This window comes from Bradyrhizobium sp. 76, from assembly GCF_023073025.1.
Classification (GTDB): domain Bacteria; phylum Pseudomonadota; class Alphaproteobacteria; order Rhizobiales; family Xanthobacteraceae; genus Bradyrhizobium.
On sequence record NZ_JADPIS010000035.1, the window covers coordinates 682,333 to 738,095 of the forward strand.

Annotated in this window: 54 protein-coding genes and 1 pseudogene (2 of these 55 only partly in view); 17 read left to right on the plus strand and 38 right to left on the minus strand. The window is 64.1% G+C overall.

Annotated elements, in window-relative coordinates:
* The 3 genes from IVB48_RS10990 to IVB48_RS11000 all read right to left on the minus strand — a co-directional run.
* A protein-coding gene (locus tag IVB48_RS10990; RefSeq protein ID WP_247399925.1) for a hypothetical protein crosses the window boundary here: on the minus strand, positions 1–140 show its 5' end (the start). Its footprint begins 415 nt before the window's first position; only the first 140 of its 555 coding nucleotides appear in the window; its start codon is at positions 138–140; its stop codon lies beyond the left edge, outside the window.
* A 199-nt stretch (positions 141–339) separates the two neighbouring features.
* Complete coding sequence (locus IVB48_RS10995) at positions 340–546, minus strand: hypothetical protein (RefSeq protein WP_007595122.1); 207 nt, start codon at positions 544–546, stop codon at positions 340–342.
* A 30-nt stretch (positions 547–576) separates the two neighbouring features.
* Entirely contained in the window at positions 577–2,208 is a 1,632-nt protein-coding gene (locus IVB48_RS11000) for an isocitrate lyase (RefSeq protein WP_247291313.1), read from the minus strand.
* Positions 2,209–2,438: 230 nt separating this feature from the next.
* Between IVB48_RS11000 and IVB48_RS11005 the strand changes: the two genes are divergently transcribed.
* Positions 2,439–3,884, plus strand: a complete 1,446-nt coding sequence (locus IVB48_RS11005; protein WP_247357049.1) for a short-chain fatty acyl-CoA regulator family protein — start codon at positions 2,439–2,441, stop codon at positions 3,882–3,884.
* 110 nt (positions 3,885–3,994) lie between these two features.
* Here IVB48_RS11005 and IVB48_RS11010 read toward each other — a convergent pair whose 3' ends face one another.
* Positions 3,995–4,288, minus strand: a complete 294-nt coding sequence (locus IVB48_RS11010; RefSeq protein WP_007607017.1) for an antibiotic biosynthesis monooxygenase — start codon at positions 4,286–4,288, stop codon at positions 3,995–3,997.
* Between the two features lie 229 nt (positions 4,289–4,517).
* Between IVB48_RS11010 and IVB48_RS11015 the strand changes: the two genes are divergently transcribed.
* Positions 4,518–5,324 carry a hypothetical protein gene (locus IVB48_RS11015; RefSeq protein WP_247291315.1) on the plus strand — a complete coding sequence of 269 codons (807 nt, stop codon included), beginning with the start codon at positions 4,518–4,520 and terminating at the stop codon, positions 5,322–5,324.
* A 163-nt stretch (positions 5,325–5,487) separates the two neighbouring features.
* Positions 5,488–5,829 (plus strand): hypothetical protein, encoded by a 342-nt coding sequence (locus IVB48_RS11020; RefSeq protein WP_027568547.1) that lies wholly within the window; start codon positions 5,488–5,490, stop codon positions 5,827–5,829.
* A 194-nt stretch (positions 5,830–6,023) separates the two neighbouring features.
* Here IVB48_RS11020 and IVB48_RS11025 read toward each other — a convergent pair whose 3' ends face one another.
* Together IVB48_RS11025 and htpX are read right to left on the minus strand one after the other, a co-directional pair.
* A complete protein-coding gene (locus IVB48_RS11025) occupies positions 6,024–6,665 on the minus strand; it encodes a tetratricopeptide repeat protein (RefSeq protein WP_026232851.1) in 642 nt (213 codons plus the stop codon).
* Positions 6,666–6,799: 134 nt separating this feature from the next.
* The gene (gene htpX, locus IVB48_RS11030) at positions 6,800–7,732 is read right to left on the minus strand and encodes a zinc metalloprotease HtpX (protein ID WP_247399928.1); all 933 of its coding nucleotides are present in this window, start codon (positions 7,730–7,732) and stop codon (positions 6,800–6,802) included.
* A gap of 186 nt (positions 7,733–7,918) precedes the next feature.
* On the opposite strand from htpX, the gene IVB48_RS11035 reads away from it, so the two are divergent.
* The 3 genes from IVB48_RS11035 (at position 7,919) to IVB48_RS11045 (ending at position 11,273) form a co-directional block, all read left to right on the plus strand.
* Positions 7,919–9,220 (plus strand): lytic murein transglycosylase, encoded by a 1,302-nt coding sequence (locus tag IVB48_RS11035; RefSeq protein WP_247399930.1) that lies wholly within the window; start codon positions 7,919–7,921, stop codon positions 9,218–9,220.
* Positions 9,221–9,485: 265 nt separating this feature from the next.
* Positions 9,486–9,989: a DUF1993 domain-containing protein gene (locus IVB48_RS11040; RefSeq protein WP_247291322.1), complete on the plus strand. Its 504-nt coding sequence runs from the start codon at positions 9,486–9,488 to the stop codon at positions 9,987–9,989.
* A 183-nt stretch (positions 9,990–10,172) separates the two neighbouring features.
* Positions 10,173–11,273, plus strand: a complete 1,101-nt coding sequence (locus IVB48_RS11045) for an alkene reductase (RefSeq protein WP_247399931.1) — start codon at positions 10,173–10,175, stop codon at positions 11,271–11,273.
* A 187-nt stretch (positions 11,274–11,460) separates the two neighbouring features.
* On the opposite strand, the gene IVB48_RS11050 is transcribed toward IVB48_RS11045, so the two are convergent.
* The 7 genes from IVB48_RS11050 to glpD all read right to left on the minus strand — a co-directional run bounded on the left by IVB48_RS11050 (position 11,461) and on the right by glpD (position 19,220).
* A complete protein-coding gene (locus tag IVB48_RS11050; RefSeq protein ID WP_035962951.1) occupies positions 11,461–13,203 on the minus strand; it encodes an ABC transporter substrate-binding protein in 1,743 nt (580 codons plus the stop codon).
* Between the two features lie 127 nt (positions 13,204–13,330).
* Positions 13,331–13,660 carry a DUF2160 domain-containing protein gene (locus tag IVB48_RS11055; protein WP_027568539.1) on the minus strand — a complete coding sequence of 110 codons (330 nt, stop codon included), beginning with the start codon at positions 13,658–13,660 and terminating at the stop codon, positions 13,331–13,333.
* Between the two features lie 67 nt (positions 13,661–13,727).
* The gene (locus tag IVB48_RS11060) at positions 13,728–14,534 is read right to left on the minus strand and encodes a carbohydrate ABC transporter permease (RefSeq protein WP_247399932.1); all 807 of its coding nucleotides are present in this window, start codon (positions 14,532–14,534) and stop codon (positions 13,728–13,730) included.
* Entirely contained in the window at positions 14,534–15,436 is a 903-nt protein-coding gene (locus IVB48_RS11065; protein WP_007595151.1) for a sugar ABC transporter permease, read from the minus strand. The genes IVB48_RS11060 and IVB48_RS11065 overlap by 1 nt, the downstream gene beginning before the upstream one ends.
* Positions 15,436–16,521, minus strand: a complete 1,086-nt coding sequence (locus IVB48_RS11070) for an ABC transporter ATP-binding protein (RefSeq protein WP_247399933.1) — start codon at positions 16,519–16,521, stop codon at positions 15,436–15,438. The genes IVB48_RS11065 and IVB48_RS11070 overlap by 1 nt, the downstream gene beginning before the upstream one ends.
* Positions 16,522–16,533: 12 nt before the next feature.
* A complete protein-coding gene (locus IVB48_RS11075) occupies positions 16,534–17,673 on the minus strand; it encodes an ABC transporter ATP-binding protein (RefSeq protein WP_247357056.1) in 1,140 nt (379 codons plus the stop codon).
* Entirely contained in the window at positions 17,670–19,220 is a 1,551-nt protein-coding gene (glpD, locus tag IVB48_RS11080) for a glycerol-3-phosphate dehydrogenase (protein ID WP_247399934.1), read from the minus strand. Before glpD ends, IVB48_RS11075 begins: the two co-directional genes overlap by 4 nt.
* Positions 19,221–19,451: 231 nt before the next feature.
* Here glpD and IVB48_RS11085 point away from each other — a divergent pair, with 231 nt between their 5' ends.
* Together IVB48_RS11085 and IVB48_RS11090 are read left to right on the plus strand one after the other, a co-directional pair.
* Positions 19,452–19,733, plus strand: coding sequence for a type II toxin-antitoxin system Phd/YefM family antitoxin (locus tag IVB48_RS11085; protein WP_247399935.1), 282 nt, complete (start codon positions 19,452–19,454; stop codon positions 19,731–19,733).
* Positions 19,730–20,155 carry a type II toxin-antitoxin system VapC family toxin gene (locus IVB48_RS11090; RefSeq protein WP_247357058.1) on the plus strand — a complete coding sequence of 142 codons (426 nt, stop codon included), beginning with the start codon at positions 19,730–19,732 and terminating at the stop codon, positions 20,153–20,155. Before IVB48_RS11085 ends, IVB48_RS11090 begins: the two co-directional genes overlap by 4 nt.
* A gap of 2 nt (positions 20,156–20,157) precedes the next feature.
* Here IVB48_RS11090 and IVB48_RS11095 read toward each other — a convergent pair whose 3' ends face one another.
* Both IVB48_RS11095 and IVB48_RS11100 read right to left on the minus strand, forming a co-directional pair.
* On the minus strand, positions 20,158–21,000 hold the full coding sequence (locus IVB48_RS11095) for a DeoR/GlpR family DNA-binding transcription regulator (protein WP_247357059.1): 843 nt from the start codon (positions 20,998–21,000) through the stop codon (positions 20,158–20,160).
* A 90-nt stretch (positions 21,001–21,090) separates the two neighbouring features.
* Positions 21,091–21,765 carry an HAD-IA family hydrolase gene (locus IVB48_RS11100; protein ID WP_247399936.1) on the minus strand — a complete coding sequence of 225 codons (675 nt, stop codon included), beginning with the start codon at positions 21,763–21,765 and terminating at the stop codon, positions 21,091–21,093.
* 154 nt (positions 21,766–21,919) lie between these two features.
* On the opposite strand from IVB48_RS11100, the gene IVB48_RS11105 reads away from it, so the two are divergent.
* Both IVB48_RS11105 and IVB48_RS11110 read left to right on the plus strand, forming a co-directional pair.
* Entirely contained in the window at positions 21,920–22,396 is a 477-nt protein-coding gene (locus tag IVB48_RS11105) for a nuclear transport factor 2 family protein (RefSeq protein WP_247357061.1), read from the plus strand.
* Between the two features lie 363 nt (positions 22,397–22,759).
* Positions 22,760–23,155, plus strand: a complete 396-nt coding sequence (locus IVB48_RS11110; protein WP_027568530.1) for a nuclear transport factor 2 family protein — start codon at positions 22,760–22,762, stop codon at positions 23,153–23,155.
* 225 nt (positions 23,156–23,380) lie between these two features.
* Here the strand turns inward: IVB48_RS11110 and IVB48_RS11115 are convergent, their stop codons facing one another.
* From IVB48_RS11115 to IVB48_RS11160, 10 genes are all read right to left on the minus strand, one after another.
* Complete coding sequence (locus tag IVB48_RS11115) at positions 23,381–23,572, minus strand: hypothetical protein (RefSeq protein ID WP_247399937.1); 192 nt, start codon at positions 23,570–23,572, stop codon at positions 23,381–23,383.
* Between the two features lie 215 nt (positions 23,573–23,787).
* On the minus strand, positions 23,788–24,198 hold the full coding sequence (locus tag IVB48_RS11120) for an acyl-CoA thioesterase (protein ID WP_027568529.1): 411 nt from the start codon (positions 24,196–24,198) through the stop codon (positions 23,788–23,790).
* Between the two features lie 51 nt (positions 24,199–24,249).
* A complete protein-coding gene (locus tag IVB48_RS11125) occupies positions 24,250–26,346 on the minus strand; it encodes a 3-hydroxyacyl-CoA dehydrogenase NAD-binding domain-containing protein (protein WP_247399938.1) in 2,097 nt (698 codons plus the stop codon).
* Position 26,347: 1 nt separating this feature from the next.
* Positions 26,348–27,631 carry an acetyl-CoA C-acetyltransferase gene (locus IVB48_RS11130; protein WP_247399940.1) on the minus strand — a complete coding sequence of 428 codons (1,284 nt, stop codon included), beginning with the start codon at positions 27,629–27,631 and terminating at the stop codon, positions 26,348–26,350.
* Positions 27,631–29,898: an acyl-CoA dehydrogenase gene (locus tag IVB48_RS11135; RefSeq protein WP_247399942.1), complete on the minus strand. Its 2,268-nt coding sequence runs from the start codon at positions 29,896–29,898 to the stop codon at positions 27,631–27,633. The genes IVB48_RS11130 and IVB48_RS11135 overlap by 1 nt, the downstream gene beginning before the upstream one ends.
* A gap of 218 nt (positions 29,899–30,116) precedes the next feature.
* The gene (locus IVB48_RS11140; protein ID WP_247357065.1) at positions 30,117–30,740 is read right to left on the minus strand and encodes a flavin reductase family protein; all 624 of its coding nucleotides are present in this window, start codon (positions 30,738–30,740) and stop codon (positions 30,117–30,119) included.
* Positions 30,741–30,918: 178 nt separating this feature from the next.
* Positions 30,919–31,518 (minus strand): TetR family transcriptional regulator, encoded by a 600-nt coding sequence (locus IVB48_RS11145; protein ID WP_247291342.1) that lies wholly within the window; start codon positions 31,516–31,518, stop codon positions 30,919–30,921.
* 35 nt (positions 31,519–31,553) lie between these two features.
* Positions 31,554–34,691, minus strand: a complete 3,138-nt coding sequence (locus IVB48_RS11150) for an efflux RND transporter permease subunit (protein WP_247399944.1) — start codon at positions 34,689–34,691, stop codon at positions 31,554–31,556.
* Between the two features lie 180 nt (positions 34,692–34,871).
* On the minus strand, positions 34,872–35,978 hold the full coding sequence (locus tag IVB48_RS11155) for an efflux RND transporter periplasmic adaptor subunit (protein ID WP_247399946.1): 1,107 nt from the start codon (positions 35,976–35,978) through the stop codon (positions 34,872–34,874).
* 216 nt (positions 35,979–36,194) lie between these two features.
* Positions 36,195–37,526 carry an MFS transporter gene (locus tag IVB48_RS11160; protein WP_247399948.1) on the minus strand — a complete coding sequence of 444 codons (1,332 nt, stop codon included), beginning with the start codon at positions 37,524–37,526 and terminating at the stop codon, positions 36,195–36,197.
* 79 nt (positions 37,527–37,605) lie between these two features.
* On the opposite strand from IVB48_RS11160, the gene IVB48_RS11165 reads away from it, so the two are divergent.
* On the plus strand, positions 37,606–38,034 hold the full coding sequence (locus tag IVB48_RS11165) for a DUF2809 domain-containing protein (protein WP_247400007.1): 429 nt from the start codon (positions 37,606–37,608) through the stop codon (positions 38,032–38,034).
* 22 nt (positions 38,035–38,056) lie between these two features.
* Here IVB48_RS11165 and IVB48_RS11170 read toward each other — a convergent pair whose 3' ends face one another.
* From IVB48_RS11170 to IVB48_RS11180, 3 genes and pseudogenes are all read right to left on the minus strand, one after another.
* On the minus strand, positions 38,057–39,220 hold the full coding sequence (locus IVB48_RS11170) for a crosslink repair DNA glycosylase YcaQ family protein (RefSeq protein WP_247399950.1): 1,164 nt from the start codon (positions 39,218–39,220) through the stop codon (positions 38,057–38,059).
* Between the two features lie 115 nt (positions 39,221–39,335).
* Positions 39,336–39,590, minus strand: a complete 255-nt coding sequence (locus tag IVB48_RS11175; protein ID WP_027568519.1) for a hypothetical protein — start codon at positions 39,588–39,590, stop codon at positions 39,336–39,338.
* Between the two features lie 136 nt (positions 39,591–39,726).
* Positions 39,727–39,954 (minus strand): annotated as a pseudogene (locus IVB48_RS11180) (hypothetical protein); the annotation flags it as partial.
* Between the two features lie 507 nt (positions 39,955–40,461).
* Between IVB48_RS11180 and IVB48_RS11185 the strand changes: the two are divergent.
* The gene (locus tag IVB48_RS11185) at positions 40,462–41,103 is read left to right on the plus strand and encodes an OmpA family protein (RefSeq protein WP_247291360.1); all 642 of its coding nucleotides are present in this window, start codon (positions 40,462–40,464) and stop codon (positions 41,101–41,103) included.
* A 58-nt stretch (positions 41,104–41,161) separates the two neighbouring features.
* Here IVB48_RS11185 and IVB48_RS11190 read toward each other — a convergent pair whose 3' ends face one another.
* Positions 41,162–42,592: a phospholipid carrier-dependent glycosyltransferase gene (locus tag IVB48_RS11190; RefSeq protein ID WP_247399952.1), complete on the minus strand. Its 1,431-nt coding sequence runs from the start codon at positions 42,590–42,592 to the stop codon at positions 41,162–41,164.
* A 51-nt stretch (positions 42,593–42,643) separates the two neighbouring features.
* On the opposite strand from IVB48_RS11190, the gene IVB48_RS11195 reads away from it, so the two are divergent.
* Both IVB48_RS11195 and IVB48_RS11200 read left to right on the plus strand, forming a co-directional pair.
* Positions 42,644–43,345, plus strand: a complete 702-nt coding sequence (locus tag IVB48_RS11195; protein ID WP_027568515.1) for a FecR family protein — start codon at positions 42,644–42,646, stop codon at positions 43,343–43,345.
* Between the two features lie 2 nt (positions 43,346–43,347).
* Entirely contained in the window at positions 43,348–44,511 is a 1,164-nt protein-coding gene (locus tag IVB48_RS11200) for a hypothetical protein (protein ID WP_247399954.1), read from the plus strand.
* A 156-nt stretch (positions 44,512–44,667) separates the two neighbouring features.
* Here the strand turns inward: IVB48_RS11200 and IVB48_RS11205 are convergent, their stop codons facing one another.
* From IVB48_RS11205 to IVB48_RS11215, 3 genes are all read right to left on the minus strand, one after another.
* On the minus strand, positions 44,668–45,156 hold the full coding sequence (locus IVB48_RS11205) for a VOC family protein (RefSeq protein WP_247399956.1): 489 nt from the start codon (positions 45,154–45,156) through the stop codon (positions 44,668–44,670).
* Positions 45,157–45,197: 41 nt separating this feature from the next.
* Positions 45,198–45,626: a VOC family protein gene (locus IVB48_RS11210; protein WP_247399958.1), complete on the minus strand. Its 429-nt coding sequence runs from the start codon at positions 45,624–45,626 to the stop codon at positions 45,198–45,200.
* 130 nt (positions 45,627–45,756) lie between these two features.
* Positions 45,757–46,269 (minus strand): cupin domain-containing protein, encoded by a 513-nt coding sequence (locus IVB48_RS11215; protein ID WP_247399960.1) that lies wholly within the window; start codon positions 46,267–46,269, stop codon positions 45,757–45,759.
* 128 nt (positions 46,270–46,397) lie between these two features.
* Here IVB48_RS11215 and IVB48_RS11220 point away from each other — a divergent pair, with 128 nt between their 5' ends.
* Positions 46,398–46,616 carry a CsbD family protein gene (locus tag IVB48_RS11220; protein ID WP_007606928.1) on the plus strand — a complete coding sequence of 73 codons (219 nt, stop codon included), beginning with the start codon at positions 46,398–46,400 and terminating at the stop codon, positions 46,614–46,616.
* A gap of 69 nt (positions 46,617–46,685) precedes the next feature.
* Here IVB48_RS11220 and IVB48_RS11225 read toward each other — a convergent pair whose 3' ends face one another.
* The 5 genes from IVB48_RS11225 to ggt form a co-directional block, all read right to left on the minus strand.
* Positions 46,686–47,150, minus strand: coding sequence for an FKBP-type peptidyl-prolyl cis-trans isomerase (locus tag IVB48_RS11225; RefSeq protein ID WP_007606926.1), 465 nt, complete (start codon positions 47,148–47,150; stop codon positions 46,686–46,688).
* A gap of 60 nt (positions 47,151–47,210) precedes the next feature.
* Positions 47,211–49,502 (minus strand): xanthine dehydrogenase family protein molybdopterin-binding subunit, encoded by a 2,292-nt coding sequence (locus tag IVB48_RS11230; RefSeq protein ID WP_247399962.1) that lies wholly within the window; start codon positions 49,500–49,502, stop codon positions 47,211–47,213.
* Positions 49,503–49,504: 2 nt separating this feature from the next.
* Complete coding sequence (locus IVB48_RS11235) at positions 49,505–50,521, minus strand: xanthine dehydrogenase family protein subunit M (protein WP_247291377.1); 1,017 nt, start codon at positions 50,519–50,521, stop codon at positions 49,505–49,507.
* Positions 50,522–50,525: 4 nt separating this feature from the next.
* Positions 50,526–51,089 (minus strand): (2Fe-2S)-binding protein, encoded by a 564-nt coding sequence (locus IVB48_RS11240; RefSeq protein ID WP_247291379.1) that lies wholly within the window; start codon positions 51,087–51,089, stop codon positions 50,526–50,528.
* Positions 51,090–51,312: 223 nt separating this feature from the next.
* A complete protein-coding gene (gene ggt, locus IVB48_RS11245) occupies positions 51,313–52,899 on the minus strand; it encodes a gamma-glutamyltransferase (protein WP_247399965.1) in 1,587 nt (528 codons plus the stop codon).
* A 185-nt stretch (positions 52,900–53,084) separates the two neighbouring features.
* Between ggt and IVB48_RS11250 the strand changes: the two genes are divergently transcribed.
* Positions 53,085–53,882 (plus strand): rhodanese-related sulfurtransferase, encoded by a 798-nt coding sequence (locus IVB48_RS11250; RefSeq protein WP_247399967.1) that lies wholly within the window; start codon positions 53,085–53,087, stop codon positions 53,880–53,882.
* A complete protein-coding gene (locus IVB48_RS11255) occupies positions 53,872–54,090 on the plus strand; it encodes a SlyX family protein (RefSeq protein ID WP_007606917.1) in 219 nt (72 codons plus the stop codon). Before IVB48_RS11250 ends, IVB48_RS11255 begins: the two co-directional genes overlap by 11 nt.
* A 6-nt stretch (positions 54,091–54,096) precedes the next feature.
* On the opposite strand, the gene IVB48_RS11260 is transcribed toward IVB48_RS11255, so the two are convergent.
* A protein-coding gene (locus IVB48_RS11260; RefSeq protein WP_247399969.1) for a diguanylate cyclase crosses the window boundary here: on the minus strand, positions 54,097–55,763 show its 3' portion. The gene runs 238 nt beyond the window's last position; only the last 1,667 of its 1,905 coding nucleotides appear in the window; its start codon lies beyond the right edge, outside the window; its stop codon occupies positions 54,097–54,099.

Below are 55,763 nucleotides of genomic sequence, written 5' to 3' on the forward strand. Positions count from 1 at the left end.
CGCGCCACCTCGGCATCGCGCAAATCGACGACGACGCCGGTCCGGTCGGCGGCCTCGATCCGCGCGCGCAACAGCGCATCGCGCAGCCGCACCGGGCGCGGCTGGCTGGGATGGATCCCGCTGGTCTCGGGCTCTGACATTGGCGGCCTCGTCCTCACTTGGCCGGATTAACCTATCAGCAACCAAAGTATCCGCAAAGGCCCTACAATTCCAGTTACTTACGGTGCCCACAGGTCGTTCACCTGTGCGAAAAACAGACGATCCCACCCGGCTTGCGCCGGATGGGACCCTCCGTCCTTGGACGTCTTCTTATTCAGATTGTCATGTTAGTCCACATTGTCAGGCCGAGACCCGCGACGGCTCTTCCACGATCGAGAAGCGGACGCCGGCCTTGTGGCGGTTCTCTTCCGAGACCGAGCGCCAGGCGTCCTCGGCCTCCTTGCGGGTCTTGAACGGACCCTGCACCTGGGCCGAGCCTTCCACGAGCTTGTGGAAGTTCATCGAACCGAACTCGCCGCCGATCACCCAGAAATTGCTGTTGGTCATTGTCAGTCTCCTGTCGATTAGCGTGATGCGTTAGCCGAACTGGTTCATCGTGTTGTGGGCGCCGCCCGCCTTCAGGGCAGCCTCGCCGGCGAAGTATTCCTTGTGGTCGTCGCCGATGTCGGAGCCGGCCATGTTCTGGTGCTTGGCGCAGGCGATACCCTGACGGATCTCGGCGCGCTGGACGTTCTTGACATAGCCGAGCATGCCCTGGTCGCCGAAATATTCCTTCGCCAGATTGTCGGTCGAGAGCGCCGCCGTGTGATAGGTCGGCAACGTGATCAGGTGGTGGAAGATGCCGGCACGCTTGGCCGAATCCGCCTGGAAGGTACGGATGCGCTCGTCGGCTTCCTTCGCCAGCGGCGTATCGTCGTATTCCACCTTCATCAGCTCGGCGCGATTGTACTTGCTGACGTCCTGGCCCGCTTCCTTCATCGCGTCGTAGACCTGCCAACGGAAGTTGAGGGTCCAATTGAACGAGGGCGAGTTGTTATAGGCCAGCTTCGCGTTCGGAACCACCTTGCGGATCCGGTCGACCATCTTGGCGATCTGCTCGATATGCGGCTTCTCGGTTTCGATCCAGAGCAGGTCGGCGCCGTTCTGCAGCGAGGTGATGCTGTCGAGGACGCAGCGGTCTTCGCCGGTGCCCGGGCGGAACTGATAGAGATTGGAGGGCAGCCGCTTCGGACGCATCATCTTGCCGTTGCGGTTGATGATGACGTCGCCGTTGCGGGCGTTCTCCGCCGTCACTTCCTCGCAATCCAGGAAGCTGTTGTACTGGTCGCCGAGGTCGCCGGGCTTGTGGCTGACCGCGATCTGCTGGGTCAGGCCGGCACCGAGCGAGTCGGTGCGGGTCACGACGACGCCGTCTTCGACGCCGAGTTCGAGGAAGGCGTGGCGGCAGGCCCGGATCTTGGCCAGGAACACCTCGTGCGGCACGGTGACCTTGCCGTCCTGGTGGCCGCACTGCTTCTCGTCCGAAACCTGGTTCTCGATCTGGAGCGCGCAGGCACCCGCCTCGATCATCTTCTTGGCGAGTAGATAGGTCGCCTCCGCATTGCCGAAACCGGCGTCGATGTCGGCGATGACAGGCACGACATGGGTCTGGAAGTTGTCGATCTTCTCGATCAACTCCTTCTCTCGGGTCTTGTCGCCTTCCTTGCGGGCCTTATCGAGGTTGCGGAAGATATCGTTCAGCTCGCGCGAGTCGGCTTGACGCAGGAAGGTGTAGAGCTCTTCGATCAGCGCCGGCACCGAGGTCTTCTCGTGCATCGACTGGTCCGGCAGCGGGCCGAACTCGGAGCGCAGCGCCGCGATCATCCAGCCGGACAGGTACAAATAGGTGCGATCGGTCTTGCCAAAGTGCTTCTTGACCGAGATCAGCTTCTGCTGGGCGATGAAGCCGTGCCAGCAGCCCAGCGACTGCGTGTACTTGGTGGGATCGCCGTCATAGGCGGCCATGTCGGCTCGCATCAGCGCCGCGGTGTAGCGGGCAATATCCAAGCCGGTCTTGAAGCGATTCTGCAGGCGCATGCGGGCGACGGCCTCGGCCGACACCCCGTTCCAGGTCGGCTGGGTCTCCAGGAGCGACCGGGCCGCCTCGACCTCACTCTGGTACGAGGCGGGGGCCTGGAGGGTGCTGATGCCACGGGGCTGGTAATTCATGTGCCTGATCCTTTCGCTGACGATGGCCACCAGCCATCGACATTCTTGACAATGCATTGCGAGATGCGTGTCAGAAGCTAAACGCGAGAAAGCTCAGCTCGTACAGTAGGCTTGTATTTGAATGGTGATGTCATGTAACATCGGTACCTGCGCTGTATGTAACTTTGTAAATCTTGTAAATTAATTAGGTCAATAAGCCTGCCCTTGATTCTCTCTCCGGAGACCTGAGAATGCCCGCCGGTTCCAGCAAGAAGCTCTTCGTCGGCCCGCGCTTCCGGCGGATCCGGCAGCAACTGGGGCTGTCGCAGACCCAGATCGCCGAGGGGCTCGGGATCTCGCCGAGCTATGTCAATCTGATCGAGCGTAACCAGCGTCCGGTGACCGCCCAGATCCTGCTGCGGCTGGCCGAAACCTACGACCTCGACCTGCGCGACCTCGCGAGCGCCGACGAGGATCGCTTCTTCGCCGAACTCAACGAGATCTTCTCCGACCCGCTGTTCCGCCAGATCGACGTTCCCAAGCAGGAATTGCGCGATCTCGCCGAGCTTTGCCCCGGCGTCACCCATGCGCTGCAACGGCTCTATGCCGCCTATACCGAGGCCCGCCAGGGCGAGACGCTGGCCGCGGCACAAATGGCCGACCGCGACGTCGGCACCCGCTATGAGGCCAATCCGGTCGAGCGCGTCCGCGAGCTGATCGAGGCCAACCGCAACTACTTTCCGGAACTCGAGCAGGCCGCGGAGACTCTGCGCGACGAGCTGAACGTGCCAGCCGAAGAGCTTTATGCGGCGCTGGCGGCGCGGCTGCGCGAAAAGCATTCGATCCAGACCCGCATCATGCCGGTGGACGTGATGCGCGAGACGCTGAGGCGCTTCGACCGTCACCGCCGCCAACTCCTGATCTCCGAACTGGTCGACCCGCCCGGCCGCGCGTTCCAGCTCGCCTTCCAGCTCGGCCTCATTGAATGCGCGCAGCATCTGGAGACCATCATCGGCCGCGCCGGCCCGCTCGACGACACACCGCGCCGCCTGTTCCGCATCACGCTCGGCAACTATTTCGCGGCCGCCGTGATGATGCCCTACCCGGCTTTCCTGGCTGCGGCGGAAGCGTTGAATTACGACATCCATCTGCTGGCGCAGCGCTTCAATTCCGGTTTCGAGCAGGTCTGCCATCGGCTCACCACCCTGCAGCGGCCGAACGCGCGCGGCATCCCGTTCTTCCTGCTTCGTGTCGACAATGCCGGCAACGTCTCGAAGCGATTTTCATCGGGCACGTTCCCGTTCTCGAAATTCGGCGGCACTTGTCCGTTGTGGAACGTGCACTCGACCTTCGACACGCCTGACCGCCTGCTGAAGCAGGTGATCGAGCTCTCCGACGGCACGCGCTATTTCTCGATCGCGCAGATGGTGCGCCGCCCCGTCGCGCCGCACCCGCTGCCGCAGCCGCGCTTCGCCATCGGCCTCGGCTGCGAGATCCGTCACGCCGCGCGCCTCGTCTACGCTGCCGGCATCGATCTGGAGAAAACAGAGGGCACGCCGATCGGCGTCAACTGCCGTCTCTGCGAGCGCGAAAACTGCGCCCAGCGCGCCGAGCCGCCGATCACGCGCACGCTGATCCTGGACGAGACGACGCGGCGGGTGTCGAGCTTTGCGTTCTCGAATGCACGGGAGTTGTGAGGAGCGTATTTACCCCTTCGTCATTGCGAGCGAAGCGAAGCAATCCAGACTGTCTCCGCAGTGACAGCCTGGATTGCTTCGTCGCTTCGCTCCTCGCAATGACGAAGGACTTACGCCAGCGTATGCACGATCACCGGCCCGGCGGCGGCGCGGGCGTCGCCTGCAAGCAACGCGCCGAGATCCTTCTCGATCCAGGCGATCGCACGCCGGTTCGCCTCCTCCGCCTGCTCGAACTTGTCGAAGATCGAAATCGCCGTGACCGTGTCGTCGCCGGCATAGACGACGTAATAGGCGCGGAAGCCGTCGACGTCGCTGATGATCGGAACGGCGCCTTCCTTGATACGGCGCGCCAGCTCTTCGGCGCTCCCGCTTTTTGCCTTGGCCTGACGGATGGCGGCATACATGGCATCCTCCCTTCCGGCTATCTGGTTTGAGGGCTTGGTGCCCGGACCGCATGCTACGCCGAAGCGCGCGGGCAATCCACGCTTGGTTAACCCGGCGCTAATTCAGTTCCGCGATCCGCAACGATCGATTAAGCACACCTCAACATCGCTGCCTTAGTCTCGCCCCACTCACTTTTCGCAAACAACGGCGGCTTATCCTGCCGCGTGAAGTGACATCAGGGGGTTCATCATGCGCATTGCGTTGCTGCTGACCGCGACCATTGTCGGCGCGCTCTTTGCCAATCCGTCCCATGCCGGACCGCTGGATGCGTCCGCCGGCGCAGCGCAGGCGTTACCGCCGGGCTTCCAGAGCTACCGCGGCTACATGTTTGACCTGTCGGAGAATTCCGACCGCAAGGATGTCGACAAGCTCACCGACAATGTGAAGAGCCAGATCGACGTGGTCGAGGCTGCCGGCCTTTCGCCGCGAGTGCTGCGCTTCTTCCGCACCGTCCCGATCATCGCCAGCGAGCTCGCCTGCCTCGACGAGGGCGCCGCGACCGCCTGCTACGGCCGGGTCACGCCCGACATCCAGCGCACCGCTCCCCGCACGCTGACGGTCTGGGACCCCAACAAGCAGCGCTGGAGCAATCCGAACGCCGTCGACCTCGCGGTCGATTCCGGCCTCGGCGTGATCATGCTACGGCCGGACATGATGCGGTACGAAAAGGAAGCCGTGCTGCTGCACGAGCTCCTGCACGCCTACCACGCGCGGCTGTTGCCGGACGGCTACGCCAACAAGGGCGTGATCGGCTATTACGCCTACGCCAAGTCCAAGGATCTCCTGCCCAAGGAATCCTACGCGCTGAAGAATCACATGGAATTCTTTGCCGTGACCGCCAGCATCTTCCTGGCCGGGAAGAGCGAATTCCACGACCCGAAGTCGCGCGAGGCGCTCAAGGAGAAGCTGCCGGACTATTACAAATATCTGGTGGGCGTGTTCGGCTTCGACCCCGATCCGGCAGCGACAAGCGGCCCGGTCGCCTCGCTGAAGTAAGGCAAAAAACGCCAAACCAAGCCAGAGAGCCGCGCGCGTAGCGCGGCTTTTTTGTTTTGGTCACCGGAAGCTGCGGATGACGCGCGGCCGGGAATTGCCAAGGCGGGGCCCGATCTGCATAGTCCGCCCGCATCGATATTGTTTTCGAAGAGGATAGAACAACATGGCGGACGCCGACCTGGATGTCGTGATCCGGCAACTGGCCAGACAGCTGCATACGGGCCTGATGTCCCGCGCCAAGGAGCGGCGGGATCGATTCAACGGCCTTGCGGCCAAGGCCAAGAGCAAGGAGACCGGCGACCGCTTCAAGATGATGGCCAAGGCCACCATGGAGCAGGCCATCGCCGCCGCCAAGCGCCTGCAGATGTCCGCCGACAACGTCGCCGACAGCTACGCGCGGTCGATGCGGATTGCCGCCAGCACACCGGTCGCGGTGAAGGTGGAGAAGAAGCCCGCCAAGGAGAAGCCGGTGAAGAAGGCGAAGAAGGCCAAAGCCAAGAAGTAGGCGCGCACTTTCTTCCTTCTCCCCTTGCGGGAGAGGGTGGCGCGAAGCGCCGGATGAGGGGTTGTTTCCGCGAATTCAACTGCAGCAGGCTCACGCGCGGAGAGATACCCCTCACCCGTCTCGCCGCTTCGCGGCGAGCCACCCTCTCCCACAAGGGGAGAGGGTTGCAGCGGCGCACGCAGCTCTAGATATCTCTACCGCCCTGGCGCGGCGAGCCGGGTCGGCTCGGCGCTCGCCAGTTCGGCGAGTTTTGCGCGCGCTGCATCGCGGGTACGGGCATCCTTGCCGGCCGGCAGCGCCAGCGCGGCCTCGAAATCGGCGCGCGCCTCATTTGCCTGGCCGCGGGCGAGGAAGGCGAGGCCGCGGTCGAGCCGAGGCTGCGCATCCGAGGGGTCGAGGCGGACCGCGGTGTTGTAGCTCAGAATCGCGCGATCGAGATCGCCGGCGGCCGCGAGCGCGAGACCGCGCTGGTGATAGGGCGCGGCGTGCCTGGGATCATGCGCGATCGCCTCGTCGTAATCCTCGATGGCAAGTTCGAGATCGCCATTCTGCCGGCGCGCCAGTGCCCGATCGCGATAGAGCGAGGCGCGGTTGGGATTGAGGTGGATGGCCTCGTCGAAATCCGCGATCGCCCGCCGCCAGTCGCCGTGGCGCAGCGCGATCCGTCCGCGCCCCTCATAGGCGAAAGCGATCAGCGAGCCGCGCAGCGGCGAGAAGCCGATCACCGCCGAACAGATGTCGGGCTCGTCCTCGTCTCCGCAATTGACGACGGTGTGCGTGGAGAGGCCAATCAGCACGCCCACGACGATCAATAATGGTACTGCAGCTTTGGTCATCTTCGACGGTGGCAGGCGGAGAGCCGGCCACGCATCCCCTTTCGCAGGAACTGTCACGGCAGGGTGTTAACACCGGCCGGGACCGTCCTGTGTGCGACAGGTCACAAAGCGCGCAAATTAGAGCCGCTGCTGCGTCAGCCCCAAGGCCCGCGCGAGGACGAGCGACCCCACGGGCTCCGCGGCGGATAGTTCTCATTGGCGCCGACCGACGGCGACGCCTGCGCGCCAAGCTCGGCTGCGAGCTGCTGAAGCGCCGCGATGCGATTCTGCGTCGAGGGATGGGTGGCGAACAAATTGTCGACGCCGTGGCCCGACAGCGGGTTGATGATGAACATGTGCGCGGTGGCGGGATTTCGCTCCGCCTCGACATTCGGGACCTGATGCGCAGCGCCTTCGATCTTCACCAGCGCCGATGCCAGCCACATCGGCTGACCGGCGATGCGTGCGCCGAGATTGTCCGCGGCGTATTCGCGCGTGCGACTGATCGCCATCTGCACCAGCATGGCGCCGATCGGGGCGAGGATCATCATCAGGATCGAACCGACGATGCCCGGACCATTGTTGTCGCGGTTGCCTCCGAAGAACATGCCGAACTGCGCCAGCATCGAGATCGCACCCGCAATGGTCGCGGTCACGGTCATCAGCAGCGTGTCGTGGTGCTTGATATGGGCAAGCTCGTGCGCGATCACGCCGGCGAGCTCCTCGCGGCTGAGCTGGCGCATCAACCCGGTGGTGACCGCGACCGCGGCATTCTCCGGATTGCGCCCGGTGGCAAAGGCGTTGGGCTGCGGCTCGTCCATCAGGAACACGCGCGGCATCGGCAAGTGGGCGCGGCCCGCAAGCTCGGCCACGAGCCCGACCAGCTCCGGCGCGCTGCCGCGGTCGACCTCATGGGCGCCATACATGGACAGCACCATCCGGTCGGAGTTCCAGTAGGTGAAGAGATTGGTCGCCGCGGCAATGACGAGCGCAATCATGGCGCCGCCGGCACCGCCGATCAGATAGCCAACGCCCATGAACAGAGCGGTGAGGCCTGCGAGCAGCATTGCGGTACGAAAATAGTTCATGGCCGTCTCCCGGGGCCGGCCGTGGCCGCTGGAGGGATTGCGGGCCGGCAAGCATGAGGTAGGGATGACCCCGGCCCGCCCGCAAGGTTTCCGGGTGCGTCGCGGAGCCGCGGCACTGGTTTGAAGTCAATCGTTCCATTAAGCTTGGCCAAGAATCCAAGCGTCTCCTCCCCTTGCGGAAACCTCATGCTCCAGACCCGATTTGCGATCGCGGCCGCCGCCCTGCTCACGCTCGCCCTTCCCGCCTCTGCCCAGTTCGCTCCGCCACCCGCAAAGCCGGCGGCCGCCAGAGCCACCGCGCCGTCGCCGCGCGCGGCGTCGTGCCACAACGGGGCGAACTTCGATCGCTTCCTGGCCGACGTGAAACAGCAGGCCGTTGTCGCCGGCGTGTCGCAGCGGACGATCGCGGCGGCCTCGCCTTACCTCGTCTACGACCAGGGCATCGTCAATCGCGACCGCGGCCAGCGCGTGTTCGGCCAGCTCTTCACCGAATTTGCCGGCCGCATGGCCGCGCCCTATCGCATGCAGAACGGCCAGCAGCACATCAAGCAACATGCGGCCGCGTTCGCGCGCGCGGAGAAAGAATACGGCGTGCCGCCGGCGGTGATCGCCGCGTTCTGGGGACTGGAGAGCGACTTCGGCGTCAACATGGGCAATTTGCCGACGCTGAAGTCGCTGGTGTCGCTGGCCTATGATTGCCGCCGCTCGGAGATGTTCGTGAACGAGGCCATCGCCGCGCTGAAGATCATCGACCGCGGTGATTTGCATCCCGACGAGATGGTCGGCTCCTGGGCCGGCGAGCTCGGACAGACCCAGTTCCTGCCCGTGCATTACGTCAACTATGCCGTCGACTACGACGGCGACGGACGTCGCGATCTCCTCCGCAGCGAGGACGACGTGATCGGCTCGACCGCGAACTACATCGCCAACGGATTGAAGTGGCGGCGCGGTGAGCCGTGGCTGGAAGAGATCAAGGTGCCGCAAAACCTGCCCTGGGATCAGACCGACCTCACGGTGCAGCTGCCGCGCTCGAAATGGGCGCAGCTCGGGGTGACCTATCCCGACGGGAGGCCGCTGCCGACCGACAATCTTGCCGCGTCGGTGCTGCTGCCGATGGGTCGGAACGGGCCGGCCTTCATGGCGTACCCGAATTTCGCGGCATACACCGAGTGGAATAACTCGCTGATCTATTCGACCACCGCAGGTTATCTCGCCACCCGCATCGCGGGCGCGGCTCCGATGCGAAAGCCGTCCACACCGGTCGCGCAGCTGCCGTTCAACGAGCTCAAGCAATTGCAGCAGCTTCTGGTCCAGGCCGGCTTCAATGTCGGTAAGGTCGACGGCGTGCTGGGCCAGCAGAGCCGCGCCGCAGTGAAGGCGATGCAGATCAAATACGGTCTGCCGGCCGATTCCTGGCCGACCGCGGAGCTTTTGGCCCGGATGCGCGGTGGCACGGCGCAGGCGCAGCCTGCGGCGACGATCCGCTAAGCACTAGAATCGCAGTCATGCCCCGCGAAAGCGGGGCATCCAGTACGCCGCGGCCTCTCCATTCAATCACAGCTGCCCCGGAGTACTGGATCGTCCGGTCAAGCCGGACGATGACAGCGAGGTATGGCGCTGACAGCACCACAAGCCCGCTCGGTAGAATTTTCGCACTGCACAAGCCCCTTTTGCAATTGTATTTTTCCATGAGGTTCCCATGTGAGTGGCTCAGGTTTCTCCTGAGATTTCCCACCACAAGAGCGAGCATCACATGTCCTTCCACGACGCCGTCGTTCCCGCCTATTTGCAAATGCTGAACAGCCTGACCGGCCTGCTCACGAAAGCCGAGGCGCATTGTGCGGCCAAGAAGGTCGATCCCGCCGTCCTGCTCGGCTCCCGCTTGTTTCCGGACATGCTGCCGCTGTCGAAGCAGATCCAGCTGGTCAGCGATTTCGCAGCCAAAGGTTGCGCCCGGCTGACCCATAGCGAAGTGCCCTCCACAGCAGACACCGAGACCAACTTTGCGGAATTGAAGCAGCGGCTCGCCAAGACCATCGACTACGTGAAATCGTTCAAGCCCGAGCAGTTCGAGGGCGCCGACACCAAGGACGTCACCTTCCCGGCCGGCCCCGACAAGTCCATCACCATGAAGGGCCAGCAATTCCTGAGCGCGTTCTCGCTGCCGAACTTCTATTTCCACGCCGCGACCGCCCACGGCCTTCTGCGCCACGCCGGCGTCGAGGTCGGCAAGCGCGATTTCCTCGGCGCGAACTAGTACCCGATTATTCAGGCGGCCGCGGCGGGAGATCGAATCTGCTGCCGCGGCTGAAATTGGACATGCTTTATGCTGCGAGGCTCCGCTGCGCATCTCGCCTGCAGTTTCCGTATGGCTCCTCCCTTGCGCTGATTGCCGCGATGCACAAATGTTCCGGATCTCTCACCGCCTGGAAGCATTCTCATGAGCCGTTCGACCAAATTGTTTGAGACCTACAAGCTCGGCCCGATCACACTGGCCAACCGCTTGGTGATGGCGCCGCTGACGCGCAACCGCGCCGCGCCCGGCACGTTCGTACCGAGCCCGCTTACGGCGGAATATTACGGCCAGCGCGCTTCCGCGGGCCTTCTGATCACCGAAGCGAGCCAGGTCTCGCAGCAGGGCCAGGGCTACCAGGACACGCCCGGCATCTACTCCAAGGAGCAGGTTGCCGGCTGGCGCAAGGTCACCGATCAGGTGCACCAGCGCGGCGGCAAGATCTTCATCCAGCTCTGGCATGTCGGCCGCATCTCGCATGTCGACCTTCAGGCCAATGGCGCAGCCCCGGTGGCGCCGAGCGCAATCCGCGCCAAGGGCAAGACTTTCGTCAACGGCGGCTTCGCCGACGTCTCCGAGCCCCGCGCGCTCGAGCTCTCCGAAATTCCAGGCATCATCGACGATTTCAAGCGCGCCACGAAGAACGCGCTCGAGGCCGGCTTCGACGGCGTCGAGATCCACGGCGCCAACGGCTATCTGCTCGAGCAGTTCGCCAAGGACGGCACCAACAAGCGTACCGACGCCTATGGCGGCTCGATCGAGAACCGCGCGCGGCTGATGCTGGAAGTCTCCAGGGCCGTCGTCGCCGAGGCCGGCGCCGAGCGCACCGGCATCCGCATCTCCCCGGTGACACCGGCCAACGACATCTCGGAATCGAACCCGCAAGCCCTCTACGACCATATCGTCGACGGTCTCGCCGCGCTGAAGCTCGTCTATCTCCACGTCGTCGAAGGCGCCACCGGCGGTCCGCGCGACATCGCGCCATTCGACTATGCGGGCCTGCGCAAGCGCTTCCCCGCGGCCTACATCGCCAACAACGGCTATGATTTCGATCTCGCCAGCAAGGTGCTGGACGCGAACGCGGCCGATCTCATCGCCTTCGGCAAGCCGTTCATCTCCAACCCCGATCTCGTCGAGCGGCTGAAGACGGGCGCGACGCTGAACGATTGGGACAAGAATACCTTCTACGGCGGTGGCGCGGAGGGATACACGGACTACCCCGCGCTGGCGGCCGAACCGGCGGAGTAAGGCGTCGTCGTCGCTCCATCCTCGGTCATTGCGAGGAGCGAAGCGACGAAGCAATCCAGACTACGTCCGTGGAAAGACTCTGGATTGCTTCGCTTCGCTCGCAATGACGGTGGAAGCAAAATCCACGACAATAAAAAGAAAAAAGGCCGGGATTGCTCCCGGCCTTTCGTCGTTATGTTGATGTGCCTTACTGCAGCGAAGCGCGCTTCGGGGGCTGGGCCGGCCACGACTTGATCAGGGTGTCGTAGTCGACCGTCTCGCCCTTCGGCTTCTCGTTGGCGAGCTTGCGCTGGGGAGCAATCGTGCCGTCCTTCTGGGCCTTGGCGAACCAGTACTCGGCCGTCTCCTTCTTGTGCAGCTTCGGACCGCAGGCGCCCTGCACGCCGGACTTCTCCAGACGCTCCATCACGGAGTCCTGAGCAGCGGCGAGCGAGTCCATCGCGGCTTGCGGCGTCTTCGCACCGGACGACGCATCGCCGATGTTCTGCCACCACAGCTGCGCCAGCTTCGGGTAGTCGGGCACGTTGTTGCCGGTCGGGGTCCACTGCACGCGCGCGGGCGAGCGGTAGAACTCGATCAGGCCGCCGAGCTTCGGCGCACGCTCCGTGAACGACTTGTCCCAGATGTCGGATTCACGGATGAACGTGAGACCGACATGGCTCTTCTTCAGCGAAACCGTCTTGGAGACGATGAACTGGAGGTAGAGCCAGGCCGCCTTGCGGCGATCCGCCGGGGTCGACTTCAGCAGCGTCACCGAGCCGGCGTCCTGATAGCCGAGCTTCATGCCTTCCTTCCAGTACGAACCGTGCGGCGAGGGGGCCATACGCCACTTCGGCGTACCGTCCGCGTTCATCACGGCAATGCCCGGCTTCACCATGTCTGCGGTGAAGGCGGTGTACCAGAACATCTGCTGGGCGATGTTGCCCTGCGCCGGCACCGGACCCGACTCGGAGAAGGTCATGCCCTGCGCCTGCGGCGGAGCATACTTCTTCATCCACTCGAGGTACTTGGTGATCGAGTAGACCGCGGCCGGACCGTTGGTGTCGCCGCCACGCTCGACCGATGAGCCGACCGGACGGCAGCCTTCCATGCGGATGCCCCATTCGTCGACCGGCAGACCGTTCGGGATGCCCTTGTCGCCGTTACCGGCCATCGACAGCCAGGCGTCGGTGAAACGCCAGCCGAGCGACGGGTCCTTCTTGCCATAGTCCATGTGGCCGTAGACCTTGACGCCGTTGATCTCCTTGATGTCGTTGGTGAAGAACTCGGCGATGTCTTCATAGGCCGACCAGTTCACGGGCACGCCGAGCTCGTAGCCATACTTGGCCTTGAACTTGGCCTTGTAGTCGGCGTTGGTGAACCAGTCGTAGCGGAACCAGTAGAGGTTCGCGAACTGCTGGTCGGGCAGCTGATAGAGCTTGCCGTCCGGCGCCGTGCCGAATGACTTGCCGATGAAGTCGTTGACGTCGAGCATGGGGTCGGTGACGTCCTTGCCCTCGCCGGTCATGTAGTCCGACAGCGCGATGGTCTGGCCGTAGCGGAAATGCGTGCCGATCAGGTCGGAATCGTTGATCCAGCCGTCGTACACGTTCTTGCCGGACTGCATCTGGGTCTGCAGCTTCTCGACCACGTCACCTTCCTGGATGATGTCGTGCTTGAGCTTGATGCCGGTGAGCTCGGAGAACGCCTTGGCCAGCGTCTGCGACTCGTATTCGTGGGTCGTGATGGTTTCGGAGACCACGTTGATCTCCATGCCCTTGAAGGGCTCGGCGGCCTTGGCGAACCACTCCAGCTCCTTCTTCTGGTCTTCCTTCGACAGCGTCGAGGGTTGGAATTCCGCGATCCACTTCTGGATCGCGGCGTCGTCGGCGGCGCGCACCGGCGCCGAGACGGCCAGCGACACCGCGACGATGGCGGCGACGCTGGACATCGTCAGAAAGCTATTCTTGGTCAATGGACGTTCCCTTCTCCTAAACTGCCGCATGTTATTCCTCCGTTGCAGCGACAAACTTTTTACAGGCCCGGGTTGGTCCCGGATCTGGCCGTTCCTTCGCGGGCTAGACCGTGCGGAAAATGAGTACGGCCGTGGCCAGCGAAATTCCTGATGCGATCCAAAGGCGCGAAATTTCAAGTCCGTCCTCGCCGATCGGCAGCGTGGCGAGGGCGTCGGTGCCGGCGAAGGCGATCCACAGCAAGTGGATGACCGCTGCCGTGATGAGGGAGATGAACAGGCGGTCGCCGCGCGTGGTGGGGATGCGCAGCACGCCGACGCGCTCGGCTTCGGGATAGGCCACCCCAAGCCAAGTCATCACGGCGAGCGTGCAGGCGAGCGCAACAAAGAAGATTGCCGTCGGCGGCGTCCAGGCCATCCATGCAATAGCTTCCATGCTCTTACTCCTTGCGCATGATCTGGTCCGAAAACCGGTTTCCACTTTTCGGGATCATGCGCATCTCCTAGACCCGACCGAGCGCGAAACCGCTCGCGATGTAATTGCGGACGAACCAGATCACGAGTGCGCCCGGGATGATCGTCAGCACGCCGGCCGCAGCCAGCAGGCCCCAGTCCATGCCCGCGGCCGACACCGTGCGCGTCATGATCGCCGCGATCGGCTTGGCCGAGACCGAGGTCAGCGTGCGCGCGAGCAGCAGCTCGACCCAGGAGAACATGAAGCAGAAGAAGGCGGCGACGCCGATGCCGCTCGCAATCAACGGCACCAGGATCCTGATGAAGAAGCGCGGGAAGGAATAGCCGTCGAGGAAAGCGGTCTCGTCGATCTCGCGCGGCACGCCGGAGACGAAGCCTTCCAGGATCCACACCGCCAGCGGGACGTTGAAGATGCAGTGCGCGAGCGCGACCGCCCAGGGCGTATCGAACAGCCCGATCGCCGAATAGAGGTTGAAGAACGGCAGTGCATAAACCGCGGCCGGCGCCATGCGGTTCGACAGCAGCCAGAAGAACAGATGCTTGTCGCCGAGGAAGCGGTAGCGCGAGAACGCGTAGGCCGCCGGCAGCGCCACCGAGATCGAGATGATGGTGTTGAGGACGACATATTCCAGCGAGTTGATATAGCCGGAATACCAGCTCTCGTCGGTGAAGATGCGCTTGTAATGCTGGAGCGTCGGGGCGTGCGGCCACAGCGTCATCGTCGAGACGATCTCGGCGTTGGTCTTGAAGCTCATGTTGACGAGCCAGTAGATCGGCAACAGCAGGAAGATCAAAAACAGCGCCATGATGAGACGACGGCCGGGGATCGAATGCATCACACGGCTCCTTCATGCGATTTCCGGTCGGCGCCGGCATTGGTCATGACGGTGTAGAAGATCCAGCAGACGATCAGGATGATGAGATTGTAGACCAGCGACAGCGCGGCGGCCTTGCCGAGGTCGAACTGGCCGAGCGCGATCTTGACCAGCTCGATCGACACGAAGGTCGTCGAGTTGCCGGGACCGCCGCCCGTCACGACGAACGGCTCGGTGTAGATCATGAAACTGTCCATGAAGCGCAGCAGCACCGCGATCAGCAGCACGCGGTTCATCTTGGGCAGCTGGATCGCCTTGAACACCGCCCAGCGCGAGGCGCCGTCGATCTGCGCCGCCTGGTAATACGCTTCCGGAATCGACTTCAGGCCGGCGTAGCAGAGCAGCGCGACCAGGCTGGTCCAGTGCCAGACGTCCATCACGATGACGGTGACCCAGGCGTCGATGTCGTTGGAGACGTAATTGTAATCGATGCCGATGGCATTGAGGACATAACCGAGCAGGCCGATGTCGGGCCGGCCGAAGATCTGCCAGATCGTGCCGACCACGTTCCACGGGATCAGCAATGGCAGCGCGAGGATGACGAGGCAGGCTGCAACCGTCCAGCCCTGGCGCGGCATCGACAGCGCGACGACGATGCCGAGCGGCACCTCGATCGCGAGGATCACCAGGGAGAAGAACAGATTGCGGCCAAGCGAAGCGAGGAAGCGGCCGCCGAGGTCGGTCGAAGGATCGAGCAACTCCTTGAACCAGCCGACACCGTTCCAGAAGAACTGGTTGTTGCCGAAGGTGTCCTGCATCGAATAGTTCACCACCGTCATCAGCGGCAGCACTGCCGAGAAGGCGACGACCAGGAACACCGGCAGCACCAGGAACCAGGCTTTTTGGTTGACGGTCTTGTCCATCAGGCGGCTCCCTCCACCAGAAGGCTGTCGGCATAGACGTGGACGTGCGACGGATCGAATTTCAGGCCGGCCGTGCCGTCCGGGCTGGTGAAGCCGGCCGGTGCGCGGGCCGCGAGTTTTGCGTCACCGAGCCGCGCACGCGCGAAGCGAATGCGGCCGAGGTCGTCGACGCGTTCGATCTTCGCACTGAGCAGGCCGGGCGCAGGCGCGACGGCCTCAACGAATTCCGGACGGACGCCGATCTCGATCTTCGCGCCATCAGGCAGCTTGTCGTAGCTGCGGTTGAGCGCGATCACATGACCGCCGATCTTGGCCTCACGGCCCCTCACCTCGGCCGGCAGGATGTTCATGCCGGGCGAGCCGATGAAATAGCCGACGAAGGTGTGCGCCGGCTTGTCGAACAGCTCGGCCGGCGTGCCGCTCTGCACCACGCGGCCGTCATGCATGACCACCACGGTGTCGGCAAAGGTCAGCGCCTCGGTCTGGTCGTGGGTGACGTAGATCATCGTCAGGTCGAGCTCGCGATGCAGCGCCTTCAGCTTGGAGCGGAGCTGCCATTTCAGCTCGGGGTCGATCACGGTGAGCGGCTCGTCGAACAGTACGGCGGCGACGTCGGAGCGAACGAGGCCGCGGCCGAGCGAGATCTTCTGCTTGGCATCGGCCGTGAGCCGCGTCGCCTTGCGGTTCAGATAGGGCTCGAGGTCGAGCAGGCGGCCGATCTCGGCGACGCGCTTGTCGATCTCGGCCTTCGGCACGCCGCGGTTCTTCAGAGGGAACGCCAAATTCTGCCCCACCGTCATGGTGTCGTAGATCACCGGAAACTGGAACACCTGGGCGATGTTGCGCTTCTGGGTTGACAGCGGTGTGATGTCCTCGCCGTCGAACAGGATTTTCCCCCGCGACGGCGTGATGATGCCGGAGATGACGTTGAGCAGCGTGGTCTTGCCGCAGCCCGACGGCCCGAGCAGCGCGTAGGCGCCGCCCTGCCGCCAGGTCATGGTGACCGGCTTCAGCGCAAAACTGTCCTGCGGCGCATCATTGCCGCCGTAGGAGTGCGCGAGATCGACGAGGTCAATGCGGGCCATGTCGCATCCCCCTCAAGCTTTTTTCTTAGACGCGTTTTCTTCACGCGAACCGCTCGGCACTTCGCTTGAAAACGCTATGGGACCGGGTGCCGCGACCAGCCGGTCGCCAGCGTCGAACACGAAAACGTCGTTGGGATCGAGCACGGCATCAATGGTCTGGCCGGGCTCGAACTCGTGCACACCGTGCAGCACCGCCACCCAATTCGATCCGTCGCGGGTCAGATGCACGAAACTCTCCGAACCGGTGATCTCTGTCACCGTTACCGTGGCATGGAAGGCGTGGCGGTCAGTCTCGCCATTGGCAAGTGCGAGCTGATGGGCGCGAAATCCGACGCGATAGGCGCCGTCCGCGAGCGAGGCATAGAGACCGGACGCCGGCGCGGCAATGCCGCCCGCATATTGCACGGAACCGTTCTTCTTCTCGATGCCGACGAGGTTGAGCGGCGGATCGGAGAACACCTGAGCGACGCGCAAGGTCTGCGGGCGGCGGTAGACCTTCGGCGTCTCGCCGATCTGGAGCGCCTCTCCCTGCCACATGCACACCGTGTTGCCGCCAAGCAGCAGCGCCTCGGTCGGCTCGGTGGTGGCATAGACGAAGATCGCGCCGGATGCCTCGAAGATGCGCGGCAGCTCGGTGCGCAGCTCCTCGCGCAGCTTGTAGTCGAGATTGGCGAGCGGCTCGTCGAGCAGCACGAGGTCGGCGCCCTTCACCAGCGCGCGCGCCATCGCAGTTCGCTGCTGCTGGCCGCCGGAAAGCTGGAGCGGCGTGCGCTTCAGGAACGGCTCGAGCCTGAGCAGCCGGGCGGCTTCCGCGACGCGCGCCTCGATCTCGGCGCGCGGCTTGCCCTGCACGCGCAAAGGCGAGGCGATGTTCTCATAGACCGTGAGCGAAGGATAATTGATGAACTGCTGATAGACCATCGCGACCGAGCGCTGGCGCACGTCGACACCGGTGACGTCCTTGCCATTGACCAGCAGCTTGCCCGATGTCGGCTTGTCCAGGCCTGCGAGCAGCCGCATGATCGAAGTCTTGCCCGACAGCGTCGGCCCGAGCAGCACGTTGAGCGTGCCGCTCTCGAGCGTCAGCGAGACGTCGCGGATATGTGGGATACCGTCGACAGTCCGGGTCACGTGATCGAGTGTGACGGTCATGAGCGTCCTCCGGCTTCCAGCAGGGGACTTTGCTGTACGGCGTGGGTCCTGATCCAGTCGTCCAGCGCCGCGATCTCGTCGGCACTTAGTCGCAGGCCGAGCTTGGAACGGCGCCAGACGACGTCGTCGGCGGTAACGGCCCATTCGTTGGCCATGAGATAGCGGACTTCGCGCTCGGTCAGCGTCGCGCCGAAGGCCTGGCCGAGATCGGCCGCCGATTTCGCATCCCCAAGCAACTTGATCGCCCTCGTGCCATAGGCGCGCGCAAGGCGCCGCGCGTGCTCGTGGCTGAGGAAAGGATAGCCGCGCTGAAGCTCGGCGATCAGGCCGTCGACATCGGAGACGCCCATGTCGCCGCCGGGCAGCGGCCATTTGCCGGTCCAACCTTCGCGCGCTTTCGCACTGCGAAGATAGGGCGCCAGCCGTTCCAGCGCCTCCTCGGCGAGACGGCGGTAGGTCGTGATCTTGCCGCCATAGATCGACAGCAGCGGCACGCCCCCGGGCGTGTCGAGCTCGAACACATAATCGCGCGTCGCGGCCTTGGCTTCGCTGGCGCCGTCGTCGTAGAGCGGACGCACGCCGGAATAGGTCCAGACCACGTCGTCAGGCGTGACAGGCTTGGCCAGATACTCGCTTGCCGCCGTGCAGAGATACTGGATCTCCTCGGCCGTCGCCTTCACCTTGGCGGGATCGCCGTCATAGTCGCGGTCGGTGGTGCCGATCAGCGTAAAATCGTCCTGATAGGGAATGACGAAGATGATGCGGCCGTCGGCATTCTGGAACATGTAGGCGCGGTCGTGGTCGTAGAGCTTCTTGACCACGATGTGCGAGCCTTGCACCAGGCGCACCTTGGCCTTGGCGTTGACGCCGGCGCCGCGGCCGAGCACATCCTCGACCCAGGGACCGCCGGCATTGACCAGCGCACGGGCCTGGATCGACGAACGCGCACCGGTCAGCGTGTCGATCATGCTGACGGTCCAGATGCCGTCGGACTGTTTGATATCCGTTGCGCGCGCACGGGTGCGGATCTCGGCGCCCTTATCGGCGGCATCGCGCGCGTTGAGCACGACGAGGCGGGCGTCGTCGACGAAGCAGTCGGAATATTCGAACGCGCGACCGTAGCGGTTCGGGATCAGCGGGCGGCCGACCTCGTCACGCCCAAGGTCGACCGAGCGCGTCGCCGGCAACAAATGACGGCCGCCGATGTGGTCATAGAGGAAGAGGCCGAGGCGCAGCAGCCAGGCCGGCCGCAGGCCCGCATGGTGCGGCAAAACGAAACGCAGGGGGCGAATGATATGGGGCGCGATGCCCCAGAGAATCTCGCGCTCGATCAGCGCCTCGCGGACCAGCCGGAACTCGTAATATTCGAGATAGCGCAGGCCGCCATGCACCAGCTTGGTCGACCAGGACGACGTCCCGCTCGCCAGATCGTTCATTTCGCACAGGAAAACCGTGTTGCCACGGCCCACCGCGTCGCGCGCGATGCCGCAGCCGTTAACACCGCCTCCGATAATGGCGAGGTCGAAAATACGCTCCAACAGACGCATCCCCCGGCGACCGCCCGTTCAATCGAGCGGTTACTTTCGCTTTTGATTAGATCACACCGGAAAACGAAAGCAAGATGAAAGAGAGGAGGAAGGAAATGAAAGCGGAACTTCTAAGCGGGCACAGGGGCGTGGAAATGGTCAGTTCAAGAGAGCATTGGAACAGCATTATTGCTCTTGAATAGTCGTCGCCGGCCATTATTAGTTACAATAGTCATATTGGTCATTATCTGCATGACAGGCCACAGCACTGCACCAGACTTACCAGCGACTGACTCGTGGACGCTTGCCAACGCCAAGGCCCGGCTATCCGAGGTGATCGACCGTGCTCAAGCCGGCCCGCAAATCATCACCCGACACGGCAAGCCCAATGCGGTGATCGTTTCCGCCGAGGAATGGGCGCGCAAGACGGCGCGCAAAGGTACCCTAGCCGAATTCCTGCTGGCTTCGCCGCTCCGCAGCGCCGATCTCGAGCTTGAACGCGTGCACGACGCGCCGCACGACGAGCTGCCGTGAATCTGCTGCTCGACACCAACGTGTTGTCGGAGGTCCAGAGGCCGGCCCCTTCGCCGAAAGTCCTGTCATGGCTTGATACGATCGACGAGGATCGTGCGTTCATCAGCGTGGCATCGATCGCCGAGCTTCGCCGCGGCATCGCATTGCTGGAGGACGGCCGTCGGCGCGCAGCACTGGCCGCCTGGCTTGCCCACGATCTGCCGGAGCGTTTTGCCGGGCGTACCCTGTCGATCGACCACGCGGTGGCCGAACGCTGGGGTGACCTGATGGCTCAGAGCCGCAGAAGCGGCGTCGCATTGTCTGTCATGGACGGCTTCTTTGCCGCGACCGCTCTCGCGAACAACCTCATGCTCGTCACGCGCAATGTGACGGATTTCGCGGTGTTCGGCGTCCCGCTGCTGAACCCGTGGGACAACCCATAGTCCTACCTCAGCCGCACCACCGGCCCGGCCTCGGGCGCTTCTTGTATCTCGCCTTGGGCCTCATCGACATCGGCCCCCTTCGGCATCGCCGCCATCACCTCGATGCCCTTGCCGTGGCAGATGGTGGCGAGGCGCTCGGGCAATTCCTGGTCGGTGACGAAGGTCTGGATCTGGCTGATATGTGCGATGCGCACCGGCGCGCTGCGGCGGAGCTTGGTCGAGTCCGCGACCAGCATGACGCTGCGGGCGTTGGCGATGATGGCCTGCGCCACCTGCACCTCGCGATAGTCGAAGTCGAGCAGCGCGCCCTCCTCGTCGATCGCGGACGCCCCGATGATGGCGTAGTCGACCTTGAACTGGCCGATCAGCTGCGTCGCGGTCGAGCCGACCACCGCACCGTCGGCGCGTCGTACCGTGCCGCCGGCGACCACCACCTCGATGCGGGGATGACGATAGAGCAGCATGGCGACATTCAGATTGTTGGTGATGACGAGGAGGTCCTCGTGCGAGGTCAGCGCGCTCGCGACCTCCTCGGTCGTGGTGCCGATGTTGATGAAGAGCGAGCAGCCGTTCGGGATCAGGGAGGCGGCCGCAGCTCCAATCGCCTTCTTCTCGTCCGCGGCGACGAAGCGCCGCGCCTCATAGGCGAGGTTTTCGACGCCGGAGGCGATGATGGCGCCGCCATGGATGCGGGTCAGTGAGCGGCGCTCGCAGAGATCGTTGAGATCCTTGCGGATGGTCTGCGCCGAAACCTCGAACCGGCGCGCCAGCTCATCGACCATGACGCGGCCCGAGGCCCGCGCGATGTTGAGGATTTCGGCTTGGCGATGGGTCAGTCCGGTCACGGCGATGGCCTCAAGTCAGGAAGCTGCATGGTGCGGCGGTTCGCGCGTTCGGTCAATGCGCGCGCCGATCACGGTTAACGGACGAGGTCTTCACCACGCCATCGCAGCGGCGAGACGCGTCAGCAGGTCCGGATCGTCGAAGGCGCTGGCGGAGGCGATAGCCCCGGCGGCGACGAGATCAGCATGGCTGAGGCTGGTCCGGATGCCGATGGTCGGAATGCCGGCCGCCGCAGCCGACTGCACGCCGGTGCGGGAGTCCTCGAACGCGATCGAGGCCATCGCGCTGGCGCCGGTAAAGCGCAACCCTTCCTGATAAGGCAGCGGATGCGGCTTGCCGTGCAACAGCTCGGCGCCGATCACGAGCGCCTTGAAGCGGTCCGTGATGCCGAGGCCGGACAGCAGCAGCTCCGCATTCAGCCGCGGGGCGTTGGTTACCGCAACCATGGGAATACCGGCCGCATCCGCTCTGTCGAGCAGCGCCATCAGGCCCGGCAGCGGCTCGATCTGCCCGGCGACGAGTTCGCGGAAGACTTCCTCCTTCTCATCGAGGATCAAGGCACGCCGTTCCGGCGCCTCGTCGGGCAGAAAGCGCTCGCCGATCGCTATATTCGCAAAGCCTTGCAGCTCCCTCGAGAAGCGGGCGTGATCGAAGACATGGCCGCGAGGGCCGAGCACCTGGTTGAAGGCCTTCAGGTGCAGCGGATCGGTGTTGGCGAGCGTACCGTCGATGTCGAACAGCAACGCCCTGCCGATAGCCTCGATCATGTCCGTACTTTCCCGAATAGATGACGCATCAATACGAAAGCCGTATCAATACAGCGCCAATCGCGCAATGACGCACGTGCATGACCACTACGCGACACTCGACAAAGTCGCGCGCGGCTGCAACACTCCGTGCAAGATCAAAAAGGAGGAAACAATGACGATCAACCGACGCGATCTGGCTCTCTCGACTCTTGCCGTCCCAGCTCTTGCCGTCTCCACGCTTGCAGTTTCAGCGCTCACGACACCGGTGCTGGCGGCCTCGGCGGACGAGGAAGCCGTAGCGAAGAAGGTCGAGGCGTTCCGTCTCGCCCAGATCGCGGCCGATCCCAAGGCGCTCGGCGCACTCTGCGCCGACGAGGTGAGCTACAGCCATTCCAGCGGCAAGGTCGAGGACAAGGCGACCTTCGTCGCCAACGCTACCGACGGCAAATCCAAATTCCTGTCGATCGAATACAAGGAGCCGACCATCAAGGTCGTCGGCCCCGCTGCGATCGTGCGTTTCCACTGGGTGGCGGAACAGGAGATGGCGGCCGATGGGAAAAAAGTGCCGACCAACCTTCACATCCTGATGAACTGGCAGAAGCAGGGCGACGACTGGAAGCTGCTCTCGCGGGCGGCGACGAAGTTGTGATTGCGGCTTATCCCTCTCCCCTTGTGGGAGAGGGTGGCTCGCCGCAGAGCGGCGAGACGGGGGAGGGGTATGCTTCCGCGAGCGCATCTCTCACAATTGAATTCGGCGAAACAACCCCTCATCCGGCGCCAGAGCCGAAGCCTCGCTTCGGCGTCTTCTTAAGAACGACCGCTGGAGGCGGCCTACGCCACCTTCTCCAACAAGGGAAGGAAAGTGCAGGAGCACCAGGGACTGCAAAAAATTCCGACCACGCTTTGCGCGTCAGAAATCGCTCCGCCTGGCGCAATGCAGCGTATTGCGACCTGATGCTCGACAAAATCAAGTGCGGCTGCAACAGTGGACGCAAAATCAAGGACGAAGGATATGACGACATTGAATCGCGATCATGCTGCCACGACAGACCACGAGGCGGTGGCAAAGAACGTCGAGGCATTTCGCCTCGCCCAGATCGCGGCCGATCCGAAGGCGCTCAGCGCGCTGTGCTCGGACGATCTGAGCTACAGCCATTCCAGCGGCTTCCTTGAGGACAAGGCGGCCTTCGTCGCCAACGCCACCGACGGCAAAACGGAATTCCTGTCGATTACGTACAAGGATCCGACCATCAAGATCGTCGGCCCCGCCGCGATCGTTCGCTTCCACTGGCTGGCCGAGATGATGACCGGCGGACAGAAAGTAACAAACAGCCTTTACATCCTGATGAACTGGCAGAAGCAGGGCGACGACTGGAAGCTGTTGTCGCGGGCAGCAACGAAGTTGTGATTGCGGCTTATCCCTCTCCCCTTGTAGGAGAGGGTGGCTCGCCGCAGAGCGGCGAGACGGGTGAGGGGTATGCTTCCGCGAGCGCACCTCTCACAATTGAATGCGGCGAAACAACCCCTCATCCGGCGCTTCGCGCCACCTTCTCCCACAAGGGGAGAAGGAAGGACAGTTGTCGGCAAAAGATTCCGACCACGCTTAGCGCGCCCCGAAATGACAGGCGGAAAATTATGCCGCTTCCTTCACATCACCGATAACCAGCTTGCGCGCGGCGCGCTCGGCTTCGCGGGCGTTGCGGAAGAGCTGGCCTTCGAGACGATTGAAGCGGTTGGATGAGGCGAAAAAGCAGTAACCTCCCTGGGAACGAACGACGATACCTGCGGTCTGCGAATCGACTTCGATGATGTAGCTGTCCGGCATGGTCCGTGGATTCCTCAGTGCGGGCAAATAACGGCAGTTCCGCCCAAAGGTTCCTGGGCATTTTGACGCCGTTTCCGCCCCGGATCGACACGCGATTGAGTAAGCCGGGACCTCATCCGTTTTATGACTGGTTCTTGGCAAAGCCGCGGCGGCGGGACTCAGTCGCGCCGCGTTTGGCGGCGCCGCACTGAGATGAGGCGCAACGCCGCGTGCGATTACGTCGCGATGGTGGTGTCGGCCGGGCGAACCGGCTGCGGGCGGCCGTGCTCGTCGATCGACACGTAGGTGAAGTTGCCGTCGGTGACGAGGAAGGGTTGCTGCTCGCCGCGGCGTAGCGCCCACGCTTCCAGATGCACGGTGATGGACGTGCGCCCGACGCGAACGAGGTGGGCGTGGACCGAAACGAGATCGCCGACATAGACGGCCTTGCGAAAATTCATCGCCTCGATGGCGACGGTTACCGTGCGCGACTTTGCGACCTTTGACGCAAACACGCCGCCGCCGACGTCCATCTGGCTGAGCAGCCAGCCGCCGAAGATGTCGCCGTTTGCGTTGGTGTCGGCAGGCATTGCCAGCGTGCGGATGCAGAGATCGCCGCCCGGCCCGGCATTGGCTTGCTCGTTCATGCGGCTCTCACTTGAAGATTCCTCACTTGAGGATTGCTCACTTGAAACTGCTCACGTGAAATTGTCCCAGCCCGGATCCGGCGCAAAGCGCTCGCCGAATCTCCCGGCCAGTGCGCGCAAGGTGGATACGACATGATCCACGCCACGCGTGCGCGCATAGTTCAACGGACCACCACGGAACGGTGCATAACCGGTGCCGAAGATCATGGCGCCATCCACCATGTCGGCATCATCGACGATCCCCTCGCGAAGCGCCGCAACGCAGACGTTGGACATCGGCAGCACCAGACGGTCGATCATCTGGTCGGTGACGCGCGGACCAGTCTCGGGCAACGGCGCCTTCTCGGCCTTGCCGTCGCGCCAGACGTAAAAGCCCTTGCCGGTCTTGCGGCCGAGCTCGCCCTTGGCGACCTTCTCGCGCAGCCACGCCGGCGTCGGCGGCAGCAGATCGCCGAACTTGCCGCGCAGCATGTCGCCGACGTCGAGACAAATGTCGAGCCCGACCTGGTCTGCCAGTTCGATCGGCCCCATCGGCATGCCGAACTGCTCCGCGGCGGCGTCGATCAGGCGCTGGTCGATCTTCTCGTCCAGCATCACCATCGCTTCCAGCATGTAGGGCGTCAGCGCGCGGTTGACGAGGAAGCCTGGCGAGCTCTTCACCGACAACGGCAGCCGATCGATCACGCCGACGAAAGCAAGTGCCTCCTTCAGCACCTGCGTATCGTTACCGTCATGGCTGACGACTTCCACCAGCTGCAACCGCGACACCGGATTGAAGAAGTGGAGGCCGACCAGCCGCTCCGGCCGCGCCAACGTGGTGCGCAAATCCTGGAGCGGAATGCTCGACGTGTTGGTCGCGAGAATCGCGCTCGGCTTCATCCGCGGCTCGAGCCCGGCATAGACCTTCTGCTTCAGCTCGAGCTTCTCCGGGACCGCCTCGATGATAAGATCCGCGTTGCGGACGCTCTCCCCATCCATGTCGGGGATCAGGCGATCGAGCGCGTCGCGCACCTCGGTCGGCTTGCGAATGATCTTGCCGTAGAGCTCGGCGGCGCGCTTGACCGCGCCCGCAATCGGCTCCGCCTTCATATCGGCGAGCGAGACGCGCAGCCCCTGCCCCGCGCACCAGGCCGCGATGTCGCCACCCATGGCGCCGGCGCCAATGACGTGGACGTGCTTGATCGTGTTGCCGGAGCCTGCCGCCTTCTTCATCTGCTCGCGCAGGAAGAACACGCGGATCAAATTCTGCGCGGTCGGCGTCACCATCAACTTGGCGAACGAGGCCTGCTCTGCCCTGAGCATCGCGGCCTTGCTGCCGCCATGGGTCTCCCAGAGATCGACCAAGGCATAGGGTGCTGGATAATGCTCGCGGGACGCGGCCTTCGCCGCCTCCGATCGCATCCGCCTGGCCAACAGCCCGCGCACCGAGCCGAAATTCGCCGCACGCGTCAGAAAGCCCGGCCGTGCCCGCTTGAGCCGGCCGAACAGTGCGTCCTTCACCGCATTACGAACGTGGCGCTCCTGCGTCACGGTGTCGACGAGGCCGAGCGATTTGGCGCGGCGGGCATCGATGGTGCGGCCGGTCAGCATCAGGGCCATCGACTGGGTCGGATTGACCAGCGCGGTGAAACGCGCGGTGCCGCCGAGCCCGGGATGCAGGCCCAGCATCACCTCCGGGAAGCCGAAGCGCGCGCCGTCGATGGCGATGCGCGATTGGCAGGCGAGCGCGACTTCGAGCCCGCCGCCGAGGCAGAAGCCGTGGATCACCGCGACCGTCGGCAGCTTCAGCGCTTCCAGGTGGTCGACCACCGCGTGGGCGGCGCGGATCCGCGTCTCCACCATCCCGGCATCATCGGCACCGCGAAATTCGTTGACGTCGGCGCCCGCGATGAAGCCGGACGGTTTTGCGGAGCGGATCACGAGGCCGGCCGGACGCTCGGTCTCAATCGCCGCCAACACGGCGTCGAACTCCTCCATCACGTCCGGGGACAGCGTATTGGCGCTGGAGTCAGTGCGATCGAACAGCAGCCAGGCGACGCCGTCGGCGTCGCGCGTCAGCTTGAAGTGCTTGTAGGGACTATCGGCAGCGGGCTTGGGCCCGAGCTCCAGCACGCGGTCGCCGAGCGCGGTCATGATCTTGGAATCCATGTCACACCGCCTCGATCAGCATGGCGCCGCCGAGCCCGCCGCCGATGCATTCGGTGGCAACGCCGCGCCGCGTGCCGAGCCGCTTCATGGTGTTGACGAGATGCAGCACGATGCGGTTTCCGGAGGTGCCGACGGGATGCCCGAGCGAGATAGCGCCGCCATCGACATTGATTTTTTCGCGGTCGATCTCGCCGGCAGCGCCATCGAGTCCCAAAATCTCGCGGCAGAACTTGTCGTCATTCCAGGCGGCGAGGCAGCCGAGCACTTGGGTGGCAAACGCCTCGTTGAGCTCCCAGGTCTGGACGTCCTGGATGGTGAGATCGTTGCGCTTCAGCAGCGGCGTCGCCGACATCACGGGACCGAGACCCATGATGCTTGGATCAAGTGCGGCCCAGTTGCTGTCGACGATGACCGCCTTCGGCGTCAGCCTGTGCTTGGCGACTGCTTCGTCGGACGCCAGGATCACCCAGGACGCGCCGTCGGTGATCTGCGAGGAATTGCCGGCCGTGACCTGGCCCCAGGGACGCTCGAACACCGGCCTCAGCTTGGCAAGCTTCTCGGCCGTCGAGTCCGGACGCACGCCATCATCATGGTCGAAGAATTTTCCGTCGCGGGAGAACGCGGTTTCGACTTCGCCCTTGAGAAAACCTTCCGCCTGCGCATGCGCGAGCCGGCGATGGCTCTCGGCGGCATAGGCATCGGACTGCGCGCGGGTGATGCCGAAGAGATGGCCGACGACTTCGGCCGTCTGGCCCATGTTCAAATCGGTAATGGGATCGGTCAGCCCGCGTTCCAGGCCGATGATCGGCTTGATATAGCGCGGCCGCAGCTTGAAGGCTGCGGCAAGCTTCGCGGCGACGCCCTTGGCGGTGGCGAGGCCGGCAAACCAGCGCACGCCCGAATTGGGCCAGACCAGCGGCGCGTGGCTCAAAGCCTCGGTGCCGCCGGCGAGGATCATGTCGGCATGGCCCTCGCGGATGTAGCGGTAGGCGGTGTCGATCGACTGCATGCCGGATCCGCAATTGATCTGCACGGTGAACGCGACCATGTCCTCACCCATGCCGAGTCGGAGCGCGGCGACGCGGGCCGGGTTCATTTCGTCCGCGATCACGTTGACGCAGCCGAGGATGACCTGGTCGAATGTATCGGGCGAAAACGGCTGGCGCGCCAGCAGCGGCCGGCCGCATTGCACGGCGAGATCGACCGGCGTGAACGGACCGGGCCCCGAACGCGCTTTGAGAAACGGCGTCCGGCTGCCGTCGACGATGAAAACCGGTCGTGCCATCAGCTCGCCGCCCTCTGTTCACCGAGTTCCTGGAAGAACTGATGCACGTCGCCGGTTTTCTTGTAAATCGGCGACAGCGCCTCCGGCGCAAAATCGTCGACCTCTATCACCTTTGCGACCGCTTCGCGGGCCCCAGCCAGCTGCTCGCCCTCGGCTTGCGTGATCACGCCCTTGGCCACCGCATCCTTCCAGTCGCTCATATGAGCCGCGCGCATGCGCCTGGCGATGGCGTCCGTGCCTGCGACCAGGTTGAAAGCGCGCTCCAGCCGGGCGAAGCCGCCATCGTCATCGACATAAGCGAGGTCGGGCGTGAGGCGGTCGCGCGCGGCCGACGGCTCCAGCACGAGGCTTGCGCATTGATGCACCACTCGGTCGGAGGGACCCAGCACGCGGGCGCCGAACGGCTGGACCACGAATTTGAGAATGCTTGCGACGAAACGGTTCGGCAGATTGGCGAGAATCTCGGCAAGCCGGTTCTCGATGGTCCGAAAGCCCGTCGCCATGCACCATTCGAGCGCTGCAAAATCATCCTTCTGCCGCCCCTCGTCCTGCCAGCGTTTCAGCGCGGCAGAGAGCAGATACAGCTCGGACAGGATGTCGCCGAAACGCGCCGACAGCATCTCCTTGCGCTTGAGCGCGCCGCCGAGCGTCAGCAGCGCCATATCGGCACAGAGGGCAAACGCCGCGGAGTAGCGCGAGAGCTGACGATAGAATGGCCTGGCGTCACCGGCGTCGGGTGCAAGCGCGAAGACACCAAAGCTCCAGCTCCGGCCGAACGCGCGCAACAGTGTCTCGAAGCTGTGGCCGACATGCTTCCAGAACGCCTTGTCGAAGGCGGCGAGCCCACGCTCGCGATCGGTATCCGCGAGCGCATTCATCTCGTCGAGCAGATAAGGATGGGCGCGGATGGCGCCTTGCCCGAACACGATGAGATTGCGGGTGAGGATATTGGCGCCCTCGACGGTGATGCCGACAGGGACGGCGCGGTGGAGATTGCCGAGATAGTTTTGCGGGCCGTCGATCACGGCCTTGCCGCCATGGATGTCCATGGCGTCGTCGACCGCGGTGCGCATCCGCTCGGTCGCGTGCAGCTTCATGATGCCCGAGATGACGGCGGGATGGATCCCGGCATTCAGTGCCGCGCAGGTCAGCCGTCGCGCCGCATCGAGCTGATAAGCGGTCGCGACGATGCGCGCGAGCGGCTCCTCGACACCCTCGAATTTGGAGATGGAGATACCGAACTGCTCGCGGATGCGGGCATAGGCGCCGGTGGTGCGGGCGGCATAGGCGGCGCCGGCGGCGGAGAGCGACGGCAACGAGATTCCGCGGCCGGCGGCGAGCGCCGTCATCAGCATCTTCCAGCCCTGCCCCAGCCGCGCCTGGCCGCCGATGACGTAGTCGAGCGGAATGAAAACGTCGCGGCCCCAATTCGGGCCGTTCTGGAACACCTGCATCGACGGCAGATGGCGTTTGCCGATTTCGACGCCGGGAAGGTTGGTCGGGATCAGCGCCACGCTGATGCCGAGCTCTTCCTGGCTCCCCACAAGATGATCGGGGTCATAGGCCTTGAAGGCGAGGCCAAGCAGCGTCGCGACGGGACCGAGCGTGATGTAGCGCTTGTGCCAGTTGAGCTTCAGACCCAGCACCTCCTGGCCCTCGAAGCTGCCCTTGCAGATGATGCCGGTGTCGACCATCGAGGCGGCATCGGAGCCGGCCTCAGGGCTGGTGAGGCCGAAGCAGGGAATGTCGCGACCATCGGCAAGACGCGGCAGCCAGCGCTCCTGCTGCTCCTTCGTGCCGAAGTGCATCAGGAGCTCGCCGGGGCCTAACGAGTTCGGCACCATCACCGTCACCGCGGCGGCGATCGAGCGGGTCGAGATCTTGCGAACCACTTCCGAATGCGCATAGGGCGAGAAGCCGAGGCCGCCGAACTCCTTCGGAATGATCATGCCGAAGAATTTTTCGCGTTTGATGAAGTGCCAGACATCGGGCGGCAGGTCGCGCCATTCCCAAAAGATCTTCCACTCGTCGAGCATGGCGCAAAGCTCGTCGACGGGGCCGTTGAGGAAGGCCCGCTCCTCGTCGGTCAGCGTTGCCTGCGGGACCTTGAGCAGCTTCGACCAATCAGGGTTGCCGGTGAAGAGATCAGCGTCCCACCAGACGTCGCCGGCCTCCAGCGCCTCGCGCTCGGTGTCCGACATCGCCGGCAGCACGCCGCGCGCCCAGGAGAAAATCGGCTTTGTCAAAGTGTCGCGGCGGAAGCTCATGGCGGACCTCATGCATCGGCGCGGTGATCGGGCATTTTAGCGGAAAGTGGCCGGCGGCGGTGAACACTTCGCCTGCGAAAAGACGCGAATTGACGCGGCCGGGCAGCCGCCCACAGCCATAACGGCCGAGGCATGGTGGCAGTTCCGGGAGGCGAGCGCTGTGAAAAGCGGTCACCCGGATGGAGCGAAGCGCAATCCGGGCTACGAGAGCGACCAGATCAGTCCGGCCGGACCATCTCGAACATGTTTTCCGGCTTGATCTCGAAATAATCCCCGCTGCGGCCGGCCCGGACGATCGGGCGGGCGGCGGCGGTCTGGTAGACGCCATCCTTGATCATGGCCTTGTCGATGTGGACAGCGACGACCTCGCCGAGCGTCAGCCAGGCATTGGCTTCCTTGCCGTCGGCGCCCTTGAGCCGGACGATGTCGGACACCTTGCATTCGAAGGCGACCGGACTTTCGCCGACGCGCGGCACGTTGACGAGCCTGCCGGGCACGGCGGTGAGGCCGGCGACCTCGAACTCGTCGACTTCAGGGCCGACGTGGGCCGCAGTCGCGTTCATGTGCCTGGCCAAGTCCATGGTGGCGAGATTCCAGACGAACTCACCTGTCTGCTGGATGTTCTCGACCGTGTCCTTCCAGTTTGTGGAGGAGAAGCCGATGATCGGGGGGACATAGCAGAACGCATTGAAGAAGCTGTACGGCGCGAGGTTGACATGGCCGTTGGTGTCGCGCGACGAGATCCAGCCGATCGGCCGCGGCGCGACGATGGCGTTGAAGGGATCGTGCTTGAGGCCGTGGCCCTTGGCGGGCTCGTAGAAGTGCAGGTCTTTGTCGGTCACGCGCTTTTTCCTTCTCGTCTTTGCGAGCGCAGCGAACCAATCCAGAATCCCTCCGCAGAGACAGTCTGGATTACTTCGCTGCGCTCGCAATGACGGAGTTTGTTGATCCGTCCTTGCCAGCCACCAACCGTCATTCCGGGGCGGTCGGCCTGCTTATAGGAGGAAATTCGCCGCCCCGTCAGTGCCGCGGGGACAATCCCGCGATGACGAAATCGATCATCTGGTCGATGGTCGGGCCCGGCTTGGTGGCACACTGGGCGATCATCTGGGGGTGGAAAAAGCGCATCATCGCGGTGCAGGCGCAGAGCGCGGCCAGTTGCAGGTCCGGAGCCTCGAACTCGCCGGAGGCCACGCCTTGCGCGATCATCTGGCCGATGACCCCGGCAATGCACTCCATGTGGTTGACGCAGACGTCCCAGTCCTCCTGCATCGCGATCTCGACCATCTCGTGCAGCTTATTGTCGCCGACATAGCGCTCGGTGTTCATGCGATTGATGGTGGTGAGCAGTTCGCGGAAGCGCGGCAGTACCGGACCGGGCCTCGCCACGATCCGCTGCGCTTCGAGCTCGACCTCGCCCATCAGCGAGCGGGCCACCGCCTGATGAATCGCCTTCTTCGATTCGAAAAAGCGATAAACGTTGGCGGGGCTCATCTTGAGCTCCTTGGCGATGTCCCCGACCGTGGTCTTGAGATAACCGATCTGGCGGAACAGCCGCTCGGCCACCTCAAGAATACGATCCCGGGTGTCACCTTCGATATGTTCCGAAACCAGTGTCATCTGTCAGGACTCGTCAATCAGCAGTTCATCTTCACTTATTCAGCCGCCTCAGCAAGCGGAATTGCGTTCTGGTCATCGCTCCCATGCTGCGGCGCGGCAGGCTGCTCGGGCGTACCCGCCTCATCCAGGCTCTTGCGGAACCAGAGGGCGTAGAGGCCCGGCAGGTACAGCAGCGTCAGGAAGGTCGCGACGAACAATCCGCCCATGATGGTGATCGCCATCGGCCCCCAGAACGCCGAGCGCGACAGCGGGATCATAGCGAGGATGGCGGCGAGCGCCGTCAGCACCACCGGACGGGCGCGCCGGACGGTGGCCTCCACGATGGCCTCGCGGCGGGTCAGGCCGTGCGAGACGTCGGTCTCGATCTGGTCCACCAGGATGACCGCGTTGCGCATGATCATGCCGGCGAGCGCGATCAGGCCGAGCAGCGCCACGAAGCCGAACGGGGCGTTGGCGATGTTGAGTCCGAACGAGGCGCCGACAATGCCGAGCGGCGCGGTCAGGAACACCAGGATCAGGCGCGAGAAGCTCTGCAGCTGGAACATCAGCAGCGTCAGCATCACCATGACCATCAGCGGGAAGAGAATGAAGATCGAGGCGTTGCCCTTGGCGGATTCCTCGAACGCGCCGCCCGCCTCGATGCGGTAGGCCGGCTCGAGATTGTCCTTGATCGCCTTCAGCTTCGGCGCGATCTGGCCGGTGACGTCGGGCGCCTGCACGCCGTCGACGACGTCAGAACGCACGGTAATCGCCATGTCGCGGTTACGCCGCCACATGATCGGCTCCTCGTGGGCATACTCGATCTTGGCGATCTGTTGCAGCGGCACGGCCACGCCGTTGCGCGAGGTGATGGTGAGATCGCCGACTGCACCGAGGTCGAGCCGCTCGGACGAGACGGCGCGCGCGACCACACCGACCTTCTCGATGCCGTCGCGCACGGTGGTCACCTGTGAGCCCGAGATCAGCATCGACAGCGCCTGCGACACGTCCTGCGGGGTCAGGCCCATGGCGCGGGCGCGATCCTGGTCGACGACGAGCTTGAGGTAAGGCGACTGCTCGTTCCAGTCGAGCTGGACGTCCTTGACGCTCTTGTTCTGCCGCATGACGTCGCGGACCTGGTAGGCGATCTCGCGCACCTTGTTGGCGTCGGGGCCGATCACGCGAAACTGCACGGGAAAACCAACGGGGGGACCGAAATTGAAACGATCGACGCGCACGCGGGCCTCGTTGAGCGCGCCGTCGGCAACGGCGTTTTCAAGCTTGGCCTTGATGCGCTCGCGCGCCTCGACGCCCTTTGCGACGATGACGATTTCGGCAAAAGCCTCATTCGGAAGCTGCGGATTGAGGCCGAGCCAGAAGCGCGGCGAGCCCTGCCCGACATAGGCCGTGTAGGTCTCGATGTCCTTGTCGTCCTTGAGCATGGTCTCGGCCTTCTTCACCGCCTTTTCCGTGACGTTGAAGGCGGTGCCCTCGGGCAGGCGAAGCTGGAGGAACAGCTCGGGGCGCTCGGACAGCGGGAAGAACTGCTGCTGGACGTGGCCGAAGCCGACGATCGAGGCGATGAAGACGCCGACGGTCGCAGCCACCACGGTGATGCGGTGATTGACGCACCATTGCACGATGGCGCGCAGGCCCCGATACATGCGGGTCTCGTAGACCGCGTGCGGATCGTGATTGTGGTGCACCTTGATGTTGGGCAGCAGCATGACGCCGATATAGGGCGTGAAGATCACCGCCACGAACCAGGACGCGACCAGCGCGATCGCCACGATCCAGAAGATGCTGCCGGCATATTCGCCGACCGCGGAATTGGCAAAGCCGATGGGGAGGAAGCCAGCGGCCGTGACCAGCGTTCCCGTGAGCATCGGAAACGCAGTGGATTCCCAGGCAAAGGACGCCGCACGCATGCGGTCCCAGCCCTGCTCCATCTTCACCACCATCATCTCGACCGCGATGATGGCGTCATCCACCAGCAGGCCGAGCGCGATGATCAGCGCACCCAGCGTGATGCGGTGCAGATCGAGCGACATCGTGTTCATGACGACGAAGACGATGCCGAGCACCAGCGGCACCGACAGCGCGACCACGATGCCGGTGCGCCAGCCGAGCGCCAGGAACGACACGAACAGCACGATGACGAGGGCTTCCATGAAGGAGTGCACGAATTCGCTGACGGCGTGCTCGACCACCTTGGGCTGGTCGGCGATCAGCTTGATGTCGACGCCCTGCGGCACCGCCTTCATGAATTCAGCCGTCGCCTTCTCGACCTCCTTGCCGAGATCGAGGATGTTGGCGCCCTTGGCGGTGACGACGCCGATGCCGATCGCGGCCTTGCCTTCCTGGCGCACGATGAAGCTCGGCGGGTCGACGTAACCATGGGTGACGGTGGCGATGTCGCCGAGGCGGAACACGCGGCCGTTGCTCTCGACCGGGGTTTCGGCGACGGCCTTGGCGCCGTCGAGCGCTCCGGTGACGCGCAGCGGCACGCGTTGAGAAGAGGTCTCGACCGTGCCGGCCGGCGTCACGTTGTTCTGCTTGGCGAGCGAATCGAACAGCGCCTGCGGCGTGATGCCGAGAGTGGCGAGCTTGGCATGGCTGAACTCGACGAAGATGCGCTCATCCTGGTTGCCGTAGACGTCGACCTTGGTCACGCCCGGCACCTTCAGGAGGCGCTGACGGAAACCCTCCGAGACCTTCTTGAGCTGGGCGTAGTCGGCGCCGTCGCCGGTCATCATGTAGAGAATGGAATCGACGTCGGAGAATTCGTCGTTGACGACGGGTCCCAAAATTCCCGAGGGCAGCTGGCCCTGTACGTCGGCGAGCTTCTTGCGCAGCAGATAAAAGAGATACGGCACATCCTTCGGAGGCGTGGAATCGCGGAAGGTGACCTGGAGCGCGGTGAAGCCGGGCTTGGAATAAGTCTGTACCTTCTCGAAATAAGGCAGCTCCTGGATCTTCTTCTCGATGGGATCGGCGACCTGGGCCTGCATCTCCTGCGCGGTCGCGCCCGGCCAGAGCACGGAGACGTTGACCACCTTGACCGTGAAGAACGGATCCTCGGCGCGGCCGAGCTTCTGATAGGAGAAGAATCCGGCGACGCCGAGAATGAGCATCAGGAACAGGATCAGCGTCGGATGGCTGACGGCCCAGGCCGAAAGATTGAAGCGCTTCATCGCACTCTCCAAAGATGATCCGGTTGCAAAAAAACGACAGCCACCCTGTTCAAGGCGTCGTCGCGAGGCAGCGAAGCAATCCAGGGGGCTGGGCAGGTTCTGGATCGCTTCGCCGCTTCAGCCAAAGCATTTGCGCTCGGGCCGAAACTCACCTCACACGACGTAACTCGTAAGCGAGACTTAAAAGGACAGTGACGAGACGATCCGCACCCTCTGGCCCGGATCGAGCTTCTGCACACCGAGGGCGACGATCTTGGCGCCCTCTTCGACACCGCCGGTGATGACGACGTCGTTGCTCTCGTAGGACTTCACCGCGACCGGCTTCAGCGTGACCGCGCCGTTGTCGTCGACGACGTAGAAGGACGGCTTGCCGCCTTCGTTGAACAGCGCCGACAGCGGCAGCCGCGCGACGCGCTCGGTGGCGGCGTCCGACAGCGTCAGCGTCGCGGTCATGCCGAGCGAAACCTTGTCGTCGGCCTCGGGCAGCGAAAATTTGGCGAGATAGGTGCGCGTAGCGGGATCCGCGGTGGGCGCGATCTCGCGCAGCCTGGCCGTATATTTTTTGCCCGGCTCCGACCAAAGAGTGACGCTGGCGGCGCCCGATTTGGCACGTCCGACCAGCGTCTCAGGGATTGCGACGACCGCTTCCTTTTCGGCAAAGCGGGCGACACGGATCGAGGTCTGGCCTGCGGCAACCACCTGGCCAGGCTCGATCAGCGTTGCGGTGACGACGCCACGGGCGTCGGCGTTGAGCGTCGCGTAGGAAAGGGAATTGTTGGTCAGCTCGACCGAGCGCTCGGCCCGGTTCAGGCGGGCACGCGCCTCGTCGGCGGCGGCGCGGCTCGAATCCAGCTGCGCATCGGTGGTCCAGCCCTTGGCCTTCAAATCCTTGGCGCGCTGCTCGGCCGCGGCGGCCTGGGCCAGGACGCCGGTCGCAGCGGTCTGTTCGGCGACGGCTTGCTCGGCCTGGAGCTTCAGATCGACCTCATCGAGGACCGCGAGCGGCTGGCCGATTTCGACGGTCTGGCCGACTTCGACCAGACGCTTGGCGACCTTGCCGGCGACCCGAAAGCCCAGATCGCTCTCGATCCGCGGCCTGATCGTGCCGACGAAGCTGCGCTCGGGCTTTTCGGCATCGTAGTGCGCGGTGGCGACCAGGACCGGCCGCGGCGGCTCGGCCTTTTCAGCAACGCTATCATTGCACCCAGCGAGGGTGGCAGCCATCAGCGCCAACGAAACACCCGCCAAGAGCTTCGAATAGCTGGATAAAACGGTTCGGACGAACATCGGAGGACACTCCCTCGGCTGCAATGAGAGGAATGTCGACTAATCACTGATAAAAGTCAATAATCGTCAGTCATCAGGAAAGCGTGATCGTTAAGGGGTGGTTGCCTCCCGGCTGCTCTTGCCGAAGCCTGACCTGTTGGAAGAGAGCGTCGCGCTGCGGGCCCCAGGGACCGCGCGGAAATGGGCCCTGGCTTTCGCCAGGGCGATATTTCGAGGCTACCGCGCCTGTTCGACGAACTCGTGCTTGCTGTCGTGGCCGCCGATGAAGACCAGGATGCCGGCGATCAGCGGCAGCACCGCGAGCACGAGCAGTCCGCTCGAGGTCTGGCCGGTGGATTCCTTGACCCAGCCGATCAGATACGGACCACCGAAGCCGGCGAGATTGCCGATCGAGTTGATCAGGGCGATGGCGCCGGCCGCCGCCGTGCCGGAGAGCCAGGCGGTCGGCAGGGTCCAGAACACGCCGAAGCAGCAGAACACGCCGATCGCGGCGACCGTCAGCACGATCATCGTCAGGGTGGGGTCGGTGAGATAGCTGGAGACGCCGAGCGCGATGGCGGTGAGCAGCAACGGCGCGCCGACATGCATCACGCGCTCGCGCGTAGCATCGGAATGCCGTGCCCACAGGATCATCGCGATGGTGCCGAACAAATAGGGGATCGCGGTGACGAAGCCGGTCTGGGCGTTGGTGAGGCCGAACGCCTTGACGATCTGCGGCAGCCAGAACTGCATGCCATACAGCGCGCCGACGAAGCCGAAATAGACCAGGCTCAGCATGATCACCTTCGGTGAGGTCAGCGCCTCGCCGAGCGACAAATGCTTCACCGCCTGCTTGGCCGCGATCTCGGCATCGAGCTTGGTCTTGAGCCAGGCCTTCTGCTCGGCCGAGAGCCAATCCGCCTTCTCCGGCCTGTCGGTGAGATAGAACCAGGTGACGATGCCGAGCAGCACCGAGGGGATGCCCTCGATGATGAACAGCCACTGCCAACCCTTCAGGCCCATCGCGCCGTCGAGCCCGAGCAGCAGGCCCGAGACCGGGGCGCCGATCACGGTGGAGACCGGCACGGCGATGGCGAAGGCCGCAAGGAAGCGGGCGCGATATTCGGCCGGATACCAATAGGTGAGATAGAGGATGATGCCGGGGAAGAAGCCGGCCTCGGCCACGCCGAGCAGGAAGCGCAGCACGTAGAAACTCGTGACGCCGCTCGTGAGCGCCATCAGCGCCGAGATGATGCCCCAGGTCACCATGATCCGGGCGATCCAGCGGCTGGCGCCGAACTTCTCCAGCGCCAGATTGCTCGGCACCTCGAACATGAAATAGCCGATGAAGAAAATGCCGGCGCCCCAGGAGAAGATCAGCGGCGTGAATTTCAGCTCGGCATTCATGGTCAGCGCGGCGAAACCGAGATTGACGCGGTCGAGATAGGAGAAGAAGTAGGCCAGCACCAGGAACGGGATCAGGCGCCAGGAGATGGCGCGGATCGTCGAGGTCTCGATTTCCGACTTGGCTGCGCCGGTCGAACCGGCATAGGTCGTGGTCTGGCTCATGGCTTCCCCCGGGGTTGTTGCTTTTATGGGCTGATCCGGGGTTTTGAGCATCGCCGCAAAAGAGTCAATGGAGCAAGCAATGCAGCAGGCGCAACCGGTCAAAGCCATTGCGCCGCTTCGGACATCGCTGATCCGCGCCGGTCTGGCGCTGGCGGTTATTGCCTGCGGACTCTCGCTGCGCTGGTACGGCTTTCCGCTCGGCCTGCCCGCCTTCGTGGTGAAGTACGGCGGCTCGCTGCTATGGGCAACGATGGTGTTTCTGCTGGTCGGCGTTTTGCTGCCAAGGCTGTCACGGACACAGATCGCAGCCATCGCAATGGCAATCGCAGTCATGGTCGAATTCTCCCGACTGGTGCACATGCCTTGGCTCGACGCGTTCCGGCTGACCGCGGCCGGGGCGCTGCTGCTCGGGCGCATCTTCTCGCTGTGGAATCTGGCAGCTTATGCAATCGGGATTGCGTTCGGCGTTTGGATCGATCGATTGGCGGGGATGCGTAGGGTGGATTAGCGAAGCGTAATCCACCCTACGGTCAGTCAGCCAACTGAAACTTCTCAAAACGATCGAGTTCCTGCTCGATCTTCCGTTTCAGCTCCTTGCGCCCCGCGGTCTTCTTCCCCTCGCCGACCCAGGTCCATTTCTGCATCAGCAGCTTCTTTGCCTGCCGGTCGGTCTTCAGATCGAGCGCGGCGACGATCTCGTCGCCGACCAGCACGGGGAGCGCGAAATAGCCGAGCTTGCGTTTGGCCTTCGGCACATAGGCCTCGAACAAATGGTTGTAGCCGAAAATGAGATTGGTGCGCTTGCGCTGGATGATCAGCGGATCGAACGGCGAGAGGATATGGACGAGATCCGGCGGCGCGCGCTCGCCCGGCTCGAGCGCGGCCGGCAGTGCCCAGTGCTCCTGCTTGCCGGCACCGTCGATGGCGACAGGCACGAGCTCGCCACGGCGGACGCGCGAGGCAATCAGGGCAGCCACCGCCGGCTTGCGCGGCGCGTCGAGATGGCAGACCGAATCGAGGCTCACGACACCTTGCGATCGCAGCGCGCGATCGAGCAGATAGGCCGTAATGTCCTTTGCCGACGCCGGCTTCGGCAGCTTGTCCCAGCCGAAATGGCGCGTCATCAGCTCATAGGTCTTGAGCATGCCCTGGCGCTCGCTGACGGTCACGGCACCGGTATAGAAGGCGAGCTGCAACGCCCGCTTCGAGGGTTTTCGGCTTTGCCAGAGATGCTCCTTCTCGGTGAGCACGTCGTCCTCGATGTCGCGGATCGTCAGCGGACCGGCGCGCACCAGCCGCATCACCTTGCGCGTGTCGCGAGGCTTCACCGAGGCGAACCATTTGTGCCCCTCGCGGCGGTGCTCGCGCATCGCCGGCAGGAAGAAGCGGAAGTCGCCGGCCGGCACGTAGGACAGCGCATGCGTCCAATACTCAAAGACGCTCTTGTCGACGCTCTGGGCGTGGCGCAGATCGGCGCGGCGGTAGGACGGGATCCGGCTGAACAGGATGTGATGATGGCAGCGCTCGATCACGTTGATGGTGTCGATCTGCACATAGCCGAGATGGGCGACCGCGCCGGCGACGGCTTGCGCGCCGTCACCGAACGGCGCGCGCTCGTCCAGCCGCTGGGCATGAAGCCAGATTTGCCGGGCCTGTGTCGTGGTGAGTGGAATCGGTTTGGGCGCGCGGGACATTGCAGGAGGGAATGTAGCGGGATTCGCGCCGGGAGAAAGAAGCGGACTGGACGCAGCAAAAGAAAAGCCGCGCTGTCATCTGCTGACAGCGCGGCCGCTTGGCGTGGCCGAGGCCCTATTTCATCATCATGGCCTTCTGCGCCTTCATGTAATGCATGCAGCCGCCTTTCATCTTGCCATTGCTCATATCGGTGTTGGCCATAGCCATTTCCTTGTTGGCCGCGACCTTGGCCGGGGTATCGGCCGTGCCCATCATCATGGCTGTCGATTTCATCATGTTATCGCCGGTGCACGCCATCATGGCGGCGGATGCCGGCGAAAGGGAAAGGGTGAGCGCGACAAAAGCGGCGGCTGTGAGCAAGATCTTCATCGAAAAGTCTCCTCCGTAAAACGAAACCGGCGTCATGCCGGCCTTCGCAATACGTATTCTCCGGCGAAGACGTTTCGTAGAGAAGACAATTTTCTTGCTGCGGTGCGAAGACGGAGGGCTCAGCGGCCAGCTTTCGGGCTTTGGACCGGTCGCCAACGCTGCCTGTTGCGACATCGGGTTCGCACGAGGCCTTGCCGCGCTCCTCCGCCTGGCAGCGATAGACACTGCCGGTGAGACGATCGACCAGCCACATGTTCTCGTCGGTCGGCGCTTGAAGCCCGACATAGCGGGAGGTCAGCCCCGTGATCAGGGTCGACAGCAGGATCGCCACCGCGATCATCGCCGCGCCGACGTAGATGGGCATGGAGCTCAGGGACACGGTCCGATCCGGCGGGCTACTGCGATAGAACTGGTAATCACTCGGCCTCGGCACTGGATGGAACTCGGCTCCCTTCGTTGCGCTTATGGGAGGCTCCACCCTAGGCGTCCATCTGGCCGAAAAATTGTCCGCGGACAGGCCATCGCGCGACGGCTTTGCGACAATCGGTCAGCACAGGTTTCCCCGAGTGAACCGGGCCCCGGCCCCGAGCGGCACCTGGGCGCGGCGGTCCTCAGTGATGCGGATCACGACATGACTGCGACGGCTCGAACGCTCGCCGGGCAGCGTGCGACCACTCTCTTCACGCGTTAGCGTCCGTCCTCGGAGTGGACCGCGGGTCGGCCCTCCACGAACCCGAAACCGCTCGAAATTCGCTGCCATGGCCCCGGAGGGCCCCGTTTTCACCGTGACCAAGATCACACCAGGGGTTTTGAACCTGCCCTATGCTTGCAGCATCAAATAGCCATCAGGCGTCACAACGAGGATACGACAATGACCCGTTTCAATAAGTCTTTTGCACTGAAGGCGATTACCCTCTCGGCACTTCTGTCGATGACGGCCGGCTTGGCCATGGCCGGCGACGGCAATGTCTCGACCAACCAGATCCTGGATGCATTGAAGCCGAAGTCGACGACCCGCGGCCTGTCCGCAGGTCCGCAGGTCGATCCGGCGGTGCAGGCCAAGGAATCGACGTTCCTGAACACCGTGCGCAACCGCTCGACGCGGTCGTTGTCGACGGGCGAGCGCGAGCAGATTGCCGAGCTCGCCGCGACCAAGCCGAAGATCGATCTGGAGATCCAGTTCGACTACAACTCGGCCGACATCGCCAAGACGTCGGTGCCGTCGGTGCAGGCGCTCGGCAAGGCGCTGTCCGATCCCTCGCTGAAGGGCTCGACCTTCGTGGTCGCCGGCCACACCGATGCGGTCGGCACGGAGGGATACAATCAGGGGCTCTCCGAGCGGCGAGCCGACACCATCAAGAAGTATTTGGTGCAGAACTACGGCCTCACCGGCACCGATCTCGTCACCGTCGGCTACGGCAAGACCAAGCTGAAGGACGCCGCCAACGGCGCCGACCCGATCAACCGCCGCGTCCAGGTCGTGAACATGGACACCAAGACCGCGTCGAAGTAATTCACAGGTCATCGCCCATAAAAAACGCCGCCTGCCGTTCTCCCGGCGGGCGGCGATTTCATATCCAGACTTGGAAGAGCATCAGCCGGTTGAAGGTCTGCATCGACGTGCCGACGAAGGCCGCCGAGATCGGCAGCATGGCGGCAAAGCCCGCTGCCGCGACCGCGACATAGGCCCACAACAGCCAGCGTGGCAGACCCTCCCGGCGCAGCACGTAGACCAGCGCGAGCGACGCTACGGTCGCGGCCGGCAGATAGTAATAGATGAAGGCGAGCGTGCGCGGCAGCAACGCCCAGGCGAGCCAGGATCCGAAATAGAAGACCGAGATCAGGAACGCATCCCGGCGACGCGCGACGACGAAGTCGCGCAGCACGACGGCGAGCGCGAGCAGCGCCGGCCACAGCACCAGGGGGTTACCGAGGAAAACGACCGCGGAGACATTGTCGTCCGCGCCCTTGTCGAACAGGAACCACACCGGGCGCGCGAGCAGCGGCCATGACGGCCACGCGCTCATATAAGTGTGGCCGGCGATGGCAGTGGTGGTGTTGTCGGCGAAGATCCGGCGCTGCGCCTCGACCAGATCCGGCAGCGACGCGCCATAGAGCGGGACGAAAGCCGCAAGATATGTCGCCGCGGGCAGGACGATGAAGCAGAGCACGACGTGATGTAATCTGAAGTCGGGCCAGAGATCGGGCCGGTACCAATCCCCCGGCTTCGCGTCGGCAAACATAGTGTGCCAGCCCTGCATCAGGCGGATCACCGCGACGATGACGATGCAGATTCCGAGCGGAAACAGGCCGCTCCATTTGCAGGCCGCAGCGCAGCCGAACAAGCTGCCGGCAGCCGCGAACAATGCGTGAGGCCGGTCCTTTCGAAACCCGTGCATGAAGGCGGCAATCGCGAGCAGGCCGAAGCCGAGTGCAAAAATGTCGAGCATCGCGATGCGCGCCTGCACGTACAGCATCTGGTTGCAGCCGGCGATCAGCGCAGCGGCGATCGCAGGCCCTTGCGCGGCGAACAGCGCGAGGCCGCACAGGTAGATCGCGACGATCGCGAGGGCGCCGAACAACGCCGCGGGATAGCGCCAGCCCAGCGCGCTGTCGCCGAAGGTCGCGATCGATAGCGCGATAAGCTCTTTCGCCAATGGTGGATGCATCGGATTGAGCATCGGTTGCGACATCGCTGGCGCCAGCATCTGCCGCGCCGCCGGCACGTAGTGCACTTCGTCGAAGACGAACTTCTCCGGCGTCGTGAGGCCTATCAGCAGTGCGAGATGCGCGACCAGGAAAATCGCGACAGCAATCACTGCGCTCCGCGACACCTTCGGAACCGCCGGCAAGTCGAGGCGCATTTGTGGGGATATTTTGCGTGGCAAATTTGCGTCACCGCGGAGAATAATAGAGATCGCGGTTTTCATTGAACGCATTCTGCCGCAACTGTCACTAAGCATAACGCAGGTCTCGCGCTGCTTGTGATAATTCCGCCACATCGCAAGCGCGCCTGATCCGGTACGATCAGGGACACATCGATCGGTTGCGAAATGAATTTGCGTTTCTGGCTTTTCTCCACGCTCTTCTCGACCGCCTTGTGCGTGGCCCCTTGCGCGCAGGCGCAGACGCGCGTCGGTGAAGCCGTCGTGATCCAGAATGAAGTCGTTCGCGTCGCCGCGACAACGACGCCGATCAGCGTCGGCGACAGCATGCTGCGGGACGAGACCGTGCGCACCGGCGCCGGCAGCGCGGCGCGCTTCGTGATGGCCGACAGCACCAATCTGTCGCTCGGTCCGAGCGCGACGCTCAAGCTCGACCGCACCGTCTTCAACGACGAGCACAGCTATCGCGACGTCGCAATCCGCATGACGACTGGCGCATTCCGTTTCGTCACCGGGCATTCCGAGAAGACCGCCTACAAGATCACGACCCCGCTCGCGACCATCGGCGTGCGCGGAACCACACTCGATATCCTGTCCCAGCGCGGCCGCTCGGTCGTCGTGCTGCAGGACGGCGCCGCCAGTGTCTGCACGACGAGCCAACAATGCGTGCAGCTCACCCAGCCCGGCGACACCGCAATCATCACCTCGACCGGCGGCAAGGTCTCTATCAGCAAAACCAACACGCCGCCCTGGACCTTTGCCGCGACCTGCGCCGCGAGCGCGGGACTGTGCGCGGTCAACCAATATGCGGACGCATCGCCGACCATCACGCCCGCCGTCCATGACGACGGCATGCTGTGCGGACGCTGAAGATGGCGATATCCACCAACGTCATGCGCTTCACGCTCGCGAGCGTGCTGACCGCCGTGGCTGCGTTTGCGTTTGTCGCGGTCGATACCCGTCCGGCGGCAGCCGCTACGATTTGCGAATCCGAGTGCGGAGGGCCGACGCCAACCCCGGCGCCGAGCTATTCCCCCTCGCCGACGCCGACCTACAGCCCCTCGCCCTCGCCCAGCCCCTACCCGTCATCGTCGCCGAGCCCTTACCCGTCCTCCTCGCCGAGCCCGACGCCGACACCGACCGGCGCGGATTCCAGCGGCGGCTCGATCGGCGGCCTTGCCAATCAGCGCTTCAACCAGATGATCACCAACCGGGTGCTCGGCACGGTGCTGCTCGGCGTCAACGAGCAGGTCAATTGCAGCAACTGCGTCAGCGCGTTCGGCTCCGCCGGCTCGTTCTCGGCCGGCATCCACGGCCGCAAGGAGCTGACCAACAATCTGTCGCTGCTCGCCGGCATCGCCTACACGCAATACAGCGAAGGCGGCTACAACATCACCAGCGCGCCGATCGGCGCATTTGCGCTGCGCTATGACTTCACCGACTGGGGCTCGTCGCGCCCGTTCTTCGATGTCGGCACGATCCTGACGCCGTGGGAGAAGGCGCGCTACACCCGCAGCTACAACACCAGCCTCGGCCCGGTGAGCGTCACGAGTTCGACCAACGCCGCGAACTACGCCGTCTACGGCCGCGCCGGCTGGATGAGCCGCGTGTCGCCCCGCGACGAGGTCGCCGCCTCGATCGAGGTCTGGCAGCTCTGGCAGCGCGTCTCGGGCTACACCGACAGCGCAGTGGCGTTCAATCCGTTCGACGCCAGCATCGCGACCGGCACCGACCGCACCAGCCTGGTCAAGATCGGGGGCCAGTGGACGCATCTCTACGGCAGCAATATCGAGGCCAACATCAACGGCGGCTGGGTGCAGTCATTCGCTGCCCATAGCGGCATCGTCGCCACCGTGACCGGCGACGGTGTGGTGGTGCCGACCATGGGCAACCAGGGCTGGTTCGAATATGGCGGCCGGTTCGGCTTCCGCGTGCAGAAGGGCTGGATCGTCGACCTGTTCGCCAACGGCACGCTCGGCCCGCAGCCGGTCGGCAACACCATCCATGGCGGCGTGGGGCTGCGGATCAATTATTAGCGGCGGGCTTTCGCCTCAAATTCCGCTGTCATGCTCCGGCTCGACCGGGGCATCCAGTACGCCGCGGCCTATCGATTGACCAACGGCCGTCTCGGCGTACTGGATCGCCCGGTCAAGCCGGGCGACGACAGTGAGTATGTGGCAAGGGCACGCCCTTCACGCCGCCGACTTGCCCTCGAACGCGCGGCGCAAGGTTTCCACGTCCAGCTTGACCATCTTCATTATGGCCTGCATCGCGCGTGCGGCAGCCGCCTTGTCGGGGCTGGAGAGGAATTCGAACATCACCTTCGGCACGACCTGCCAAGCCACGCCCCAGCGATCCCTGAGCCAGCCGCATTGCTCTTCCTTGCCGCCATGGGCCAGGAACGCATTCCAGACGCTGTCGACCTGGGCCTGATCGTCGCAATGGATCATCAGCGAGATCGCGTGGGTGTATTCCATTTTCATGCCGCCGTTGAGCGCGACCAGGGACTGTCCCGCCACCGAGAACTCGACGACGAGCACGGAGCCTTCCTTGCCGGACGGGCCATCTGAAACGTTGCGCTGAACATGCGTGATCGCCGAATTCGGCACGAGCGAGACGTAGAACTTCGCGGCTTCCTCGGCATCGCCGTTGAACCACATGCAGGGCACGAGCTTGGACATCGTGAATGCTCCTCTTCAGATTCTGGTGTCGTGGGCTTAGATCAGGCGTTCGCCATGTCGGACTGCGCCGCGAAGGCTGCCATGTCCGTCCAGTTCACGCCCCACATGTGGCCGTCCGGATCCTCGAAGCTGCGGCCGTACATGAAACTGTATTCGTCCTTCGGGCTGGGATCGGCGACCCCGCCTGCAGCCCCGGCCCTGCTGACGATATCGTCGACCTCGGTCCGGCTGTCCGCGGACAGGCAGAACAACGCCTGGTTTGAGGTCTTTGCATCCGAGATCGGCTTCGGCGTGAACTGACGGAATTTTTCGTGGGTCGTCAGCATCGCGTAGATGGTCTCGGAAAAGACCATGCAGCTCGCCGTGTCGTCGCTGAATTGCGGGTTCCTGGTCGCACCGACCGCCTCGTAAAAGGCAGTGGCGCGCTTGAGGTCGGTCACGGGCAGATTGAGGAAAATCATCCTGGGCATCGGAGCTCCTTGGGCGGGGTTCTGCCCAAGGACGGACGGCCAAGCGGCGATCCGACACGGCTTCCGGATCTTTTCTGGACCCTGCCTGCGAGGTTCTGTCGCACAGAACCCGCTGGCTTTCAGGCGCTCCTCACTTCTTCTCGTTCGGGTCGCGGTGAATGGGATCGACCCACAGCACGGTCTCGGGCTTCTCGACCGGCTCGATGTCGAGGTTGACCGCGACCGCCTCGCCATCGCTGCGCACCAGGACGCATTCCAGCACCTCGTCCGGGCTGGCGTTGATCTCCTGATGCGGCACATAGGGCGGGACGAAAATGAAGTCGCCGGGGCCGGCTTCCGCGGTGAATTGCAGGCTCTCGCCCCAGCGCATCCGCGCCTTGCCCCTCACCACGTAGATGACGCTTTCGAGATGGCCATGGTGATGCGCGCCGGTCTTGGCGTCGGGCTTGATGCTGACCGTGCCCGCCCACAATTTCTGCGCACCGACGCGCGCGAAATTGATCGCGGCCGCGCGGTCCATGCCCGCCGTCGACGGCACATTGGTATCGAGCTGGTTGCCGGGAATGACGCGCACGCCGTCATGTTTCCAGCGATCGTCGTGATCGTGGTCATGGTGGGAATGCGAATGGTCATGGCCGGTCATGAGACTTGCTTTCTGTTGGTTCCGTGTGCGGCAAACTAACCCAAAGCCGCGACATCGAGCCATAACAAAATCGGAACCCTCATAGCCGTCGGACGTTGTCCTAGCGAGCAAAACGCGAGGAGAGTTTCATGGGTAGCACGACCGACAAGATCAAGGGCACCGCAAACGAGGCAATGGGCAAGGCCAAGCAGGGCGTCGGTGAAGCCACCGGGTCCGAGCGCCTGAAAGGTGAAGGTGCGGTCCAGGAAGTGAAGGGCAAGGGCCAGCAGGCCATGGGCGACGCCAAGGATGCCGCGAAGGACGCGGTCGATCGCGCCGCGGCCGCAGCCAAGCGCGCGACGGAATAAGACGAGATGACACCGTCGCATTGAAAGCGAAAAGACCGGCCGAGAGGCCGGTCTTTTTTGTTTGCGGGCTTACTTCACCCCGAGCAATTCCACGTCGAACATCAGCGTCGCGTTCGGCGGGATCACGCCGCCTGCGCCGCGGGCGCCATAGCCGAGTTGCGGTGGAATGATCAGCGTCCGCTTGCCGCCGACCTTCATGGAGGCAACGCCCTCGTCCCAGCCGGCGATGACGCGGCCCTTGCCGATCGGGAATTCGAACGGCTCGTTGCGGTCGACCGACGAGTCGAATTTCTTGCCCTTCTGGCCGTTCTCGTAGAGCCAGCCGGTGTAGTGCATCACGCAGATCTGGCCGGGCTTGGGTGAAGCGCCGGTGCCGGCGACGCTGTCGGTGATCTGCAAACCTGAAGCTGTGGTCATGGTCTTCCCTGCGGTCTGGGCCGAGGCCGTGGTGGAAACGAAATCGGACACGCCGGCGATCACGGTGATCGCGAGTGCCGACATGATGGCGAGGAGCACGCGCTGTAAACGCTGCATAAGAGACCTTCCGTTTGAGGCGCAAGGTGTCTAGCGCAACGCCGACGCCGTTTCCACCCCTCACACCTCGATATTTTCGAGCCGCACGGGCAGCTTGCGGATGCGCTGGCCCGTGGCGTGATAGATCGCATTGCAGATCGCCGCATTGGTGCCGACATTGGCGAGCTCGCCGAGACCCTTCACGCCTGCCGGGTTGATGTGATCGTCCTGCTCGGAAAGCAGAATCACCTCGACGCCGGGCACGTCGGCATTCACGGGCACTAGATAGTCGGCAAGATTGTCGTTGACGTAGCGCGCATTGCGCTCGTCGATCTCGGTGGCCTCCAGCAGCGCCGAGGACATGCCCCAGATCAGGCCGCCCATGAGCTGGCTGCGCGCCGTGCGCGGATTCATGATGCGGCCCGCCGCGAACGCTCCGACCAGCCGGGGGCAGCGGATTTCATGGGTAAAGCGGTTGATGCGGACTTCGACGAACTCGGCACCGAAGGCATAGGCGATCTTGTCCTTCATCTGATGGCCACCGACGAGCCGCGCGTGCCCGCTGTGCATGGCCGTGAAGGAATCCAGCGGCGCGCCTTCGGGCTTCCACTCGCCATATTCCTCGACGATACCGACGCCGAGCGCGTCGAAGGCCTTCTCGAGATCGAGTGGACGATCGCTCTGCGCCGCCTGCGTGCTCGGCGCCTGGCTGATGCCGACAGTCTCCTTGGCCTTGTCGGCGAGACTGTCGCTCGGCATCACGGCCTTGAACAGCCTTTGGCGAATCCGGTCGCACACCATCATCACCGCCGAGCAGGTGCTGGCAGTCGAGTTCGAACCGCCGGCAACAGGCGCCGGCGGCAGATCGCTGTCACCCAGGAAGACCGCGACCTTCTCCAGGGGCACGCCGAGCCGCTCGGCCGCGGTCTGGGCGATGACGGTATACGCACCCGTGCCGATCTCGTGGCCGGCGATCTCGACCCGGGTACGGCCGTCACGCTGGAGGCGAACGCGCGCGGCAGAGGGCGCCATCTGCGTCGGATAGCAGGTGGCGGCACAGCCATAGCCGACCAGCCAGTCGCCGTCCGACATCGATTTCGGCTGCGGCGAACGCTGCGACCAGCCGAACGCCTTCGCGGCCTGGTCGAAGCACGCCATCAATGACCGCGACGTATAGGGCTTGCCGCCGATCGGCTCGACGGTGGTGTCGTTGATGCGGCGGAGCTCGACGGGGTCCATGTTCAGCTTCACCGCGAGCTCGTCCATCGCGCTCTCCAGCGCGAAGAGATACGGCACCTCGGGCGGTGAACGCATGAAGCCCGGCGTGTTGCGGTCGGCGCGCACGATCGAGACCAGACTGGCGACGTTCGGGCAGGCATAGAGCCGCGTCGTGGTCTTGGTGCCGCCGACGCAATAGGCATCCGGACGCGACGAAACCTCCGCGCCGTCGTGCCTCAAGGCCACCAGCTTGCCGTTCCGACCCGCACCAAGCCTGATCTCATGGCGCGTCTCGGCGCGGTGGGTCGCGATGGTGAAGCCCTGGTCGCGGGTCGGCACCAGCTTGATGGGCCGGTTCAGGCGTTTGGCAATGCCGGCGATGATGGCGGTGCGGGGCGTCATCGAGCCCCGCGAACCAAAGCCGCCGCCGACATAGGGATTGACGACACGGACCTTGTCGGCGTCGATGCCGAGCTGCTCGGCGACACCGTTCTTCAGGCCGTAGACATACTGGCTGCCCTCGTAGATGACGAGCTCGTCGCCCATCCAGGCGCAGCTCGTCGTAAACAGCTCCATCGGATTGTGGTGCTGGGTCGGCGTTTCATAGGAGGCGGTGAGCTTGACCTCGGCCGCGTCGAACGCCTTGGCGAAATCGCCGACCTCCGGGTCTTCCTTGAACTGTGCGTTCTGTCCTTTTGCCGCTGCCGTGGTGGTCCCCGGCGAGTCGAAGCTCGCACTCGGCATTACGGCCGTGTAGCTGACCTTGACGCGATTGGCGGCCTCGCGCGCCGCCTCGTAACTCTCGGCGATGACGACGGCGATGATCTGGCCGTCATGGGCGATGTCGGCCGATTTCAGCGGCTGGATCGTGGTGCCGGCATAGCCGCCATTGCTGAACAGTTTCGATTCCTTCAGCTTCGGAGCGTTCTCGTGCGTGACGATGTCGATCACGCCGCGGACCCGCCTGGCATCGTCGAGATCGAAACTGTCGATGCGGCCCTTGGCGATGGCGCTGGTGACCAGGAATGCGTAGGCAGGATTGTCGAGCGGCATGTCGGACGCATATGTCGCCCGGCCCGTGACCTTTGCGGCCGCATCATAGCGCGGCACGGGCCGGCCCATGTTTGCCTTCGGCTCGGGAGCTGCAGCGGTCATGATCAGATCTCCATCGTTACGGCCTGCTGGAGCGCGCGCGCCACCACGCGCTTGCCGAGCGCGATCTTGAAGCTGTTGTGCCGGCGGCCCTTGGCGTCCGCAAACGCGGCATCGGCCACACGCTTCGTCAGACCGTCGTCGAATTTCTGTCCCTTCAGCAGCGCCTCCGCCTCGCGGGCCCGCCACGGCACGGTGGCGACGCCGCCGAGCGCGATACGCGCGTCCCTGATCGTGCCATCCTGCACGTCGAGCGCGACCGCAGCCGACGACAGCGCGAACTCGTAGGACTGACGGTCGCGCGCCTTGAGATATACCGAGCGCGGCCAGCGGCCGGAAATGGAGAACGCAGAGATCAGCTCACCGGGCCGAAGTGTGGTCTCGATCTCGGGCGTGTTGCCGGGCGCCTTGTGCAAATCTGCGAACGGCAGGTTGCGCGTGCCGGACTTGCTGGTGATCTCGACCATCGCATCGAGCGCGATCAACGCCTGGGCGAAATCGCCGGGATAGGTCGCGATGCACTGATCGGACGTACCCAGCACCGCATGCATGCGATTGACGCCATCCATGGCGGCACAGCCCGAGCCAGGATTGCGCTTGTTGCAATTCTCATAGGAGACATCACGGAAATAGCTGCAACGCGTTCGCTGCATCACATTGCCGCCGAGCGTCGCCATGTTGCGCAGCTGGGCGCTGGCGGCGAGCTTCAGGGAATTCGCGATCACCGGGTAGTTGCGCTGGATCTCGGCATGCGCGGCCACGTCGGACATCTTGGCGAGCGCGCCCAGCCGTAAGCCATCACTGCCGGGCTCGATCGCCGACCAGCCCCGCGCCAGCGGACTGATATCGACAATCGCCGCGGGCCGCATCACGTCCAGCTTCATCAGGTCGATCAGCGTGGTGCCGCCCGCGAGCGGCTGCGCCGTAGCCTTGGTCAGCGGATTGTTCGCGGCCGCGGCAGCGCTGAGCACCTGCACGGCCATGTCGGGGTCTGTTGCCCTTTGATACGAAAACGGTCGCATGCGCCTAGCCTTTCATGATCTCGGGCGCGGCCTGCTTCACGGCGGCGACGATATTGGGGTAGGCGGCGCAGCGGCAGATGTTGCCGCTCATGTTTTCGCGGATGTCGGCCTCGCTGCCCGCATGCCCCTCCTTGACGCAGGCCACGGCGGACATGATCTGGCCCGGCGTACAATAGCCGCACTGAAACGCGTCGTTGTCGACGAAGGCCTGCTGCATCGGATGCAGATGATCGTCGGTGGCAAGGCCTTCGATCGTGGTGATCTCCTGCCCCTCGGCGGCGAGGGCGAGCGTCAGGCACGACACCACGCGTCGATCGTCGATCAGGACCGTGCAGGCACCACACTGGCCGTGGTCGCAGCCCTTTTTGCTGCCGGTGAGCTTGAGATGCTCCCGCAGCGCGTCGAGCACCGTCGTGCGCGCGTCGATGTGCAGGCGCTTGTCCTTGCCATTGACCCGCAGCGTGACATCGACAGGAAGCACCGGATCCTGGGCGGTCGACGCGCTCGCATCCTGCGCGGCCGCGCGCGCCGTCATGGGGACCAGCGCAGTGCCGGCCGCGCCGGCCATGAACGCGCGCCGATCGAATCCGGACGGTCCGGAACCTGGTTTTTCCGACATGGGAGGGCCTCCGCCGCTTGGAGCAAAAGCAGCGCACGCCTGCACCGCTCATCGGCCCTTAACCTGAAGCAATGAACTCCGTTCCGAACGAGAAAGGGCGACGCAGCAAATGCCGCGTCGCCCCTGCGTCAACTTTTCCTGATCTTGCGCGGGGAACTCTGTCCCGCGGGGGTCAATATCCGAGCGCGCAACCATCCTTGCGCGGATCGGAACCGCCGGTGAGCGTGCCCTTGTCCCAGTCGATCCAGATCGCCTGCGCGCCGCCGAGCGGACTGACGACGCTGGTGGTCTTGTGGCCGAGCTTCTTCAGGCCTTCGACGATATTGGCCGGCACGCTGTCCTCGAGCTGGTATTGGCCTTCGTAGTGCAGGCCGCGCGGCATATCGATCGCCTCCTGCACGTCGCAGCCATAATCGAGGATGTTGGTCACCACATGGGTCTGGCCAACCGGCTGATACTGTCCGCCCATCACCGCGAACGGCATCACGGAACGGCCGCCCTTGGTGAGCAGGCTCGGCATGATAGTGTGCAGCGGGCGCTTGCCGCCGGCGATGCAATTCGGATGGCCGGGCTGGATGCGGAAGCCGCCCGCGCGGTTCTGGAGCAGAACCCCGGTCTTGTTCGAGACGATCGCCGAGCCGAAGGAATGCGCGACCGAGTTGATGAACGAGCAGACGTTGCGGTCCTTGTCCACGACGGTGATGTAGATGGTCGAGGGATTCATCGGCGGCGCGACGTTCGGCAGGTCGAGCATGCCGTCCATACGGATCTTGTCGATGTGCTCGTTGCAGTATTCCTTGGCGAGTATCTTGGCGACCTCGACCTGCATATGCTCGGGATCGGCGACATGCAGCTCGCGGTGCATGTAGGCGATGCGTGCGGCCTCGGCTTCGAGGTGGAAGCGCTCGATGCTGAGCGGCGCGTATTTCGTCAGGTCGAACCGCGACAGGATGTTCAACATCAGCAGCATGGTGAGGCCGGGTCCGTTCGGCGGGCACTGCCAGACGTCGTAACCCTTGTACATGGTGCCGATCGGCGTCGTCGTCTCGGTGGTGTGCGCGGCGAAATCGTCGAGCGTGTGCAGGCCGCCGATTCCGCGCAGGGTCTCCACCATGTCTTCCGCGATCGGGCCCTTGTAGAAGGCGTCGCGGCCGTCCTTGGCGATCGCCCGCAGCGTCTTGCCGAGCTCGGCCTGGCGGATGACGTCGCCGGCCACCGGCGGCTTGCCGTGCGGCAACAGATAGCGCTCGGTGTTGGTGCCACCCTTCAGCTTCTCGAACTGGTTCTTCCAGTCGAAGGCGATGCGAGGGGCGACGACGTAGCCTTCCTCGGCCGCCTTGATCGCGGGCTGCAGCAGCCGGTCGAAGCCGAACTTGCCGTGATCGCGCAAAACGGTCGCAAAGGCGTCGATCACGCCGGGGATCGAGACCGCATGCGCCGAGGTCAGCGGCACGGAGTTGATCTTGCGCTCGAGATACCAGTCGGCGTTCGCCGCCTTCGGCGCGCGCCCCGAGCCGTTATAGGCGATGATCTTGCCCTCGCCGCGCGGCTGGATCAGCGCAAAGCAGTCGCCGCCGATGCCGGTCGATTGCGGCTCGATCACGCCGAGAATGGCCGAACCCGCGACAGCCGCGTCCACCGCCGTGCCGCCCTCGCGCAGCACCTCGATCGCGGCGAGCGACGCCTGCGGATGCGAGGTCGCCACCATCGCGTTGGTGGCGTGGACCGTGGACCTGCCGGGGAAATGGAAGTTTCTCATCGAAGTCTTTGCTTTCATTGGGCGGATGGCGCGGATGGCGCGCCGGCTCGGAAAACCGGGCCTACATGACACATTCCGGCCGGCCGGGGCAATGCTGGCATGCCAGGGAAATGGCTGCCATCCGCTGGGAATAGAGCTGCTCGTTGCGGGTTTTCCGGGCTGGCTCCGCCTGCTAAACGGGCGCCATGATTTGCAAGGTCGCCGCCTTCTACCAATTCGCTGCCCTGCCCGATTACCGCGAGCTGCGGGAGCCGCTGCGCGCGTTCTGCGCAGGCCTGGCGCTGAAGGGCAGCGTGCTGCTCGCGCAGGAGGGTATCAACGGCACCGTCGCGGGCCCGGGCGAGGCGATCGAAGCGCTCACCCATGAGCTCGCGCACGGCGACATGTTCGGCGGCAGGTTGAACAATCTCGAACTAAAATTCTCGACCGCCGAGACGATGCCGTTCGGCCGGCTCAAGGTGCGGCTGAAGAAGGAGATCGTCACGCTGGGTGACGAAACCGCCGATCCGACGCGGCAGGTCGGCACCTATGTCGATGCGGCCGAATGGAACGCGCTCATCGAGGCGCCCGACACGCTGGTGCTCGACACCAGGAATGCCTTCGAGGTGGCGATGGGTACGTTCGACGGCGCGCTCGACCCCGGCATCAGTAGCTTTGGCCAATTTAAACATTTTGCGGCTGAGCAGCTCGATCCCGCCAAGCACCGCAAGATCGCGATGTTCTGCACCGGCGGCATTCGCTGCGAGAAGGCGAGCGCGCATCTGCTCGCGCGCGGCTTTGCCGAGGTCTATCACCTCAAGGGCGGCATTCTCAAATATCTGGAAGAGATGCCGGAGGCCGAGAGCCGCTGGCGCGGCGAATGCTTCGTGTTCGACGAGCGCGTCGCGCTCGGCCATGGTTTGCAGCAACTTGGTTTGCAACAACTTGATTTGCAGGAATGTGGATTACGCGAACGGGATAAGGACGCGGCACGTGACGAATGAGATCAAGACGCTCGGCGAGCGCATCGACACGCTGGAGACGCGCCTCGCCTATCAGGACGACGCGATCGAGACGCTGAACCAGACCATCACCGCGCAGTGGAAGCAGATCGACGCGCTGACGCGGAGAATCGCGGAGCTCGGCGAGCGGCTGCAGGAGGCCGAGGCGAATGCGCCGGGAGCCGCCAATGAGCGTCCGCCGCATTATTGAGCGGGGTTACTGACCGGACGCCTTGAGCAGGAGGTTGCTCACCTCGCCCGACATCATCAGCCGGTTGCGCCCGGCCTCCTTGGAGGCATAGAGCGCCTGGTCGGCGGCCTCGATCAGCGAGACTACGCCGGCCGTGCGCTCCAACGCCGGCCGGCAGGCAGCACCGCCGAGCGAGGCGGTGACGCAGCCAGCCACATGGTTGCTGGTGTGAACCAAGCCCGCATCCCGGATCGCCCGTCGAATCCGGTCGCCGATCAGGGCGCAGCCCGCAGCGTCGGTGTTCGGCAGCAGCATGGCGAACTCCTCGCCGCCATAGCGCGCCGCCAGATCGCCGGAACGATGCATCTCGGCGGCGATGATCTGCGCCACCTGCCGGAGGCAGGCATCGCCCGCGGGATGGCCGTATTCGTCGTTGTAAGACTTGAAGTGGTCGACGTCGATCATCAGCAAAGAGAGGCTGGAGCGCTCGCGATAGGCACGCGCCCACTCCTCCTTCAATCGTTCATCGAAGCGGCGGCGATTGGCAAGCCCGGTGAGGCTGTCCTCGATCGCGAGCGTTTCCAGCCGGGTCTCGAGCTTCTTCTGCTCGGTGATGTCGCGCGAGATCGCGACCACGCCGTCCACGCGGCCATTCTCCTTGCGGGTCACCCGCATGGTCGATTCGAGCCAGACTTCGGCGTTCTGCCGGTGCGCGTTGCGATATGTGACGCGCACCTCCTCCTTCTCGCCGCGTTTCATGGCGTCGACGAGAGCCTGCACCTGCGGCCGGTCGTCCGCGTGAATGCCGGCGAGCGCGAGGGTACCGATCAGCTGATTGGCGCGCCAGCCGACGACGCCAATCGACGATGGCGAGACATAGCGCAACCGCTCGTCGAGGCCGATCCGCGTGACCATGTCGCTGGAGCCTTCGGCAAGAAGTCGGAAATGCGCTTCTTTCTCGACCAGCGCGGCCGCCATGCTCTGGCCCCGTTGCAACTGCCGCACCAGCACCGCACCGATGATCGCGATCAGCATGACCAGCGCGAGCACGTAGAGCATGCGAGAGGTCGCCGCAGAGCGCCAGGGCGCCAGCAGTTCGGCCTTATCGACGGTGGCGAGCAGGACCAGCGGATAGCGGCCAGAGCGCTTGAAGAAGCTGACCCGGTCGGCGCCGTCGAGCGGCGACTTGAAATGATAGGCGCCGCCCGGCCGCTGCAGGCTGGCGTCGCGGAACAGCGGCGTATCGGCAACGCTGCGACCGACGAACCTGTCGTTGCTCGGGTTGCGCGCGATGATCAGGCCGTCACCGTGCGTCAACGCCACCGAGCTGTTGCGGCCGATCTCGAACTGTTCGTAGAAATGCGAGAGATATCCCGAGCTGATGGTCGCGAGCACCACGCCACCGAAGCTGCCGTCGAGCTTGTTGAAACGGCGCGACAAGGTGACGACCCATTCGCCGTCGAGCAGGCTCTTCACGGGCCGGCCGACATGGGGCTCCCGTTTCGGCGAGAGCTGGTGATAACGGAAGAACGCGTCGTCGTTGAGGGTCGAGCCGATCGTGCCGGGCGAGGTCAACCAGTTGCCGTGTTCGTCGATGATGGCGAGGCTGTGGATGCGCTCTATCGCCTTCTTGCGCGCCTCCAGCAGGGTTCTGAGCTTGGCGATCGTGGCCGGCTCGGCGCCGTCCATCTCCA

What these genes read in the sequence shown, in the direction of transcription:
- IVB48_RS11120 (WP_027568529.1), bottom strand. Translation starts at nt 24,198, where the DNA reads ATGAACGAGCAAGCCAATGCCGGGCCGGGCGGCGATCTCTGCATCCGC.
- IVB48_RS11195 (WP_027568515.1), top strand. Translation starts at nt 42,644, where the DNA reads ATGAATTTGCGTTTCTGGCTTTTCTCCACGCTCTTCTCGACCGCCTTG.
- IVB48_RS11130 (WP_247399940.1), bottom strand. Translation starts at nt 27,631, where the DNA reads ATGGCACGACCGGTTTTCATCGTCGACGGCAGCCGGACGCCGTTTCTC.
- IVB48_RS10995 (WP_007595122.1), bottom strand. Translation starts at nt 546, where the DNA reads ATGACCAACAGCAATTTCTGGGTGATCGGCGGCGAGTTCGGTTCGATG.
- IVB48_RS11145 (WP_247291342.1), bottom strand. Translation starts at nt 31,518, where the DNA reads ATGACACTGGTTTCGGAACATATCGAAGGTGACACCCGGGATCGTATT.
- IVB48_RS11200 (WP_247399954.1), top strand. Translation starts at nt 43,348, where the DNA reads ATGGCGATATCCACCAACGTCATGCGCTTCACGCTCGCGAGCGTGCTG.
- glpD (WP_247399934.1), bottom strand. Translation starts at nt 19,220, where the DNA reads ATGCGTCTGTTGGAGCGTATTTTCGACCTCGCCATTATCGGAGGCGGT.
- IVB48_RS11155 (WP_247399946.1), bottom strand. Translation starts at nt 35,978, where the DNA reads ATGTTCGTCCGAACCGTTTTATCCAGCTATTCGAAGCTCTTGGCGGGT.
- IVB48_RS11060 (WP_247399932.1), bottom strand. Translation starts at nt 14,534, where the DNA reads ATGCATTCGATCCCCGGCCGTCGTCTCATCATGGCGCTGTTTTTGATC.
- IVB48_RS11065 (WP_007595151.1), bottom strand. Translation starts at nt 15,436, where the DNA reads ATGGACAAGACCGTCAACCAAAAAGCCTGGTTCCTGGTGCTGCCGGTG.
- IVB48_RS11165 (WP_247400007.1), top strand. Translation starts at nt 37,606, where the DNA reads ATGCAGCAGGCGCAACCGGTCAAAGCCATTGCGCCGCTTCGGACATCG.
- IVB48_RS11085 (WP_247399935.1), top strand. Translation starts at nt 19,452, where the DNA reads ATGACAGGCCACAGCACTGCACCAGACTTACCAGCGACTGACTCGTGG.
- IVB48_RS11115 (WP_247399937.1), bottom strand. Translation starts at nt 23,572, where the DNA reads ATGCCGGACAGCTACATCATCGAAGTCGATTCGCAGACCGCAGGTATC.
- htpX (WP_247399928.1), bottom strand. Translation starts at nt 7,732, where the DNA reads ATGAACTATTTTCGTACCGCAATGCTGCTCGCAGGCCTCACCGCTCTG.
- IVB48_RS11175 (WP_027568519.1), bottom strand. Translation starts at nt 39,590, where the DNA reads ATGAAGATCTTGCTCACAGCCGCCGCTTTTGTCGCGCTCACCCTTTCC.
- IVB48_RS11005 (WP_247357049.1), top strand. Translation starts at nt 2,439, where the DNA reads ATGCCCGCCGGTTCCAGCAAGAAGCTCTTCGTCGGCCCGCGCTTCCGG.
- IVB48_RS11215 (WP_247399960.1), bottom strand. Translation starts at nt 46,269, where the DNA reads ATGACCGGCCATGACCATTCGCATTCCCACCATGACCACGATCACGAC.
- IVB48_RS11230 (WP_247399962.1), bottom strand. Translation starts at nt 49,502, where the DNA reads ATGACCGCTGCAGCTCCCGAGCCGAAGGCAAACATGGGCCGGCCCGTG.
- IVB48_RS11110 (WP_027568530.1), top strand. Translation starts at nt 22,760, where the DNA reads ATGACGACATTGAATCGCGATCATGCTGCCACGACAGACCACGAGGCG.
- ggt (WP_247399965.1), bottom strand. Translation starts at nt 52,899, where the DNA reads ATGAGAAACTTCCATTTCCCCGGCAGGTCCACGGTCCACGCCACCAAC.
- IVB48_RS11220 (WP_007606928.1), top strand. Translation starts at nt 46,398, where the DNA reads ATGGGTAGCACGACCGACAAGATCAAGGGCACCGCAAACGAGGCAATG.
- IVB48_RS11070 (WP_247399933.1), bottom strand. Translation starts at nt 16,521, where the DNA reads ATGGCCCGCATTGACCTCGTCGATCTCGCGCACTCCTACGGCGGCAAT.
- IVB48_RS11170 (WP_247399950.1), bottom strand. Translation starts at nt 39,220, where the DNA reads ATGTCCCGCGCGCCCAAACCGATTCCACTCACCACGACACAGGCCCGG.
- IVB48_RS11190 (WP_247399952.1), bottom strand. Translation starts at nt 42,592, where the DNA reads ATGTGGCGGAATTATCACAAGCAGCGCGAGACCTGCGTTATGCTTAGT.
- IVB48_RS11205 (WP_247399956.1), bottom strand. Translation starts at nt 45,156, where the DNA reads ATGTCCAAGCTCGTGCCCTGCATGTGGTTCAACGGCGATGCCGAGGAA.
- IVB48_RS11075 (WP_247357056.1), bottom strand. Translation starts at nt 17,673, where the DNA reads ATGACCGTCACACTCGATCACGTGACCCGGACTGTCGACGGTATCCCA.
- IVB48_RS11010 (WP_007607017.1), bottom strand. Translation starts at nt 4,288, where the DNA reads ATGTATGCCGCCATCCGTCAGGCCAAGGCAAAAAGCGGGAGCGCCGAA.
- IVB48_RS11150 (WP_247399944.1), bottom strand. Translation starts at nt 34,691, where the DNA reads ATGAAGCGCTTCAATCTTTCGGCCTGGGCCGTCAGCCATCCGACGCTG.
- IVB48_RS11020 (WP_027568547.1), top strand. Translation starts at nt 5,488, where the DNA reads ATGGCGGACGCCGACCTGGATGTCGTGATCCGGCAACTGGCCAGACAG.
- IVB48_RS11100 (WP_247399936.1), bottom strand. Translation starts at nt 21,765, where the DNA reads ATGATCGAGGCTATCGGCAGGGCGTTGCTGTTCGACATCGACGGTACG.
- IVB48_RS11050 (WP_035962951.1), bottom strand. Translation starts at nt 13,203, where the DNA reads ATGTCCAGCGTCGCCGCCATCGTCGCGGTGTCGCTGGCCGTCTCGGCG.
- IVB48_RS11035 (WP_247399930.1), top strand. Translation starts at nt 7,919, where the DNA reads ATGCTCCAGACCCGATTTGCGATCGCGGCCGCCGCCCTGCTCACGCTC.
- IVB48_RS11105 (WP_247357061.1), top strand. Translation starts at nt 21,920, where the DNA reads ATGACGATCAACCGACGCGATCTGGCTCTCTCGACTCTTGCCGTCCCA.
- IVB48_RS11025 (WP_026232851.1), bottom strand. Translation starts at nt 6,665, where the DNA reads ATGACCAAAGCTGCAGTACCATTATTGATCGTCGTGGGCGTGCTGATT.
- IVB48_RS11055 (WP_027568539.1), bottom strand. Translation starts at nt 13,660, where the DNA reads ATGGAAGCTATTGCATGGATGGCCTGGACGCCGCCGACGGCAATCTTC.
- IVB48_RS11225 (WP_007606926.1), bottom strand. Translation starts at nt 47,150, where the DNA reads ATGCAGCGTTTACAGCGCGTGCTCCTCGCCATCATGTCGGCACTCGCG.
- IVB48_RS11250 (WP_247399967.1), top strand. Translation starts at nt 53,085, where the DNA reads ATGATTTGCAAGGTCGCCGCCTTCTACCAATTCGCTGCCCTGCCCGAT.
- IVB48_RS11160 (WP_247399948.1), bottom strand. Translation starts at nt 37,526, where the DNA reads ATGAGCCAGACCACGACCTATGCCGGTTCGACCGGCGCAGCCAAGTCG.
- IVB48_RS11235 (WP_247291377.1), bottom strand. Translation starts at nt 50,521, where the DNA reads ATGCGACCGTTTTCGTATCAAAGGGCAACAGACCCCGACATGGCCGTG.
- IVB48_RS11185 (WP_247291360.1), top strand. Translation starts at nt 40,462, where the DNA reads ATGACCCGTTTCAATAAGTCTTTTGCACTGAAGGCGATTACCCTCTCG.
- IVB48_RS11135 (WP_247399942.1), bottom strand. Translation starts at nt 29,898, where the DNA reads ATGAGCTTCCGCCGCGACACTTTGACAAAGCCGATTTTCTCCTGGGCG.
- IVB48_RS11240 (WP_247291379.1), bottom strand. Translation starts at nt 51,089, where the DNA reads ATGGCCGGCGCGGCCGGCACTGCGCTGGTCCCCATGACGGCGCGCGCG.
- IVB48_RS11210 (WP_247399958.1), bottom strand. Translation starts at nt 45,626, where the DNA reads ATGCCCAGGATGATTTTCCTCAATCTGCCCGTGACCGACCTCAAGCGC.
- IVB48_RS11000 (WP_247291313.1), bottom strand. Translation starts at nt 2,208, where the DNA reads ATGAATTACCAGCCCCGTGGCATCAGCACCCTCCAGGCCCCCGCCTCG.
- IVB48_RS11045 (WP_247399931.1), top strand. Translation starts at nt 10,173, where the DNA reads ATGAGCCGTTCGACCAAATTGTTTGAGACCTACAAGCTCGGCCCGATC.
- IVB48_RS11125 (WP_247399938.1), bottom strand. Translation starts at nt 26,346, where the DNA reads ATGGATTCCAAGATCATGACCGCGCTCGGCGACCGCGTGCTGGAGCTC.
- IVB48_RS11040 (WP_247291322.1), top strand. Translation starts at nt 9,486, where the DNA reads ATGTCCTTCCACGACGCCGTCGTTCCCGCCTATTTGCAAATGCTGAAC.
- IVB48_RS11015 (WP_247291315.1), top strand. Translation starts at nt 4,518, where the DNA reads ATGCGCATTGCGTTGCTGCTGACCGCGACCATTGTCGGCGCGCTCTTT.